The sequence below is a fragment of the Algoriphagus taiwanensis genome, assembly GCF_036245645.1.
Classification (GTDB): domain Bacteria; phylum Bacteroidota; class Bacteroidia; order Cytophagales; family Cyclobacteriaceae; genus Algoriphagus; species Algoriphagus taiwanensis.
In genome coordinates this window covers 1-57,671 of record NZ_BTPE01000016.1, presented here as the reverse complement: position 1 = coordinate 57,671, position 57,671 = coordinate 1, and the positions used below count along the sequence as shown (strand labels likewise).

At 44.8% G+C, this 57,671-nt stretch carries 41 protein-coding genes; 32 read left to right on the top strand and 9 right to left on the bottom strand.

The genetic code is table 11. From position 1 onward, the window contains the following. The first annotated feature begins 112 nt into the window (after positions 1-112). The 6 genes from lysA to AAA938_RS17885 all read left to right on the top strand — a co-directional run bounded on the left by lysA (position 113) and on the right by AAA938_RS17885 (position 14,760). Entirely contained in the window at positions 113-1,336 is a 1,224-nt protein-coding gene (gene lysA, locus AAA938_RS17910; RefSeq protein WP_420915751.1) for a diaminopimelate decarboxylase, read from the top strand. 201 nt (positions 1,337-1,537) lie between these two features. Then, positions 1,538-8,656, top strand: coding sequence for a PKD domain-containing protein (locus AAA938_RS17905; RefSeq protein ID WP_338230134.1), 7,119 nt, complete (start codon positions 1,538-1,540; stop codon positions 8,654-8,656). After that, positions 8,657-9,691: a PorP/SprF family type IX secretion system membrane protein gene (locus AAA938_RS17900; protein ID WP_338230133.1), complete on the top strand. Its 1,035-nt coding sequence runs from the start codon at positions 8,657-8,659 to the stop codon at positions 9,689-9,691. A gap of 361 nt (positions 9,692-10,052) precedes the next feature. Then, positions 10,053-12,137 carry a T9SS type B sorting domain-containing protein gene (locus tag AAA938_RS17895; RefSeq protein ID WP_338230132.1) on the top strand — a complete coding sequence of 695 codons (2,085 nt, stop codon included), beginning with the start codon at positions 10,053-10,055 and terminating at the stop codon, positions 12,135-12,137. 4 nt (positions 12,138-12,141) lie between these two features. Then, the gene (locus AAA938_RS17890) at positions 12,142-13,176 is read left to right on the top strand and encodes a PorP/SprF family type IX secretion system membrane protein (protein ID WP_338230131.1); all 1,035 of its coding nucleotides are present in this window, start codon (positions 12,142-12,144) and stop codon (positions 13,174-13,176) included. 54 nt (positions 13,177-13,230) lie between these two features. Further along, positions 13,231-14,760, top strand: a complete 1,530-nt coding sequence (locus AAA938_RS17885; protein ID WP_338230130.1) for a cryptochrome/photolyase family protein — start codon at positions 13,231-13,233, stop codon at positions 14,758-14,760. Positions 14,761-14,767: 7 nt separating this feature from the next. Here the strand turns inward: AAA938_RS17885 and AAA938_RS17880 are convergent, their stop codons facing one another. From AAA938_RS17880 to AAA938_RS17865, 4 genes are all read right to left on the bottom strand, one after another. After that, complete coding sequence (locus AAA938_RS17880) at positions 14,768-15,277, bottom strand: hypothetical protein (protein WP_338230129.1); 510 nt, start codon at positions 15,275-15,277, stop codon at positions 14,768-14,770. Positions 15,278-15,344: 67 nt separating this feature from the next. Next, a complete protein-coding gene (locus AAA938_RS17875; RefSeq protein WP_338230128.1) occupies positions 15,345-16,421 on the bottom strand; it encodes a porin in 1,077 nt (358 codons plus the stop codon). Positions 16,422-16,427: 6 nt separating this feature from the next. After that, positions 16,428-17,345 (bottom strand): mechanosensitive ion channel family protein, encoded by a 918-nt coding sequence (locus tag AAA938_RS17870; RefSeq protein WP_338230127.1) that lies wholly within the window; start codon positions 17,343-17,345, stop codon positions 16,428-16,430. A gap of 102 nt (positions 17,346-17,447) precedes the next feature. Beyond that, on the bottom strand, positions 17,448-18,551 hold the full coding sequence (locus AAA938_RS17865; protein ID WP_338230126.1) for a TolB family protein: 1,104 nt from the start codon (positions 18,549-18,551) through the stop codon (positions 17,448-17,450). A 73-nt stretch (positions 18,552-18,624) separates the two neighbouring features. On the opposite strand from AAA938_RS17865, the gene AAA938_RS17860 reads away from it, so the two are divergent. Beyond that, positions 18,625-19,866, top strand: a complete 1,242-nt coding sequence (locus AAA938_RS17860) for a M20/M25/M40 family metallo-hydrolase (protein ID WP_338230125.1) — start codon at positions 18,625-18,627, stop codon at positions 19,864-19,866. 42 nt (positions 19,867-19,908) lie between these two features. Here the strand turns inward: AAA938_RS17860 and AAA938_RS17855 are convergent, their stop codons facing one another. Then, entirely contained in the window at positions 19,909-21,129 is a 1,221-nt protein-coding gene (locus AAA938_RS17855) for an NADH:flavin oxidoreductase/NADH oxidase family protein (protein ID WP_338230124.1), read from the bottom strand. A gap of 175 nt (positions 21,130-21,304) precedes the next feature. On the opposite strand from AAA938_RS17855, the gene AAA938_RS17850 reads away from it, so the two are divergent. From AAA938_RS17850 to AAA938_RS17820, 7 genes are all read left to right on the top strand, one after another. Beyond that, a complete protein-coding gene (locus tag AAA938_RS17850) occupies positions 21,305-23,464 on the top strand; it encodes a TonB-dependent receptor (RefSeq protein ID WP_338230123.1) in 2,160 nt (719 codons plus the stop codon). A gap of 11 nt (positions 23,465-23,475) precedes the next feature. After that, complete coding sequence (locus tag AAA938_RS17845; RefSeq protein WP_338230122.1) at positions 23,476-24,114, top strand: hypothetical protein; 639 nt, start codon at positions 23,476-23,478, stop codon at positions 24,112-24,114. Between the two features lie 132 nt (positions 24,115-24,246). Further along, positions 24,247-25,317, top strand: a complete 1,071-nt coding sequence (locus AAA938_RS17840; RefSeq protein WP_338230121.1) for a sensor histidine kinase — start codon at positions 24,247-24,249, stop codon at positions 25,315-25,317. Then, a complete protein-coding gene (locus AAA938_RS17835) occupies positions 25,314-26,066 on the top strand; it encodes a LytR/AlgR family response regulator transcription factor (protein ID WP_338230120.1) in 753 nt (250 codons plus the stop codon). Before AAA938_RS17840 ends, AAA938_RS17835 begins: the two co-directional genes overlap by 4 nt. Before the next feature lie 73 nt (positions 26,067-26,139). After that, positions 26,140-26,958 (top strand): DUF4349 domain-containing protein, encoded by an 819-nt coding sequence (locus AAA938_RS17830; RefSeq protein WP_338230119.1) that lies wholly within the window; start codon positions 26,140-26,142, stop codon positions 26,956-26,958. A 66-nt stretch (positions 26,959-27,024) separates the two neighbouring features. Further along, positions 27,025-28,548: an amidase gene (locus AAA938_RS17825; protein ID WP_338230118.1), complete on the top strand. Its 1,524-nt coding sequence runs from the start codon at positions 27,025-27,027 to the stop codon at positions 28,546-28,548. A gap of 12 nt (positions 28,549-28,560) precedes the next feature. Next, positions 28,561-29,472, top strand: a complete 912-nt coding sequence (locus AAA938_RS17820; protein WP_338230117.1) for a cation diffusion facilitator family transporter — start codon at positions 28,561-28,563, stop codon at positions 29,470-29,472. Here the strand turns inward: AAA938_RS17820 and AAA938_RS17815 are convergent. Next, the gene (locus tag AAA938_RS17815) at positions 29,462-29,920 is read right to left on the bottom strand and encodes a DUF4251 domain-containing protein (protein WP_338230116.1); all 459 of its coding nucleotides are present in this window, start codon (positions 29,918-29,920) and stop codon (positions 29,462-29,464) included. The genes AAA938_RS17820 and AAA938_RS17815 overlap by 11 nt on opposite strands. Positions 29,921-30,204: 284 nt before the next feature. On the opposite strand from AAA938_RS17815, the gene AAA938_RS17810 reads away from it, so the two are divergent. The 13 genes from AAA938_RS17810 to AAA938_RS17750 all read left to right on the top strand — a co-directional run bounded on the left by AAA938_RS17810 (position 30,205) and on the right by AAA938_RS17750 (position 44,839). Continuing rightward, positions 30,205-31,275, top strand: coding sequence for a DUF3500 domain-containing protein (locus AAA938_RS17810; RefSeq protein ID WP_338230115.1), 1,071 nt, complete (start codon positions 30,205-30,207; stop codon positions 31,273-31,275). A gap of 2 nt (positions 31,276-31,277) precedes the next feature. Continuing rightward, the gene (locus AAA938_RS17805; protein WP_338230114.1) at positions 31,278-32,654 is read left to right on the top strand and encodes a sulfatase family protein; all 1,377 of its coding nucleotides are present in this window, start codon (positions 31,278-31,280) and stop codon (positions 32,652-32,654) included. After that, positions 32,651-34,573, top strand: coding sequence for an adenylate/guanylate cyclase domain-containing protein (locus AAA938_RS17800; RefSeq protein WP_338230113.1), 1,923 nt, complete (start codon positions 32,651-32,653; stop codon positions 34,571-34,573). The genes AAA938_RS17805 and AAA938_RS17800 overlap by 4 nt, the downstream gene beginning before the upstream one ends. Next, positions 34,570-36,219 (top strand): arylsulfatase, encoded by a 1,650-nt coding sequence (locus tag AAA938_RS17795; RefSeq protein ID WP_338230112.1) that lies wholly within the window; start codon positions 34,570-34,572, stop codon positions 36,217-36,219. Before AAA938_RS17800 ends, AAA938_RS17795 begins: the two co-directional genes overlap by 4 nt. A gap of 22 nt (positions 36,220-36,241) precedes the next feature. Beyond that, positions 36,242-36,679 (top strand): nuclear transport factor 2 family protein, encoded by a 438-nt coding sequence (locus tag AAA938_RS17790; protein ID WP_338230111.1) that lies wholly within the window; start codon positions 36,242-36,244, stop codon positions 36,677-36,679. Positions 36,680-36,850: 171 nt separating this feature from the next. Continuing rightward, positions 36,851-37,336, top strand: coding sequence for a (2Fe-2S)-binding protein (locus AAA938_RS17785; RefSeq protein ID WP_338230110.1), 486 nt, complete (start codon positions 36,851-36,853; stop codon positions 37,334-37,336). After that, a complete protein-coding gene (locus tag AAA938_RS17780) occupies positions 37,336-39,561 on the top strand; it encodes a xanthine dehydrogenase family protein molybdopterin-binding subunit (protein WP_338230109.1) in 2,226 nt (741 codons plus the stop codon). The genes AAA938_RS17785 and AAA938_RS17780 overlap by 1 nt, the downstream gene beginning before the upstream one ends. A 450-nt stretch (positions 39,562-40,011) precedes the next feature. Further along, positions 40,012-40,869, top strand: a complete 858-nt coding sequence (locus AAA938_RS17775) for an SDR family oxidoreductase (protein ID WP_338230108.1) — start codon at positions 40,012-40,014, stop codon at positions 40,867-40,869. Between the two features lie 146 nt (positions 40,870-41,015). After that, the gene (locus AAA938_RS17770) at positions 41,016-42,431 is read left to right on the top strand and encodes an amidohydrolase family protein (RefSeq protein WP_338230107.1); all 1,416 of its coding nucleotides are present in this window, start codon (positions 41,016-41,018) and stop codon (positions 42,429-42,431) included. A 6-nt stretch (positions 42,432-42,437) separates the two neighbouring features. Further along, the gene (locus AAA938_RS17765) at positions 42,438-43,199 is read left to right on the top strand and encodes a DUF6090 family protein (RefSeq protein WP_338230106.1); all 762 of its coding nucleotides are present in this window, start codon (positions 42,438-42,440) and stop codon (positions 43,197-43,199) included. Between the two features lie 38 nt (positions 43,200-43,237). Beyond that, positions 43,238-44,248: a DUF6090 family protein gene (locus AAA938_RS17760; RefSeq protein ID WP_338230105.1), complete on the top strand. Its 1,011-nt coding sequence runs from the start codon at positions 43,238-43,240 to the stop codon at positions 44,246-44,248. Then, positions 44,245-44,619 (top strand): sensor histidine kinase, encoded by a 375-nt coding sequence (locus AAA938_RS17755; protein WP_338230104.1) that lies wholly within the window; start codon positions 44,245-44,247, stop codon positions 44,617-44,619. Before AAA938_RS17760 ends, AAA938_RS17755 begins: the two co-directional genes overlap by 4 nt. Before the next feature lie 28 nt (positions 44,620-44,647). After that, positions 44,648-44,839, top strand: a complete 192-nt coding sequence (locus tag AAA938_RS17750; protein ID WP_338230103.1) for a hypothetical protein — start codon at positions 44,648-44,650, stop codon at positions 44,837-44,839. Positions 44,840-44,841: 2 nt separating this feature from the next. Here AAA938_RS17750 and AAA938_RS17745 read toward each other — a convergent pair whose 3' ends face one another. Then, positions 44,842-45,576: a response regulator gene (locus AAA938_RS17745; protein WP_338230102.1), complete on the bottom strand. Its 735-nt coding sequence runs from the start codon at positions 45,574-45,576 to the stop codon at positions 44,842-44,844. Next, on the bottom strand, positions 45,573-47,516 hold the full coding sequence (locus AAA938_RS17740) for a tetratricopeptide repeat-containing sensor histidine kinase (RefSeq protein ID WP_338230101.1): 1,944 nt from the start codon (positions 47,514-47,516) through the stop codon (positions 45,573-45,575). Before AAA938_RS17740 ends, AAA938_RS17745 begins: the two co-directional genes overlap by 4 nt. 172 nt (positions 47,517-47,688) lie before the next feature. Here AAA938_RS17740 and AAA938_RS17735 point away from each other — a divergent pair, with 172 nt between their 5' ends. Both AAA938_RS17735 and AAA938_RS17730 read left to right on the top strand, forming a co-directional pair. Further along, positions 47,689-48,084, top strand: coding sequence for a RidA family protein (locus AAA938_RS17735; RefSeq protein ID WP_338230100.1), 396 nt, complete (start codon positions 47,689-47,691; stop codon positions 48,082-48,084). 10 nt (positions 48,085-48,094) lie between these two features. Then, a complete protein-coding gene (locus AAA938_RS17730; RefSeq protein ID WP_338230099.1) occupies positions 48,095-48,727 on the top strand; it encodes a DUF2306 domain-containing protein in 633 nt (210 codons plus the stop codon). A 105-nt stretch (positions 48,728-48,832) separates the two neighbouring features. Here the strand turns inward: AAA938_RS17730 and AAA938_RS17725 are convergent, their stop codons facing one another. Next, positions 48,833-52,105, bottom strand: coding sequence for a S41 family peptidase (locus AAA938_RS17725; RefSeq protein ID WP_338230098.1), 3,273 nt, complete (start codon positions 52,103-52,105; stop codon positions 48,833-48,835). A gap of 181 nt (positions 52,106-52,286) precedes the next feature. On the opposite strand from AAA938_RS17725, the gene AAA938_RS17720 reads away from it, so the two are divergent. The 3 genes from AAA938_RS17720 to AAA938_RS17710 all read left to right on the top strand — a co-directional run bounded on the left by AAA938_RS17720 (position 52,287) and on the right by AAA938_RS17710 (position 57,487). After that, positions 52,287-53,945 carry a carboxylesterase/lipase family protein gene (locus tag AAA938_RS17720; protein WP_338230097.1) on the top strand — a complete coding sequence of 553 codons (1,659 nt, stop codon included), beginning with the start codon at positions 52,287-52,289 and terminating at the stop codon, positions 53,943-53,945. A 179-nt stretch (positions 53,946-54,124) separates the two neighbouring features. Next, positions 54,125-55,783, top strand: a complete 1,659-nt coding sequence (glgP, locus tag AAA938_RS17715; protein ID WP_338230096.1) for an alpha-glucan family phosphorylase — start codon at positions 54,125-54,127, stop codon at positions 55,781-55,783. A 93-nt stretch (positions 55,784-55,876) separates the two neighbouring features. Beyond that, on the top strand, positions 55,877-57,487 hold the full coding sequence (locus tag AAA938_RS17710) for a GMC family oxidoreductase (RefSeq protein WP_338230095.1): 1,611 nt from the start codon (positions 55,877-55,879) through the stop codon (positions 57,485-57,487). Positions 57,488-57,671 lie beyond the last annotated feature (184 nt).

Here is a 57,671-nt window from a genome sequence, read left to right as displayed (position 1 = left end):
TAAAAGTTGAAATGGTAAAAAGACTTTTCAAAACGAGGAAGGAGATTGGACTTGGGTTCCGTTTTCAGCTTCTAATGGGTACCTTTGTGCCTTCTTTGTGAAATTTATTCCCATGCAAAACCCACAACAAATCCAGGGAGTCTCTCTTGAATCCATAGCCCATGAATTTGGCACTCCGGTGTATGTCTATGACGGTGAAAAGATCGTAGATCAGATCGAAACTTTGCAGAAGGCATTCAGCAGTGTGCCCTTCAAGATCAAGTATGCCACGAAAGCCCTTTCCAACCTATCGGTCTTAAAGCTGATCAAAAATGCAGGAGCTGGAATAGATGCGGTCTCTATCGAGGAAGTCAAGCTGGGTATGATGGCAGGATTTGAGGCTCCTGAGATCATGTACACCCCAAGTGGAGTGCCTTTTGAGGAGATCAGAGAGGCGGTAGATCTGGGAGTAATGGTCAATTTGGACAGTATTCCTTTGATTCGGGAATTTGGAAAAACGTATGGGGGAACAGTGCCAGCTTGTATCCGGATCAATCCTCACATCATGGCCGGAGGAAATCACAAGATCTCTGTGGGTCATATCGAAAGTAAGTTTGGTATCTCCATCGATTTGCTCCCTGAAATATTGGAAACGGTCCAAGAATTTGGGATAAAAATCTGGGGGCTTCATGTCCATACTGGTTCTGATATTTATGATGCAGAGGTGTTTTTGAGAGGGGGAAATGTCCTTTTTGAAGCAGCGATGCAGTTTCCCGAGCTGAAGTTTTTGGATTTTGGAGGGGGATTCAAAGTAGCCTACAAGGAAGGCGATCCTTCCACGGATGTGTTGGAAGTGGGAAGGATCGTGAGCAAAGCATTTGAGGAATTTTGCCAAAAATATGGGCGCTCCTTAGAGCTTTGGATAGAACCCGGGAAATTCTTGGTAAGTGAGGCGGGAATTTTACTGGTAAAAACTGCAGTGGTAAAAAGCGCTCCCACCATCACTTTTGCCGGAGTAGACTCCGGGCTGAATCACCTGATTCGTCCTATGATGTATGAGGCCTATCATGATATTTACAATCTCAGCAACCCTGATGGGAAAAAAGAAAAATACCATATCGTAGGCTACATCTGTGAGACAGATACTCTCGCTGCACACAGGCAGCTTCCAGAAATTAGACCCAATGATCTATTGGTAATTAAAAACGCGGGAGCCTATGGTTATAGCATGGCTTCCAATTACAATAGTCGGCTGAGACCGGCAGAAGTGTTGGTTTGGAAAGGAAAAGCACACCTTATCCGGAAGCGGGAGGAATTTGAAGATCTGACCAGAAATCAGGTCTTGATAGAAATTTAAATTCCGAGGAGCCTAAATGGCTCCTTTGGTATAATTATTGAACCGAGTTTAAAAATGTCTCGGTTACAATTCGATACTCAGGTACGACGACTAACCGGGACCGATTGCTCACCCAATCCTAAGCCCTAGTATCATCTTAAGAATTAAACCTGAGAATCTTATCGGGAGCGAAAATGCGTACCTTTAAGAAGATAACGATTGGTGGGAGAAGATTTAATGAAGAATTGGAAAACATATTTATTTCTATTTACTTTTTTGGGCTTCTTTTTGGCCCTTTTAGATTCTTATGGGCTAATTATTCAATCGTCTAATTTGAATATTTCCATTTGGGAATCTAAAACCAAGGCAAAACTAGATACTTTAGAAAGAAGAATTGCCCGAATTCAAAATGTCAATCAAAATGGGGTGGAGATTCAGCCTATAAGACAAGGATTTCCTTATTGCGAGCCATTTACCGGAACTGAAATAGAAAGACCAAACACAAAAGTTGGTGGAGCGGCGCAACTAACAGCTTCTTCTGGTCAAAATAATGGAGTACTTCAATTAACCAACTTAACCACCTCTGGCCAACTTGGCTATTCATTTATTGACCTTCCTTTTTCTTCTACCTATGGAATTAAAGTATCTTTTGAATATTTTATTTACAATCCAGTAAATCCATTAGAACCAGGTGATGGGATAAGTTTTTTCCTTTATGATGGAAATATCCCTGCTTCGGATTTTAGGATTGGTGGACTTGGAGGATCCTTGGGTTATTCAGCTCATGGCTTTTCGGGTGGAAGTTTTACAGATTACACGTCAAGTCCTCCTTTATTTAATCCTGAAAACACAAATGGTTTTGGAGGTTTATTGGGAGGGTATTTGGGAATTGGTTTTGACGTATGGGGTAAATTTGGGAATGAATATGAAAGGAGATACGGGGGCTTTTTAAGGCCAAATGACTATTATGCGAGTCATGGAGGTATCGTTCAACCACGATATCCAAATAGTGTTATTGTAAGGGGACCGCAAATAATTCAACCAGGAGAAGAGAGAAGAAACGGTATGCCTAAAACATACCCGTTTACAGGCTTATATCCTGCTCCTTTCAACAGTTATGGCTTTGTTACGGGAAAAGTCACCCATGATGATGCTTCGGCTCTTCCTGATGTGACTCTAGGAACAGGGAGCTTACCAAAAACACCAGACTATTTTGTTTCCCCAATGTTTAAGCTTAGCTCGAACGGAAGGGTTGAAGACTGTAATTTAGAAGGATATAGGAAAGTTTTTATCGATTTTAAACCCATTGATCCATTAAATCCTTCGGCAGGATTTCTCATCGATGTAGATATGCTGGTCAATAATGGCGTTTCTGGCCCCCAGCTTATCCCAATTTTGAATACTACTTTCAACCCTTCTCAACAAGTACCATCTACATTTAAATTGGGTTTTGCAGGAGCAACAGGCTCTAAGCAAGCTTTTCAAGAAATCCGAAATGTAACTGTTCAGGTTTCCAATGAAAACCAACTAACTAAACCTGTAACAAATGAATTAAATGCAAGTGCATGTGTTGGAGAAGAGGAATTTTTTGAATTAGATGTTGATTTAAACAATCTTGGTGCTCAAATCCAATGTATTCAACTTTATCAATCTGAGCTAGAGGCGTTATCAGTTCAAAACCAATTGGATCAAATTATTAATGTGCAAAATTGCGAGTCCGGAATTTGTCAAATAGAAGTTTGTAAACAAGAAAGACTTACAGAAGCAACAACTTTAGGTGAATTTGAAGCCTTTATTTTTTTAGAAAATGGAGTAGAAGTCCCCAAAATAAAATTTAAATCTTTCCTAGGTGTATCTGGAACTACAACAGTTTGGTATACTGTGACTGACAATTTTGGGCAAATCTCTGCTCCAAAACCAATTAATGTCACAATCAATCCAATTCCCAAAATCGACGGTAGTGGATCCATAATCGGGCCTACTTGTAATGGACAAAATGATGGGTCTATTTCCAATGTGATTCTTAAAGACTTAATCCCGGGATATACATTCACCTGGACAGATGCCAACGGAAATGTAATTCCAGGCCCATACCCTTTGTCCGAAACAGTGGTTGGAAATTACATTGAGGCTACTGTTGGCGTGAATGGTATCAATCTGGGTAAATATTTCCTAACTGTTAATAATCCCGCCACAAATTCTGCCTGCGATGATGTGTTTGAGTTTGATGTTATCGATGTGCGAGGTACTCCAGTTGAAGTGATTTTGGATGACCAAGAAGTATGTTTCGGCACTCCCGTTACTTTCGTGCCTGAGCTTGAAGACCCAACGGATGCGAATAATCCAAGATTTATTTGGTGGAAGGATAACAACAAAACCCAACCGATCACAAATGGCCTGACCGAGGGTCCTATTTCCTATCAAATTGCTGCACCGGGGGTGTTAACCATCACTGGCCTTCCTCAAAACGGTACTCCCTACGAGTTCTTTGTCGAAGTAGAGGCTGATCCATCTCAAAATCTTTGCGCAACTCCAGTAGGCAATTTAAAAAGAGTCCAAGTCCTTGTACTGCCTCCTTTAAGCATTTCATTGGTTCAAAATGATGATTTGTGCAGAGCTGGTACAGGAAGTGTTACGGTAAACGCAGTGGGGGGCTTTCCTTCAAAAACATATAGTTTGGACGGAATAAACTTTCAGGCTTCCAATTCCTTCTCAAATTTACTACCTGGTGATTACACCGTTTTTGTAAACGCTGGTTCAAACTGTATCGGTGAGCAGGATTTTACAATTCTTGGCCCTGCAGCCCCTCTGGGGATAACCCTAATCTCTCAGACTAATCCAAGCTGTGGGTTGGAAAATGGAGAGGTATCATTTGAGGTTGCCGGAGGTACACCTCCATACACTTTCACCCTGAATGGGGGTTCTATTAGTCCCCAACTGGCAAATGGAACTTATACGATAGGCGGGCTTAACGAGGCCCCTACTCACATTATTGAGGTCATTGATTCCAACTCATGCAACTTTACTGTCAATACGGCTGCATTTAATGCTATTCCAATTCCTGAATTCGATGCAAATGATGATATAGTTTGCTTTGGTGAAACCGCCTTCCTTAGCGTTCAAACCATTGAACTCAGTAATGCCTCAAACTTGGTCTACAATTGGTTTGATGAATCAGGTAGTCCAATCACCTCAGGAACATTCAGTGGAATCACCTATTCAGTCGACAATATTACGGGCGACCTTTCTATTTCAGGTTTGCCTGAAAACTCGCAGCCTTACCAATATTCGGTTGTCATTTCTGGTGACAACTTATGCTCAAATGATCCTCTCACTGCTTCTGTGACTGTTAATCCAGAGCCTAAATTGAATACCCCTGTAATCACTGATGTAGCCTGTTTCGGTGAAAATACAGGAAGCATTGAGTTTACTCCCGTCGATCCAGCAGAAGGGGCTAATTATCAATACAGTCTAGATGGGGGGAACACCTGGCAAGGCCCTATTTTCTCGGGATTGTCAGCAGGAACCTATTCAGTTTTGGTCCAGAACACACTCACAGGATGTGTGACATCACTGGACAGCCTTAATATCAGTCAAGCACCTGAAGTATCCTTTACTACTGAAGAAAAAATTGACCCTGCTTGCGGGTTGGCCAACGGATTGATGAGGTTTGAGTTTGCCGGAGGTGTAGGTCCTTACGCCTTAACCATTTCAAGAAATGGAAGCAACCTGATTTCCGAAACGGATGTGACTTCCCCTTATCAAATTGAAAATTTGGCTCCGGGAGATTATGAAATCACCCTTACTGATGCCAATGGATGTCCCCATATTATTTTAGAAAGCCTGATCAACAATACAGGTATCCCTATTACTGTAGATCCTATGGAGGATCAAATTTGCGAAGGAGACATAGCAACTCTGATTCCAATAGTCGCCACAACTGGTAATCCATCCCTGAAATGGTACAAAGACTCTGGAGCTACTGAAGAAATCATTTCAAGTCCTACTCCAGATGTAAATGGTATTGTTTATACCATTAATGCTTCGACCATGCAATTGGAAATCGAAGGATTACAGCCTGGAAACTATACCTACTACCTTGTAGCCACAGGCCCGGGCTATTGTCCTAACCCTCCGTTCTTTGGAAGAGTAGAAGTATTGGAACCAATCACAGCCGACCTTCAGATTACCGATGAAATCTGTTTTGATTCCGATAATGGTTCAATTACCGTTTTAGCCACGGGTGCAGATGGAAATTTTGAATACAGCATCAACAATGGTCCTTTTGTGCCGACAAATGTATTTACGGACTTAACCCCCGGAGATTATTCTATTGAAGTCCGCAGTACCGGGTCAAATGGATGTACTTTTCAAACAACCGGACGTGTCAATGGGCCAAATGCTCCGATTTCTATCAACAACCCTGATCTGATAAGAAGCTCCTGCGGCTTGGATAACGGCGAAGTGGCCAATTTGATAATCTCTGGTGGTTGGGGAAATTATTCTGTAGAATGGAGAAGAGGTTCTATCTCAGGTCCTATTATTCCTGGAAGTATTACAGGAGCACAGAATCTATTTGAAGACATTTATTACCTGATCATTACTGATGATAAAGGCTGCGTCGCAAGTTTTGACTTTACCATCGAGGAAATGCCAGACCCAGTCTATGTGATTCCGGATGTTGAAATTTGTGAAGGTGAAACTGTAAGCCTGGTTCCTGTAAATACAGTTTCAGGCTCTGCCCCAACCTCCTTCAGATGGTATAAGGATTCTTCTAAGACCGAAGAAGTGTTGCCTGGTTCTGATCCTTCAAATCCAGGTGTTGAATATACCCTTGACCCTGTAAGTGGGGAATTAACAATTGTTGGACTTTCAGGTCAAGACAATCCTTATGTGTATTATTTGAATGTGGAATGCACCGACGAAATGGTTCCAGTTGAAGCTTTGGTGAGGGCAATTCCAAATCCTGTTTTCATTACAGAACCTGTAAGCTGTTTTGGTGGAAATGATGGTAAAATCCTTGTAGACTCAGGAGGAAGTTCAAAATTCCTTTATTCAGTCAATGGAGCAAGTCCTATTGCAGAACTTGATCTTGAAAACTTAACTTTTGCGGCGGGTAGCTATACGATTCAAGTTTCAAATGAAGGATTTTGCCTTCAATCCTTTACAGTAGAAGTAATCCAACCGGACCTTCCTCTGGATGTAGCTCCATTGGTCAAAACAGATCCGGGATGTGGTGCAGATATAGGGGTAATAAGAACTCAGATCACAGGAGGTTGGGCTCCCTATCAAATTCAAATATTTTTCAACGGAAATCTATTGGATACAAGGACGGAAGATGGGCCAGAGGTGACCATCAATAACTTAGCTCCGGGAGATTATTATTTGAGAATAACTGATGCAGAGGGTTGTAGCGTAGTCTCTGATACACAAACATTGGTCTACGGCCCAACTCTAATTGAGGTGCAAGACTCCGAAATCTGTGAAGGGGAAGTGGCAGTTTTTACACCAAATGCCTCTCCTGCACCTTCTGGGGCGACCTTTGAATGGTACAAAGACCAAAACTTAACGGTGCCCATCATATCATCAAATACCCCCGATGCAAATGGTCATACTTTCCAAATTTCTTCATCGGGGGAAATGACCGTTTCAGGTTTGGACTATACAGATTCTCCTCAAACTTATTTTGTGATAATTACAGGTGGAACCTCCTGTCCGGGTGATGTAAAAGAAGTAAGCGTAATTATCAATAGGAACCCGGTACTAGCCTATTCAGTAGCCAATGAAGTTTGCTTTGGGGATCAAGGAACTATTTCTCTTCAAGGCTCTGCAGGTGACGGATCATTTACTTATTCTTTAGATGGAATAAATTTCCAGAATAGCGGATTGTTTACAGTAAGTCCCGGTGTATATACCGGTTATGTGATGAGTGGCTCCGGGTGTGTTGTTTCTACCCCAAATATAATAGTAGAAGGCCCAAGTGCGGATTTGACCGCTTCCTTGAATCAAAAGCAGGATGCAACCTGCAATTTGCCCGATGGACAGATTAGTGTGAATATATCAGGAGGATATGGAAATTACCAAGTGGAAATCCTTAGAAATGGGCAGCTCTTTTCTACCGAATCTTTTGCAGGTGGACTATTTACAAAAACTGGCCTTCCATCAGGTGATTACACTTTATCTGTGTTGGATTCTGGAGGATGCAGGGTCTCAGTTCCAGGAAACATAGAAATAGAAAATCTTCCAACTCCGTTATTTGCAGAAGGCGACGAATTGTGCGCTGGAGAAATTGCCTCAGTATCTGCATCAACTTCACAAACAGGTATCAATCCAATTTTTACTTGGTATACCAATCCTGATAAAACCGGCCAAATATCATCCGGAACATCTAATGGAGTGACTTACCAAATTAACGGAGATGGTACTATGACAATAGAGGGTCTAATTGGTAGAGAGGAGCCCTATGTATATTATGTCGGAATTTCCGGACCTGAGGTATGCGATACTCCTCTTGTGCCAGTTGAAATTACTGTTAATCCTATTCCTAACCTTAGGGTGTCCAATCCATCAATAGTCTGTGATCCCAAAGAAACCGTTGATTTGACCAAGTTCATAGAAGGATTCAATCCATCCATTTATGATTATCAGATCTACAGTCCTTCTGGCACCCTGATGAGGTTGGATGAAATTGCCCAAGTAGACCAAAGTGGGAACTACCAGGTTCAAAGCTCATTAAAAGGTGCCAATTGTTGGTCTCAAAACCAGCGAATTCTGGTGTTGATTACGGATACAGAACTCATTCCTGGATTTGAATATGAAGCAGATTTAGGAGGCGGGAATTTCATTCCAAATTCAGAGGCACAGATTTTAGAGCCTGTCAACTTTATTGATATCTCAGAAGGAAATATAATTATCTGGAATTGGGATTTTGGAGATGGAGGGTCTAGCAACCAACAAAACCCAACACACATTTATGAGAAAAAAGGAACCTACACGATTACCCTTACTACCATAGATGAAATTGGCTGTATAGCCCAAACTCAGCAGGTAATAAATGTACTAGATGATTATTTGGTAATTGTGCCAAATGCTTTCACACCTGACGGAACTAAAAATCAGTTTTTCAAGCCTGAGTTTAGAGGAATAGCCTCAATGGAGTTCTATATTTTCTCAACATGGGGAGAATTGATTTATCAATCTGAAACTCTAGAGGACAGAGGATGGGATGGAAAAGTAAATGGTCAAAATGCCCAAAATGGAAATTATGTTTACCGTGTGGTATACACCTCTCGGTCTGGAGAAAGAAAACAAAAATCCGGCGTATTTATACTTATCAGGTAAATGAGGAGAATACTACTTCTTTTTGTGCTTTTGCTTTTTGCATCTTTGAGAAATACCTTCTCACAAGATGTCCAATACTCTCAGTTCTACGCCGCCCCTCTTTATCTTAATCCTGCCCTGACGGGGGCAAGTGAATTGACACGGGTGGGTGTCAACTATCGAAATCAATGGCCTGGATTGGATCATAGCTTTAATTCCTATTCTGCCTATATCGATCATTACATTTTTGACTACAATAGCGGAATTGGCCTTATTTTCAACGGAAATCAGGAAACACTCGCCAATCTCTCTACCAACGAAATCGGACTCAGCTATTCCTACAGACTTCGAATCAGTGAAAACTTCTTTTTCCGAATCGGTGGTCAGGTGAGTTATATGCAGCGGGATGCTTTTTTCTCAGACCTCGTTTTTGGTTCGATGATCGACATTGTCAATGGTACAGTAGGAGGGATAACGGATGAATTGAACGGCATCCCTTTGGACAGCAGACACTCCTTCTTTGACTATGCCGTTGGTGGGATGTTTTACAATGACAAGTTCTGGCTAGGAGGTTCTGCACATCACCTAACCGAACCGAATATCTCCTTTGTAGATGACCAAACGAGTGTACTTCCTATGAAGGTATCTCTTCAAGGAGGGTATAGAGTCGATTTGGCCCCGGGAGGAAGAGATTATTTCACCCATGTCGGGCAAGAGAGAAGTATTTCCTTTGCATTCAATTACAAGCAGCAAGACCCTTTCAATCAATTGGACCTGGGAACCCAGCTTTTTCTTGAACCATTGGTGTTGGGCGTTTGGTATAGAGGACTTCCTACAAAAAATAATTTGCCAAACAATGAAGCCATCATCGGTCTGATTGGAGTGTCGCTACCTACTGGATTGGATATCGGCTATTCTTATGATGTCACAGTCTCCAAATTGGGACAGAAAAACAGCGGGGGGGCTCACGAAGTCTCTCTCCGTTATACTTTTCTTTGGGGAGATCCTAAGTCAAGAAACCAAAAATCAAGAGTAATTCCTTGTTTTAGATATTAAATGAAGAAATAATATGCGCTCTTAAAAAAAAATTAAAATTTTTTTCAAAGCCTGATTTTCAGGCTTTTTTCATTTCATATAATCAAAAAAGCAGATTCAAAACAGTTTTTTATTTTATAATACATTTTCAAGAAAAATTACACTTTTCCAAGTCTGAGCCTCCCCGGATTCTCATTGCCAAAACTCTTGCATTTAAAAATTTTTTCCCTCTATTTAAGAAAAAAGCAGTGTTTTGTAGAATATCATTTTGTCGTATACGATTTACAAAAAATATTATTCTAAAAAATAAAATACACAAAAGATATTTTATACAACACAAATAAGGATTGAAAATAGGGCATAAAAGCACTAAACAAATTCAATGAAAAGGCGAATAGGTTCAAATCTTAAGAGGCTCTTAGTCATGTCGATGATGACATGGATCTCCTCTTTTGCCTATTCTCAATTTGCATTTAATCTACCTGATCGATCCAATGAGCGCATTCACAATTATTCCGATATGGGAGTAGAGGTAAGCGGAAAACTCGCGCTATGCTCCCATTCAGAAAAAGGAAACATCATCCTCAATGTCTATGGAGGCAGACCTCCCTATTCGTACAAGTGGAATACCAACGAAACCACTCAAAACCGATCTAATCTCAACGCTGGAACCTATACCGTCTGGATCACCGATGCGGATGGAAAAACTCTCGAGAAAAGTATTGTCATTCAACCTCCTTTTCCACTCCTTTTAAATCCAGTGGAAAAAAGAGAAGCCTCCTGCGGGTCTGGTAATGATGGCTATGCTAAAATCAGCGTAAAAATCGGCCGCAATGATTACGAAGCAGATAGCCCTCCATACGATGTCACCTGGAGCAATGGCTTGAAGAATGTATGGGAAGCATCCAATCTCGCTCCGGGAGTCTACACAGTTACAGTCGGAGACAAATACTACTGCGAAACCAGCATTTCCTTTGAAATAAAAGCCGCCTCAGAAGGACTTACCTTGTCAGAGACTATTCAAAATCCAAGCTGCAGTTCTGAACAAACCGGAAAAATCAGCCTGAACGTCTCTGGGGGACAAGGCCCATATACATACAAATGGAGTCATGGACCGACTTCATCAAGCCTTGAAAATCTCGCGGCAGGTATCTACCAAGTTCAGGTACAGGACACCAAAGGTTGCTCAATACAGGCATCCTATCAAATCTCCGCCCCTAGTCCTCTTGCAATCTCGGAAAGCATCTCTCAGCCCTCTTGTGAAGGAAATGCAGATGGAAAAATTGAGCTTCAAATCCAAGGAGGAAAAGGCCCTTACATCTATAAATGGAACACTGGGTCAAGTTCCCCTGCGATGACTGACCTTACTTCAGGGGTTTATTCCGTGCTTGTGACAGATGCCTCTGGCTGCGAAGTTCAAAAGCAGTTCAACCTTTCAAATTCATCCACACTTCAGGTAGAAGTGTTGGAGAAAAAGCCCGTTTCCTGCTCTGGACAACCCGATGGATCGGTCATGCTGGGTATAAAAGGTGCAAATGGCAACATTTCAATCAAGTGGTCAGATGGCAAAACAGGCGGTGAAAAAAGGACTGATTTAGCTTCTGGCACCTATACAGCAGAAATTTCGGATGACTCGGGCTGTTTGGTGACTGTAAGCTTTACTATCGACCAAAACCCAACCCTAAGAGCAAAAATTGAAACCGCTTTGGAAGTGAATTGCGCGGAGGGAAGTGTGGCAGGAGTGGCCTGGGTTTCTATCGAAGGGGGAGTGGAACCCTATCAGATCAATTGGTCATCCTCAGATAATTCAAGAGAAATTTCCTTTAAAGAATCCGGAAAACTCAAGGTAGAAATCACAGATGCTTTGGGCTGTAAAACGACTGCAGAAACCAATGTAGAAATCCCCACGAGCACAACTCTCGGTTCAAGAATCGAATTCGGCTACCGAAAACTTACCATCAGCAGTGAACCGGAAGTACGAGTCAAAGAAGAAATCCTCTTCGAAAGCGAAATCGCTCCTGAAATTCTATCCTGGACTTGGGAATTTGGAGATGGTACCTCTTCTTCAGAAAAAAATCCAATCCACATCTTCCAAAAAGAAGGAACCTACGAAGTCACCTTGACTGGATATGATGTCTTTGGCTGCACAGCTGTGGAGACCAACACCATTCAGGTCAATGCTCCTGAAGAAATGGTCGTCATCCCCAATGCCTTCTCACCCAATGGGGATGGATTGAACGACACCTTCTTACCGAAGCTTAAAGGAGTTTCTTCATTTACCCTAGAAGTATTCAATACTTGGGGAGAAAAGCTCTTTGTTACCGAATCACTTGAATCAACCGGCTGGGATGGCACCTATCGAGGTCAGTTAGTCCCTCCGGGAAATTATCTCTATCGAATCACCTACACCCTATCCTCCAGCGGAATCACCCATAGCCGCTCAGGGGGAATCACCCTAATCAGATAAGTTTATGAAAAGAACTTTTACACTGATCGCAATTCTGTCCCTTTGCCTAATCACCCCTTTGGTTCAGGCGCAGGATATCCAGTACTCCCAGTTTTACGCCAACCCGCTATACCTCAACCCGGCCATGACCGGGGCCTCAGAAGGCACTAGCTTTGGTGTCAACTACCGAAACCAATGGCCAGGACTGGACCAAAGCTTCGTTTCCTATTCTGCACATGTAGATCATTACTTCTTCGGTGCCAAAAGTGGAGTAGGGCTGATATTCAATCGCTCAGAACAAAGCATGGCCAATCTAAGTGTCTCTGAAATCGGACTAACTTACTCCTATCGGGCAAGATTGGGTTTTCGATCCTTTCTGAGAGTAGGCGGACAAGTTAGCTTCATGGATCGAGATGCCTACTTTGGAAATTTGGTCTTTGGAAGCCAAATCGACGACCAGACTGGAGCTATCGGAGATTTCTCCGGAGAAAATCTGGGAGAGGATTTCCGTCACCAATTCGCAGATTATAGCGTGGGAGTGATGTTCAATAACGACAACCTATGGCTGGGACTCTCTGCCCACCATATTACTCAGCCGAATATTTCATTTATTGACAATGAACTGAGCCAACTCCCTATGAAATTTTCCGCTCATGGAGGATATAAAATCGATCTCTCTGGAGGATCAGCAAAACATTTCCTAAATAGATCTACAGGAAACAGAGAGCTGACTTTCGCTTTCAATTACAAGAACCAGGGTCCATTCCAGCAATTAGACTTGGGCACTCAGGTGAATCTACAACCTCTTGTCCTAGGCGTCTGGTACAGAGGAATCCCGGTTTCTGAGGCTAATCAGACTACCCACGAATCCATCATTGCTTTGGTAGGCATCGCCGTTTCCTCAGGTCTTAGCATCGGCTACAGTCACGACTTTACTTTATCCTCTTTGGGAAATGCCAATACCGGTGGAGCCCATGAAGTCAGCCTCCGATATAGCTTCCTAGCCACTTCCGCAAAAGGTGCCGGCAGAAAGTCCTCCATGCCTTGCTTCAAATACTAATTCATAAAACAATCACCCCATCAAAGGGCTTTACTTCGGTAAAGTCCTTTTTTTATGCCCAAAACGCTACGATTGATTCTTGGAGATCAGCTTAACTCCCAGCATTCCTGGTTTTCCAAAACTGACTCAGAAGTTACCTATCTGATGATGGAAGTCAGGCAAGAGACAGACTACGTGCAGCATCATATCCAAAAAGTGGTCGCTTTCTTTTTGGCCATGAGAACCTTTGCCGAACAACTCCAAAAAGCCGGTCATCGGGTGATTTACTTCAAGCTAGACAATCCGGAAAACGAGCAGAGTTTCGAAAAGCAAATTTCTCTTCTGGTAGAAAAGGAGAATTACAGCCGCTTCGAATACCAACTCCCGGATGAATACCGATTGGATCAACAGCTAAAGAACTTGGGAGATAAATTGTCCATAGAGACTCAAGCCGTGGATTCCGAGCACTTTTTGACTTCACGGGATTTTCTTAAAGACTTTTTCAAAGGGAAAAAGACCTATCTCATGGAGACCTTTTACCGGGAGATGCGCAAGAAGTACGATATCCTCATGGATGGTAAGGAACCTCTCACCGGTCAATGGAATTACGACCAAGAAAACAGACAGGCGCTCAAAGACAAAAAACTGCTCAAAAAACCCTTACTCCACCCCAAAAACGTAAAAGATATAGCGGAAATGATTCGCCAAGCCGGGGTGAAAACCCTAGGTTCCTTGGATGAAGAGAATTTCCCCTGGCCAGTATCCCGGGAGGAAAGTCTGGAGCTACTGGACCACTTTTGCGAAAAGCTCCTTCACAATTTCGGTGCCTATCAGGATGCCCTGACTACCTGGGATCCCTATCTTTTCCATTCCAGACTGAGCTTTTCCATGAACTCCAAAATGCTCTCTCCTTTGGAAGTCGTGCAAAAAGTGGAGGAGTATTGGCATGCCCACCAAAACCAAATCTCAATTGCTCAGGTAGAAGGTTTTATCCGACAAATTATCGGATGGAGGGAGTATATGCGAGGGATTTATTGGGCCAAAATGCCCGAGTTTGCCGAGCTGAACTTCTTTGATCACGACCGCAAGCTCCCTAACTGGTTCTGGACCGGAAAGACAAAGATGAACTGTCTAAAGGAATCCATCGGACAATCCTTGGACTTGGCTTATGCCCATCATATCCAGCGCCTCATGGTCACTGGAAACTTTGCCCTGCTTGCCGGAATCCATCCCGATGAGATTGATCAGTGGTATTTGGGTATCTACATCGATGCTATCGAATGGGTGGAAATCACCAATACCCGAGGAATGAGCCAGTTTGCAGATGGGGGAATTGTCGGAACCAAACCCTATGTCTCCTCGGCAAACTACATTAAGAAACAGGGAAATTACTGCGACCATTGCGCCTATGATTCCAAGGAAAAAGTCGGAGAAAAAGCCTGTCCTTTCAATTCACTCTATTGGCACTTTTATGCCAGAAACCGGGAGAAGCTGGAGAAAAATCCCCGTATTGGAATGATGTATCGCACTTGGGATAAAATGGGAAATAAGCAGGAGATTTTGGATCAGGCGGAATTGTATCTGAAGAATATCGAGAATCTTTGAGGATTTGCTAGGACTCCCACAGCTGTTTTCTTTTAGCAATTTTCCAAGTATCACCTTCTAATTGGGCAAAAATTAGGAGGCCTGATGCACATTTTGAACCGCATCGATATTCTAAAATCAAACAGGCGGTTTGATGGTCAGCGCTTATTGAAATTCGGGAAAGCTTGATGCTGGACCATCCGTATTCGTAAGCATCCTTTCTTCTTTCCTCCAAAATCTGCAATCCTTGATTTTGAAAAAGACTGGTTCTGTCAAAAGAAATTGGCTCTTTAAATTTCAATAAGTCCAATGCCATTCGTCTTTCGATTTCATTTAAGTCCTTGTAGACATACTCATTCTTTGGATCTAGAATTCTTGGATAAATTCTGGAACCGAGGGTATCCAACACCTCAACTACAAAAACATCCCTAGTTGAACTGGGACCTAAGTATCCAGAGATGATATCTGTACCGATTTTATTTTCCAAGCTAGGAGAACTCTGAAATAAGAAAAGCCAAAGAATTAAATGATAAATCATCAGGTAGTTGGATAAAGAAGAAAATACGCTTTCTAATAAACGATTAGTTTAAGAAAAAATCAAAATTTCAATTCAAAAAAACAGAGAAAGAGCTCAAGAAAAAAAAGTTGCTTGAGACATCTTGAATTGAATTAAAATAGAATGATTGGGGAGAATCCAGATACCTTCCCTCTATTCTTAGCAAACCCCAACTTCCGATTTTCTGATCCAGGTTGAGTGAGACACCACTCGCCTCTAGGCCTACTTGCCCATACAAAAACGTAATCCCTTGGAAGGGATCACTATAGTGTTCTAACCGTAGAGCTGAGGCGAATTTTTCAGAAAAGGTGTATTGGGCAAGGAAAGCCGCTCCCCACCAGGTTTGATTGGCCATATCTTGGTTAGTACGCTGACCCGCATCAAGGCCTGCTATCAGTTTCCACTTTTCCCCAACTGAAAAAGTCCCATAAACATTGCTGAATAAAATATTCGTGCCGACTTCCAGGTTTTGGTCCGTGCCCAGAAAAGTACTCCAGTTCCAAACCGTGCGATCTGAAGGGGTATAGGTAGCTTGAGTGCCAATGGAAGGTTTGTTTTTGCCGGGAATTGGTTTGATTCTTTGCCATCCATTCAGGTAAAGAAGGGCAAAATACCATCGCTCATTTGCCTGCCATCCCAATTTGAATCCAGTCTCAAAATAGGGGCTATTCTCAGCAATCAGGGATCGGGACAAAGTCAGGTTATTTTTGGAAACGGCACTTTCAAACCCAATATGAGAAGGAAGTACTCCTGCGTCCAGCCAAAGAGTCTGCTTCTGATCTAGTGCATATCCCAGGTTAGCCTGATGAATCCAACGAAGGGCTTTGGGTTCGTTGGCGTAATTATCGGAGACATAAGTACCTTGTTGAATCCCAAGGTTGGCCCGAAATCGCCCGGATTCATAGCTTGCGTTGACTAAGACAAGATTGACCGCGGGCTGATGATGACGGGTGTGGTTGTAAAGAAATGGAAGTCGTCTTTCTGAAATCGGCTCATTAAAATCATAGCCATAATACAAGTCCAAAAAAGCGGAAAAAGAGAAAGCCTGGGGTTCTTTTTCCCCTTCTTGGGAAAAAGACAAATGGGCAAAAGTGGCCAACACGATTACAAGTAACCTTTTGCGCATAGCGAGTTATTTATTTACCTGATCTAAGGTTACCCGCATTTTGGGAAGGCTTTCCGGATAATTTCTTTGAAGAAATTCGATCATTTTTTCCCGTACATATACCCGGAGATCCCAAGCAGTAGGGGAGTTTTTGGCAGAAACCAAAATCCGGCTCTCCACTGTCCTTTCCTTGGCTTCAGTCACTTGAAGGACCTTGACCTTCTTATCCCAAAGCGGCGTAGTCTCCAAAATTCTATCCAGTTCCTTCCTCATTTCATCAAAAGATACCGTGTAATCCGTATAGATAAATACACTTCCGATAATATCCGCAGAAGTCCGGGTCCAATTTTGAAAGGGTTTTTCCAAGAAATAGGTGGTGGGCAAAACCAGTCTTCGCTGATCCCAAAGCCGAACTACTACATAGGTCAGATTGATTTCCTCAATCCAACCCCATTCTCCCTCCACGACTACTGCATCATCCAGTCGAAAAGGCTGTGCAAAAGCAATCTGAATTCCGGCTATCAAGGTTCCGATCGCTTTTTGCGCAGAAAAACCGATGATGATCCCTGCCACCCCTGCCGACGCAAACAAACCCACACCAATCTGCCTGATCGATTCAAATGAGATCAAAATCAGGCCTATACCAAAAAGTAAAATGATGAAATTGGCCACTTTCTGAAGGATATTCAGCTGGGTATAGACCTTTCGTGCTTTGAGATTATCCTCCTGATTGATGGCATAATTTTTCAAAAACTCCCGCTTTGCAATACCTGTCCCCACGAGGAGAGTCCATACCACTCCGATGATAATCAGAACCGTATTAATAGGAGACAAATAGGTAAAAAGACCTGTCCAAGTTTGGGCTTCTTCGCGGAGATAAAACTTTGCTAGAAGCAAGATTGCGGTGGTCAAAAGAGGAAGAATAAGTCGCTTATTGATATTCATGGATGAAAAAAATCAGTGAATGAAGGCAGAAGATAAAAAAGGATATGCCCTGAACCAAAAAAACCGCCCGAAGGCGGTTTCTGATGCTGATTTAAACTGGGATTAATCTCCAATCCATTCTGCTACGAATAGGTTGGTATCCCTTGTGCCCCCGTTGTTTCTGTTGGAAGCAAAAACCAAATATTTTCCATCATTGGAGAAGACAGGAAAAGCATCGAATGTGCCGTCATGAGTAATCCGTGTCAAGCCTGTCCCGTCCAGATTGATCATAAACAGGTTGAAAGGAAAACCTCGCTCGGTTTGATGATTGGAAGCGAAAATCAACTTTTCTCCTGAAGGATGGAAAAAAGGAGCCCAGTTTGCCTTACCCAAGCTGGTGATTTTCCGGATGTCGGTTCCGTCGGCGTTTGCCACATAGAGTTCCATATCGGTTGGCTTCACCAAACCTTCTTTCAATAAATCCTGGTATTCTTTGATTTCCTCCTCTGTCTGAGGTCTGGAAGCTCTCCAAACCAGCTTGCTTCCATCCGGCGAGAAAAACGCGCCGCCATCGTAGCCCAAATCCGAAGTAATCTGCTTCACATCTGTCCCGTCGATATTCATGGTGTAGAGCTCCAAATCACCTGTTCGCATGGAGGTAAATACGATTTTGTCTCCTTTTGGAGAAACAGTCGCTTCGGCATCGTATCCCGGCTCATTGGTAAGCTGGGAAAGGATATTTCCCTGCAAATCCGCGGTGAAAATGTCAAAGGAATCGTAGATCGGCCAAACGTATTTGCCATCAGCTCTTCGCTCAGGTACAGGCGGACAAGCCGGGTCTACCAAATGGGTGGATGCATAGACAATCGTCTGATCTCCCGGAAGGAAATAGGAGCAAGTGGTCCTTCCCAAGCCGGTACTTACTCGCTGAGGTTGGTTATTTTTCAAATCATCCTCACGCCAGTTGAGGTAAAACATCTGATCACACTCATTTCCCCAACCTGCAAAATCAGACTGAAAGACCAGCAAAGAGTCATTGAAAGACCAATAGGCTTCAGCATTATTTCCCCCAAAGGTCAGCTGCTTGATGTTTTTGAGATACTTCATCTCCTCAGGATGAAGGAGGAGAGAGTCTGATGCCGAGCGGGCTTCAGGTTCTGATACAGTTTCGGTCTTGGGTGAGCAGGCCACCGCCAGGAAAGCCAATGAGTAGAGGAGTTTCTTCATTTTTAACTTTGAAAGTAAAAGAATTAAGGCCCGAAGATACCAATTATTATCTTTGGACTAAATCCACAAAATCATGAAGAATATTCTTTTTAAATCCAGCTATATCCTAGCCGCTACTATCTGCATCGCATCTTGTGATAGTCCTCCCACAGATCAAGGTCTGGAAATCAGCCTTAAGGAAGATGTGGTCTATCTGGCTGCAGATGATCTCGGAGGAAGAGCAATTGGCACGGAGGGAGAGCAAAAAGCAGCAGAGTATCTGGCTCAGGAATTCGAAAAAGCAGGACTACTGCCCAAAGGTACCGAAGGGTTTTTCCAACCTTTTACTGTTTCCAAACCCAGCAATCCACACGAGGAAGCCGTAATCGGAACCGATGGGGAAGGGATTACCGGTAGAAACGTGATCGGATTTTTGGACAAAAAAGCTGACAAAACCATCGTAATCGGAGCACATTTCGACCATTTAGGCATGGGCGGACAAGGCTCCCTTCATCGGGGCGATTCGGCTATCCACAACGGCGCAGATGACAATGCTTCCGGCACGGCTGCACTCTTGGCTTTGGCAGAAATTCTGAAACACGAGGAGCTGAAAAGCAATGTACTTTTCATCGCTTTCTCCGGAGAGGAAAATGGCCTTTGGGGCTCCAATTATTTTGTCAAAAACCCAACCATCGATCTCCAGACGGTCAATTACATGATCAACATGGACATGGTGGGCCGATTGAAAGAAGACAATTCCCTAGCGATCAATGGCGTAGGAACCAGCCCTAGCTTTGTGCCCGTACTCAATCAGATCAATGCAGACGGTTTGAAATTGGTGACTTCCGAATCCGGAGTCGGTCCATCCGATCACACCTCTTTTTACCTGCAGGACTTGCCCGTTTTGCACTTTTTTACCGGACAGCATGAGGATTACCACAAACCAAGCGATGACTCGGACAAGATCAATTATGCAGGCTTGGTGAAAGTAGTCCGCTACATTTCCCGCTTGGTTACCTCGCTGGACGCTGAACCTAAACTGGCTTTCAGCAAGACCAAAGACTCCAGCGATTCACCAAGATTCACTGTGTCTATGGGTGTGGTGCCCGACTACATGTTTGACGGTAAGGGCATGCGCGTAGACGGAGTCTCCGAAGGCAAACCTGCCCAAATGGCCGGATTGCAAAAAGGAGATGTGGTCGTCCAATTGGGAGATTCTACCGTGTATGACATGATGAGCTACATGCGTGCCCTAAGCGCTTTCCAAAAAGGTGATTCTACCAAAGTGGTGATCGATAGATCCGGCCAGAAAGTGGAAGCGGTGGTGAAGTTCTAATCCCATTCATTCAAAATATAACCAAGCCGCTGGAAAAATTTTCTAGCGGCTTTTCTTTTCCAGGCCTTTTTTGAATTCATGGAGAGGAATAAAAAAGGCGGCTTCTATTGGTCCCATATTCTGCTTTAGCCCCTTTCCCTCCGCGATTCGAATCAATTGTTTGGCATAATATCCAGCCTCCGCAGAATCCTCAAATGCCTTCATCCCTGTCCGGATTTTGGGTATTTCCAGCACGGGAATCTTTCCTTCCAGAAAAGCCGCCATTCCTTCAAGATGGGTGATAAAAGGCCTAGCCATCCCAATAAGGTCGGCCTCACCGGCTTCAAGCACCTGATTGCAAAAGTCAAAACTTCGGAATCCTCCGGTAATCAAAATCGGAAGCTGGCTGATTGCTCGAACCTTGCCGGCAAAATTCAAGAAATAGGCCTCTCTTCTTTTTGTGCTTTCCCTTCGGGTATCTTCTTCTTCGACCAAAAAAACTACATTTTCATACGTCCCTCCGGAAATCTCCAAAAGATCGATTCCTTCTTGCTCCAAAAGGCGGACCACCTGCAAGGAATCTTCCTCAGAAAATCCTCCCTTTTGAAAATCAGAAGAATTCAGCTTTACAGAAACAGGGAAATCAATCCCCACTTCAGCTCTCACTTCCCTGATAATCTGCAAAAGCAGGCGACTCCGATTTTCCAAACTTCCTCCCCATTTGTCCTCGCGTAGGTTAGTTCTAGGGGATAGAAATTGACTGAGAAGGTATCCATGGGCCGAATGGATCTGTACCCCCGTAAAACCAGCCGCTTTTGCGATTCTTGCCGCCTTTCTAAAACCAACAATAACTTCCTCAATGTCCTTTTGGCTCATCTCTTTTGGCTTTCCAAATAGTCCAATCTTATGCAATTGAACTTCAGAAGGGGCCTTGGGATGAGTATTCACCAATCGGCTTGTCTGCCTTCCTGAGTGGGAAATCTGCACCCAAAAATGGTTTCCTCGAGAAGTCCCAGCCGCAGCTAAGGGCTGAAGCTTGGGTATCATTTCTTCGGAATTAAACAAAAGATTTCCCGCAGACTCCAAGTGCTTGGCATCTATCATTACGTTGCCAGAAATCAACAAGCCCGCTCCAGTCTGCGCCCAGAGCTCATAGAGTCTGACAAGTGCGGATGTGGGTTCGAAATCCCGATTACTGATCCGCTCAGTCATGGCAGATTTGGTCAGTCGGTTGGACAAGACAGCCCCGCAAGGCAGGGTAATTGGCGTTTGGAGATAATTCATAGGCTAGGGCCGTCAAAATAACTATTAAAACTCGTTGAAATCGAAAAATCTGAATTTCTAGCCAACCATTTCAGTTCCTGTCTGCTTTAATTCAGTCCCTGATTTTGACACTTCAGTCAGGTTGAATTTTTTGACCGCTAAAGGCCCTGCATTTTTGGATCAAAACAATCCAGAAATGAAATCCAGGCTCTTACTTTTCACTTTCTTCCTTCTCCTGCAGCACACAGCACTGGCTCAGACGGTATTGACTGGGCGGGTATTGGACGAGAAAAATCGAGCTCTTCCGGGAGTCAATGTTTACATCAAAGGAAGCTTTGACGGAAGCAGCACCGATGTGGATGGAAGGTTCCGGTTCCAAACCAATGAAAAAGGCATTCAACTTTTAGCTTTTAGCATGATGGGATTCACTACCCATGAGCAGGTCATCACTTTGGAGGAAAAAGAAATCGAAATTTCCGATATCCTCTTGGCTGAAGAATTCAACGAGCTGAACGCTGTCACCATTTCCGCAGGAGCGATGGAAGCGTCGGATGAAAAGAAATCCGTAATCCTGAGGCCACTCGACATTGTCACCACCCCCTCTGCTATGGGAGATATAGTGGGGGCATTTCAGACTTTGCCTGGAACATCGAATGTTGGTAACGACGGCCGTCTTTTTGTCCGTGGGGGAGATGCCAGCGAAGTGGGAATTTATATCGACGGAATGCGTGTAGGCAATGCCTATGGAACCACTGCCGGAAATGTCCCCACCAGGACCCGCTTCAATCCCAACTTATTCAAGGGAACCTTCTTCTCCACCGGAGGCTATTCTGCCGAGTATGGACAGGCTCTTTCCTCTGCCTTGGCACTCAATACCAAAGACTTGGCTATCCGCAGCCAGGGTGATCTCTCCATCATGTCAGTTGGAGGAGGTTACGCTCATACCCTTGCCAATGAAAAGCAAAGCTTGACCGTAAGCGGAAATATCTTTGATTTAAAGCCCTACCAAAACCTGGTCAAGCAGGACTTTGACTGGGAAAGAGCTCCATACGGGGTAGATCTGGAGATCGCCGCACAGCAAAAAACAGCCAAAGGAGGACTTTGGAAAGTTTTGGCTCGCACTGAAAAAGGTGGGATGGAACTTTGGCAGCCTCAGCCCGGAGTAGAAGGAAGAGGAACTCTGATTGACCTGACCAATACCTATTCCTATGCTCAGACCAACTGGAGAAGAGCCTATGAAAACGGCTGGTCTCTCTTTACCGGCCTCTCTTTTTCTCACAACAAGGACCTGATCAATCTGAATGGGGTAAACCTGAAAAGAACCAATAGGCTGACCCACGCCAAGTTCGGTGCAACCTATGACTTCTCAGAAAAAATCTCTGCCAACAACGGGGTCGAATACTTCAGAAATGATTATTCAGAGACCTTGGTCCTGGAGGGATTTGAAAGGGAGTTTGGAGAAAATCAGGTTTTCCTTTACTCCGAATGGGATCTTTATCTCAGTCAGGACCTAGTTTTCAGAGGAGGATTTCGTGCAGGTACTTCCAGCTTGGCAGACCAAAACTGGCTGGACCCAAGGGCTTCCTTGGCCTACAAAATTTCAGAAAACGGGACGCTTTCTCTCGCTTCCGGGAGATTTCAGCAAATGCCAACCGAAAACTTCCGGGTATTGAATCCCGCTTTGCAAAACACCATTTCTGAGCATCTGATTTTGAACTATCTCTATCAAAAAGAGGGAAGGACGTTTCGAGCGGAGGCTTTTCACAAAAGCTATGAAAATCTGATCCGATTTGACGGCATCCCTCAAAACCCGCAAAATGTACGGAACGAAGGCGAAGGCTTTGCCCGGGGATTTGATGTGTTTTTCCGGGATCGGGAAACCCTCAAAAACACAGACTATTGGATCACCTACAGCTTTGTGGACAGCAAAAGGAACTTCAATCAATTCGAAACCCAAGTACAGCCGGACTTTGCTCCGCGACATAATCTAAGTGTGGTGGTCAAGCACTTTGTAGTGCCTATGAAATCCCAGTTGGGCCTGTCTTGGTCCTTCAACGACGGACTTACCTACACCGACCCCAATCTTCCAGGAGAGATGAACTCCAAAACAGGGGCATTCCAGAACCTGAGTCTTAGCTGGAGCTACTTGCCCCGCCCCAATCTGATCATCCACGGAGCTGTGACCAACGTACTCGGGCACGAAAATATCTTCGGATACTCTTTTGCCCAAACCCCCAACGAACAGGGACAGTTTGAATCCCTTCCTATCGGGCAAGGTGCTCCCCGCTTCCTTTTCCTGGGGATTTTCTTCACCATTTCCAAAGACAAAAACGCAAATCAATTAAACAACCTCTAATTCTAACAACCATGAAAACTGTATTCACACTTTTGCTCTCTTACCTTCTCGTATTTCCAGCTTTGGCTCAAAACTCCTACGAGTCAGCGATGAAAGATCAAATCCAAGCCATGCAGCAAATCCGATCTTTAGAAGAATCCCAAGCAGTCTCCAATGCTTTTCTAAGGATAGCCGATGTGAAAAAAGAGGAATGGCTTCCACTCTACTACGCGGCCTATGTGCAGACCAATGCGGCATTCCGATTTGATGTGGACAAAGATCAATACCTCGATCAGGCGATGGAATTGGCCAAAAAAGCCGCGGGTATTTCTCCAAACAATTCTGAAATTACGGCTTTGGAGGGATTTATCCTGATGGGAAAAGTGTCCGTTGACCCTGCAAACCGTGGTCAGTCTCTCAGTCCTCAAGTGATGCAATTGTATGGAAAAGCCATTGCCCTAAACAGAGAAAATCCAAGAGCCACTACCCTTATGGCTCAAATGGAGCTAGGTATGGCACAGTTCTTTGGTTCAGGACCTGAAAAAGCCTGCGGACTTGCCCGAGTAGGTCTTGAGCTGTTTGCAAAAGAAGAAGCTCAAGTTGATGAAAACTACCTGATGCCTACTTGGGGTAAAAATCAGGCCGAGCAAGTGGCTTCCCAATGCCAATAAGCATCCCGAGCAGAAAACTAAACCATCTTTTACCTTCGCCGGGAATTCCTTCCGGCGGAGGTTTTATTACCGAAACTTTTGCTGAGCTCATCGAACCATCCCAAATTACCTCCCTTTTTCCTAACTTCCCCCATGACCTCCACCACCGCTGACTGTCAAGAGCAAAAAGGCCTTTGGAATGACCTTCGCAAATTCCTCCTGATCAATTTGGGGATTGCCCTTGCTCTTCAGGTTTATTTCTGCGCTTCCTGCTTGATTAGCCTGGAAGGCATCATCAGTATTATTCCTGAGTTTATCTTCTCCTTTGTGGTCTCCATGGCCCTGAGCTTTGGAGGCAGCCGGGTGGAGGATTTTTGGGATCCGAGGCTTTCTTGGATTCATCATCCGGTGAAGCGTCTTTTTGCTACGGTGATTACCTATATGGCCTATTCATTTATCGCAAGTTTCGTGATCGTTTTTTTATATGCTTGGATAGACGGGCAGTTTACCCTGTCTAGTATACCTTGGGACGGAATCTTGGAATTTACCTTCGTTCCCATGAGAATTGCACTGATTTTCATGGCCATTTTCACCACCCGCTCTTGGCTGATGGAGTGGAGAAAATCCGCCATCGAGGCCGAGCAGCTCCGCTCTGAAAAGCTGGCCAGCCAATACCAAAGCCTCAAAGACCAACTCAATCCCCACTTCCTGTTCAACTCCCTGAATGCCCTCTCCAATCTGGTCTATGAGGATGCCGATCGATCCGCCGCTTTTATCCAAAAACTGAGCAAAATCTACCGCTACGTGCTGGATGTGCAGCAGGAGGAACTGGTAGAATTGGACAGGGAGCTTGATTTTGCCCGCAACTTCCTGGAGCTTCAGAAGATTCGGTTTGAGGAAAATCTAAACTTCAGCGTGGAAGTTACTCAATCCAAGGGTTTCTATCTACCTCCACTTTCTCTTCAACTCCTGCTTGAAAATGCAATCAAGCACAACATTGCTTCTCAGGAAAACCCGCTCTTCATTTCTATTTTGCAAAAGGAAAATGAGCTTTGGGTAAGCAATACCTATCAGCCTAAAACCAGCCAAAGTGAGCCCTCCACAGGGGTGGGACTGGAAAATATCCGGTCCCGATACCGCATTTTAAACGACCGGTCTCCGGAAATCTTCCAATCCGAAAATGAATTTTTGGTCAAACTTCCTCTTTTGAAAATCACGGCATGAAGATTCTGATAATCGAAGACGAAAAGCCTGCAGCCAATCGGCTAGGAAAGCTGCTCAGCGAGCATTTTCCCTCTGCGAGTCTTATCGGCGATATGGATACGGTGAGCCGAGCTGTCCGATGGCTGGGAGAAAATACACCACCGGATCTTATCTTTTGCGATATACAGCTGGCTGATGGGATCAGCTTTGAGATCTTTGAAAAGGTAAAAGTGAGCACTCCGGTTATTTTCACCACAGCTTTTGACCAGTATGCCATTCGGGCATTTCAGGTGAATGCGATCGATTACCTACTCAAGCCCATCGATCCGAAAGATCTGGCTCGGGCAGTGGAAAAGTTTCGCTCCCAAAACCTCAGCCCAAACCTAGACCTGGAAGTAATCAAAAACCTCCTCAAACCACAGGAAAAATCCTTCAAAAGCCGGTTTTTGGTCAAATTCGGGGAGAAAATTCAAAGTATTCCTGTCGAGGAAGCAGCCTTCTTTTTCAGCGAAGAGCGGGTGACTTTTTTGCAGACTTTCGCAGGAAAGAAATTTGTGCTTGACTCTACTCTGGAGCAGGTCGAATCCCAAGTGGATCCCGAGTTTTTTTTCCGGCTCAACAGAAAATACCTCAGTCATATCCATGCCATCGAAGAAGTCCTTTCCTACTCCAATAGCCGCCTGAAAGTCAAGCTTTCCAACTGTCCCGATTCGGATATTTTGGTCAGTAGGGAAAAGGTGTCCGAGCTGAAAAACTGGATGGATCGATAGACGTTAAATTTTCTTCAAAATAGAGCAGAAAAGGCCATCGCTTCGTTTGTATCTTAGAGCAAACCCCCACGCTATGAAGCTTCTACTCGCCAAACTGCCTCTTGTTTTCGGCTTTATTGTAGCCGCCTGTGGCACACAGGACACCTTGAACTTGGCAAACACAGACTCCTCGTCTCCTTCCTATGAAAAAGTCACTGAAGTTACCGATATCGATCAGGATGGATCCCAATCCAGTATTTCTGAGCGAAAAATCATTCGGGAAGGGGAAATCTACTTTGAGTGCCGGGACATTTTGGAGACGGATGCCTTTCTCAAATCTGAAGTCAAAGCTGCCCAAGGCTTCATCGCCAATGAGTCCTCCAATAGCTACGGAGAGCGCACGGAAAAACGCCTAACTATCCGAATTCCCTCAGATCAACTCGATCCCCTACTGGAAAAAATTCAAGCTCATGCTGTCAGAATAGAAAATACCAATATCCGGAGCGAGGATGTCACCGAGCAGTTCATTGATGTGGAAGCCCGTTTGAAGACCAAAAAAGAGCTTGAAAACCGGTACACTGAACTCCTCAAACTGGCCAGAAATGTGGATGAAATCCTCCAGCTCGAGCGGGAGCTGGCTAATGTCCGGGGAGAAATTGAATCCATGCAGGGTCGGCTCAATTACCTCAAAGACCGGGTTGCACTGAGCACCCTTAATGTTTCCTTTTTTGTGGAAAAGGAGAAAGCATTTGGCTTTTTTGCCAAAGCCGCAGAGGGACTCAAAAACGGCTGGACCAATTTGCAGTGGTTCTTTATTTTCATCCTGAACCTATGGCCCTTCTTTCTGATTTTCGCAGGATTGTTGATTTGGCTGTTGAAAAGGAAAAAAACACCACCTCCTCCGATGAGGTGATCGAGTCAAGGGTTTTACTTTTCGGAGTCTACTGGACAATGCCCTTTTTGAAAGCTATATTCCAGCATGAATAGAATCTTAGCTTTCTTACTCTTGGGATTGGTTTGGGCTTGCCAGACCTCCGAAAAAAAGACGATCAATCTCGAGGAATTGACCATTTCCCAGATCCATCAGGCGTATCAAAATGGGGATTTTTCGGCTGAGGAACTCACCCAAGCTTATCTGGACCGAATCCAATCTTGGGATTCCCTGACCAATTCTATTTCCTTTATTCATCCCGAAGCCCTTACGCAGGCCAAGGCTTGGGATGAGGAATTTGCCCAAATGGGAAAGCTCAGGCCCCTTCACGGCATTCCGCTGATCGTCAAAGACAACATCAACACCATCGGCTTGCCCACTACTGCGGGAGCTTTGGCCTTGGCTGACTTCTATCCTGAAAGTGATGCATTCATCATTCAAAAACTGAAAGACGCAGGTGCCATCATCTTGGCCAAATCCAATATGGCTGAGTGGGCTTTCAGTCCCATGCATTCCGAAAGCTCAACTCTTGGCACCACCCGAAATCCCTACAACCTGGACCATGTCCCGGCCGGATCGAGCGGAGGAACAGGGGCTGCTGTGGCTGCTAATTTTGGAACCATTGGTTTGGGTACCGATACCGGTAATTCCATCCGCGGCCCTTCTTCCCATAATGCTTTGGTAGGTTTCAGAACCACCTTGGGCTTGGTCAGTCGGGAAGGGATTGTCCCGCTTTACCTTAGAAATGACGTAGTCGGACCTATGTGCCGGACTGTGGAGGATGCGGTAAAGGTACTTCAGGTCATTGCCGGCAGTGATCAAAAGGACCCCATTACTTCCCGTAGTCAGGGAAAAATTCCAACGGACTACCTTCAATCTCTTCAGGCAGATGGGTTAAATGGTGCCCGAATCGGGGTTTTCCGCACCTTGAGTGAAGCGGATCCAGACCCGGAGATTTCTGCGCTTTTCGAAAAAGCCCTCGCCGACCTGAAATCTCTTGGAGCAACACTAATCGACTCCGTGGAAGTAGAAAACTTTGATTCCCTGAGAAGAAATCAATGGTGCCCTGTTTTCCGTCAGGATATGGAAAAGTTTCTGGCAGACTATGTCAAACGGGATACCATGAAAACACTCGAAGATGTGATCCGGGTGGGCACTAAGTCAGACTATGCGCGAAATGGGCTCCAAAGATTTGTAGATCCTGCCTTACCCGAAAATATGGATCAGGACTGTGGAGACCCATTTACCGATCTCAAGCGGATTGCCTTTCGAGAAGCGATTGAAAAAGTCATGGACTCGCTCCAGTTGGATGCCTTGATCTATCCCAGCTGGAACCATCCACCGGCCTTGATCGAGCGATTCCAAGAGGATTACAAAGGGGACAATTCCCAGATAATTTCCCCGCATACCGGGCAGCCTGCGTTCACCGTTCCGATGGGTTTCACGGCAAAGGGACTGCCGGCAGGACTTCAGTTTTTGGGGAAAATGTGGTCCGAACCGACTCTAATTCGCCTGACCTATTCCTATGAGCAGGGGACTCGCCACCGAACACCTCCTTTGATGAAAAAATAAGCACAAAAGGCCATGGGGCATCACCACAAGCACTCTTCCGAAAAAAACCTCCGGACTGCCTTTTTCCTCAATTTGGCTTTTACAGTGGTGGAATTGATCGGGGGAATATGGGTGAACAGCGTGGCGATTCTCTCCGATGCGATCCATGATTTGGGAGATTCCATTTCACTGGGGACTTCCTGGTACTTGGAGCGGTATTCGAAAAAAGCCCCCTCGCAGACTTTTTCCTTTGGTTATCGGAGGTTTTCCCTTTTGGGTGCGCTGATCAATGCCCTGATTCTGATCCTAGGTTCGGTCTTTGTCATCCGGGAGGCCATTTTAAGAATCCTGTCTCCTGAGGTTTCAGATGCTCAAGGCATGTTCTTTTTTGCCTTGCTTGGAGTGGCGGTCAATGGATATGCAGCTTGGAAACTGCACGGTGGAAAAACCCTGAATGAAAAAGTAATTACCTGGCATCTTTTGGAAGATGTTTTGGGATGGGCAGCTGTTCTGCTTGTATCGGTGATCTTGATTTTCTTCCCAAATCCATATTTGGACCCGGCTTTATCCTTACTGATTACCTCCTATATTCTTTGGAATGTGGGAAAAAGACTGAAGGAAACCCTCTTTCTTTTCCTTCAGGGGCATCCTTTGGATATTGATCAATCAGAAATCGAACAGAAAATCCTTCAAATTCCTAAAGTAGAATCCATTCACCATACCCATATCTGGTCACTGGATGGAGAGCACCATGTTTTCACCACTCATGTCAAACTTCACTTCATTGAAGAAATAAAACAGATTCAAGCTGTAAAAAATGAGCTGAAGGAAGTCATGAAGCAGTATCCTTTTGAGCACTATACCATAGAAACAGAGCTCGATGGGGAGGAATGCCTTTTGATTCAGGAAGAAAAAAAGAATCCTTCCGGCAAACTTACTCCTTGATAAAGCCGGAATAGGACATGGAATCCTTGCTGTTGCTGATTATGCGCAAGCTTGCATTTCCGTTTTTCTGAATGGTTAGATAAACCGACCGTACATCACTCTGTTCCTTGGGAGAAATGGTAACATCCCAACCTCCCTTTTTTCGGTCCTTGACTGAATAGTCATACTCCGAAAAGTCAAACTTCAACCCGGTATCGGCCCCGGGAGTACTCTGATAGGCCCTTCCAAAAAACGGCAAGTCTCCAACAACCTTTTCAGAACTCACATCCAAGGTATAGCCCGGGTCTAGCTGAATCATTCTTCCCCGAGCACCTGAGGCCTGACGGGCTTCAAATACAAAGGTTTTGGAATCAACTCCTTCTTTTAATTTTTCAGTATCCGTCTGCTGAGCAAATGAGAATACACTAAAGAGAAGGAAGAATAGGAGAGTAAATGCTGGTCTTTTCATTTCAGTTTCTAATTGGGTTGGCATGAAGTTACCCAGAAGAAAAGGAATAAAAAAACAGGCTTGTTGAAAGAATAGCATCCCTTTTTTTCACTTTAGGATTAACCATAGAAATTTTTAACTCCTTAATTCTAAGTTCAACCACTTACTGATTTTTTACCTTTTTGGCATTGATTTTCAATAGGATTAGTAGAAAAGTCCAATTTAAACGCTAACTTAAATAGGAGAAAGAGATACCTACCAGATTCCGCTATATTAGATTGTTTTAAAATTTTCATTTTTATCCAATGACTAAAAGACTTCTCATTCTGCTTCTTTTTTGCCTTTCGACATTTCCTTCTTGGAGCCAATCTGTAAAACAGGTAAAAAACACCACTTTAGCCTTTATAGAAACGCTTAAAGAAAGCCAAAAAAGCTCGGTTAGCATTTCATTTATCGACAGTGCAAGGACAAATTGGACCAATCTCCCTCTTGGGCTTGCCCCACGATCGGGACTGGCCTATGGTGAACTGTCAGAAAAGAGCAAAATCGCTTTCCACAAGGTTTTGAGTGCTCTTCTCAGTTCCCAAGGATACCTGAAAACCTTCGCCATCATGCAGGTGGACGACATCCTTCACGAGCTATTCGAGATCCAATATTCGCGTGGGCAGATCAATGACAATGCCATCAAAATGATCCGGGGGTTAAACTGGGATTATGGTAATTACTTTATTGCCATTGCTGGCAATCCAGTCCAGGACGCGGCTTGGGGTCTAAAGTTTGAAGGCCATCACCTCTCGCTCAACCTGACGGTTACCGGAGATCAATTTTCCATGACTCCGCTGTTTTTGGGCTCTGATCCTGCAGTGGTCGAAGACACCCAATATGCTGGGCTACGCCCACTGAGCAAAGAGGAAGATTATGGCTTTTGGCTGATCAATGCCTTGGATGAAGGCCAAAAAGCTAAGGCTACCCTCGCAGGAGCAGTCCCCAGGGATATCATTACCAGTCCCGACAGACCTCAGTGGCTGGAAAGCTACCAAGGCATCAAAGGGTCTGAACTGAATGAGGGACAACAAAAAATCCTGCATTACCTGATCGAGGAATACATCGGAAATTTGGAAAGGGACAAAGCCGAGGAACATCTGGCCAAATTGCATGCCCGTGGTATGGGTGAAGTCTATTTTGCCTGGATCGGAAGCTATGAACCGATGAAAGCCCATTATTATGTCATTCACAGTCCAGACTTTCTGATCGAATACGACAATGTAGGCTTTTTGGACAATGCCAACCATATCCATACCATCTGGAGAGAAAATGGAAATGACTTCGGAGAGGATATTTTAAAGAAGCACCGCCTGGAACATAACCATAATTGAGCATGAGATCATTACTGTGGATTTTTGGACTCCTCTTCGCTTTTTCCTGTAGCCAAAAAAAGGCCGATGAAGCTCTACAAAACCAACTCCCAAACATCGTCTTCATCTTCACCGATGACTTGGGCTATGGAGATCTGGGTTGTTTTGGAGCTACGGATATCGCTACTCCAAACATTGACCGAATGGCTGCGGAGGGCATCAAGTTTACTTCCTTCCTATCTGCCTCTCCGGTTTGCAGTCCTTCCCGGGCAGGGCTCTTGACCGGACGCATGCCTCAGCGAATGGGGATTAACGCGGTCTTTTTCCCGGAAAGCCTCACCGGAATGGCCCCTGAGGAAATCACGTTTGCAGAAATCCTGAAAGAAAAGGGCTACCAAACGGCTGTTGTGGGAAAATGGCATTTGGGCCATATGGAAAAATACCTTCCGCTCAATCAAGGCTTTGATTCTTATTATGGAATTCCCTACAGCAATGACATGGCCTCAGTAGTCTATCTGAAAGACAACGAGATCGATTCGATCTCCGTCAATCAGCGGTTTACCACCCAAACCTACACCCAAAAATCGCTTGAGTTCATCGATCAGGCTGCTGGAAAGCCTTTTTTGCTCTACTTGGCTCACAACATGCCTCATGTGCCCATCTATGCTTCTCCGGAGTTTGAAGGCTCTTCCCAACGAGGGCTTTATGGAGATGTGATCCAGGAAATCGACTGGAGTGTGGGAGAAATTCTAAAGAAACTGGAGGAAAAAGGATTGATGGAAAATACCCTGATTGTCTTTTCCTCAGACAATGGCCCTTGGCTGGTCATGGAAGACCATGGAGGCTCAGCCGGACCTCTTCGGGAGGGAAAGCAGTTCACCTTTGAAGGTGGGGTACGGGTACCGACTGTAGCCATGTGGAAAGGGAAAATCGATCCCGGACAGGTATATGAAGACCTGGCAACTCAAATGGACTGGTTCCCAACTTTCTGCAAACTGGTCGGAGCGGAAATACCCAAAGACCGGGCCATCGATGGCAAAGATCTGAGTGCCGTTCTTTTTGAAAACGGAATGCGGGAAGGAGATGAGTACCTCTATTACATGCTCTCTGACCAAAGAGGATATCGATTGGGGGACTGGAAGGTGAAAAGACCCTTTGCAGGATTTGCTGGGAGCCGGGGGATGAAGGCGGTGGAAGCCCATGATACCTTGCTTTTTAACCTCAAAACTGATCCGGGTGAAACTACCAATCTAGCCAAGGAGAACCCCGAAAAACTCGCGCAAATGATGCGGGCCATGGATTTGGCGGTGCAGCAATTAGGCCCCCTTCCACCTAGCTTGGTCGTCAGAGGCCCTCAGGACAACAGTCATTATATCTATCTGGACTCGAAAAGGAAATGAAAAAATGGATTGTCTATAGTGTCCTTTGGTTGTGGGTGGGGAGTTCTTACTCCCAAACCCAGCAAGGAATAGACAGTCTAATTGACCAGGCTCATTTTGAATTTTCAGAGTATAGATATGGGGAAGCCATTCGTCTGGCAAAGGAGGGGTTAGACTGGAGCCAAGACTCTGGATATGAAATTGGGGCCCTGAGAGCCAAACTATACCTTAGCATGGCCGAGCAAGAATCCGATCCCTCGGAATACAACCCTATCGAATTTGAAAAATTCATTCCCAAATTAGATTCCTTGGGCCTATGGCAGGAAAAAGCTAGAACTCACTCTTTTTTGGCCAATATTTTTGCCTTTTTCGGAGACCTGGAAAATGCGATTTCCAATCACTTATCAGCCCTGGAAATTTATGAAGAGCATCATGTCCCAACCGGCATTGCCAGCGTCTATAATTCACTCAGCTTGATCTATTATGACCAACATGAGTATGATGAGGCTTTTGATTATGGAAGAAAATCTCTGGCTTTGGAGGAAAAGGAGGGCAATCTCCGGAGAATCCATACTTCTCTGAATAACCTTGCCATCATTTTTGAACATACCGGCCCTATAGACTCGGCAATTTTTTACCATGAAAAAGCTCTAAAAATGGCCTATGAATCCAAAAACCCCTATTCGGTTGGATTATCATTGAGCAATTTGGGGAATAACTATGCCAACAAAGGAGATTTGGATTTAGCTGAGGAGACGCTCTTGGAAGCGCTTAGAATACGCGATTCCTTGGGTTTAGATAGAGGACTGGCTTATACCAACAACCGCCTCGCTTCTCTCTATCTTCAAAAAAATGACCTGAAAAAATCCAAATTCCATGCAGAAAAGTCTCTGGAAAGTGCTGAAAAATCCTCAGAGGTCAAGGTCATCCGAATGGCTTATGAGAGGCTCATGGAAGTAGCCCAAAAAACCGGCAACACCCAAGACGAACTCAACTATCTCAAAAAGGCAACAGCTCTGAAGGATAGCATTCTCAACGAATCCAACACCAAAGAAATCACCCAGATGATGCTCAATTACGACTTTGAAAAGAAGCAGCTTCTGGACAGCATCCATAATTCCCAACAGATGAGAGAGCAAAGTCTGCTCTTTGAAGAAAGGCTAAAAGTGGCCCAAATTCGACAGTATATTTTCTTACTATCGGGGTTTTTCCTTTTGATTTTGGTGATTCTCTGGTGGAGAAGGTATCTTTTTATCAAAAAATCAAATCATCTGATTCAGAAAGAAAAAGAACGTTCGGAAAAGCTGCTTTTGAATATTCTTCCCTCAGAAGTAGCCGAAGAACTAAAGGAGAAAGGCTATTCGGAAGCCAAGTATTTTGAAAAAGCCACTGTCATTTTCACGGACTTCGCAGATTTCACCAAAAAAGCACAGCACCTGACTGCAAAGGAGCTGGTAAATGAACTGAATGTTTGCTTCAAGAAATTTGATGAAATCATCGTATCCCATGGATTGGAAAAAATCAAAACCATCGGAGACGCATACATGGCTGTAGGAGGATTGCACGGAAAATCCGAAGTGGTTACCGTGATTAATTGTGCCTTGGAGATGAAAGAATTCATCAATCAGCGAAACAACAATCCAGACCTTCCCAATAGGGCAAAGTTTGATATGCGGGTAGGAATCAATACCGGGCCCGTGGTGGCTGGAATCGTGGGTACCAGAAAATTCCAATACGATATCTGGGGAGACACAGTCAACACTGCTCAGAGAATGGAGGCAACCTGCGAATTGAATAAAATCAACATTTCAGAAAATACCTATCAAGAAATCAAGGACCTGGACGAATTGGAATTTTGCTACAGAGGAGAGCTGGAAGTAAAAGGGAAAGGGAAATTGAAAATGTGGTTTGTAGCTGAAAAAACCTATGCTGAAATATGAGTCATCACCTCCCTTTTTCAATTCAAGCAGCAGCCTTGAATCAGATTTTTTTATTGGCTTTTCTAATGTTTTCCTGTGTACCAAAAGAGGAAAAAATCCAGCCCCCGAATATCCTGCTGATCGTAGCGGACGACTTGGGCTATGCAGACTTGGGGAGCTTTGGAGGAGATATCGATACCCCCAATTTGGATGCATTGGCTCAAGAAGGCATCCGATTTAGTCGATTTCATGCGGCTCCGTTTTGCGCAGTCAGTCGGGCCATGTTCCTTACCGGAAATGACAATCATATCGCTGGCATGGGAATTCAGGGAAGGAGAGAAGGAGTCCCCGGTTATGAAGGACACCTCACTGATCGGATTGTGACAGTTCCCCAACTTCTTCAGACCAAAGGCTATCATACCTATATGGCAGGAAAATGGCACTTGGGAGCTGAGCCTGAGCATCATCCGGGAGAAAAGGGGTTTGAAAATTATTTCATGACCCCTGAGGGTGGAGCCAATCACTACAACAATCTGGGTGTCCTGCCCCAAGCTCCCATTTCCAGGTATTTCGAAAATGGTAAAGAAGTAGAATGGCCCGAAGGTGCCTATTCCACCGATTTTTACACCGACAAACTGATCGAATACATTGGAAAGAATGCCGGAGATGGGAAGCCTTTTTTCACTTTCGCAGCCTATACCTCCCCACATTGGCCACTTCAGGTGGATGAGAACTACTGGAAAAAATATGAAGGCAGGTACGATGAAGGCTATGAAAAACTTCGTGAAGACCGGCTTCAGTCTCTGAAAAAAGCCGGAATGATTCCAGAATCAGCCACTCTCCCGGAATTAAATGCACGGGTTAAACCTTGGGACTCCCTGAGTCCAGAGGAACAAAAAAAGGAAGCCCGAAAAATGGAACTCTACGCAGGGATGGTTGACAATCTGGACCACAATATCGGACGATTGATCAACTACCTGAAGGAAATTGGAGAATATGAAAACACCCTCATCGTTTTCATGGCCGACAATGGTGCTGCCGCTGAGGATTTTTATTACCGGGATGGATTCAAAGAGCTGATCCAAGCCAACTTCACAGACGCCTATGAAGAGATGGGAAAAGCGAGCTCCTTTATTTCTTATGGTCCTCAATGGGCCGAGGCAGGAAGTTCTCCTTTTCGCTATTTCAAAGGATATGCCTCAGAAGGAGGCATGAATGTGCCATTGATCATTGCAGGGCCCGGTGTGCAAAAACAGGGAAATATCAATCATTCCTTTTTCACCCTACTCGATTTAGCCCCGACTTTTTACGAATTGGCAGAAGTAGAATATCCTTCGGAATGGAAGGGCAAACCAGTCAAACCCTTGCTTGGAGCATCTCTTCTTTCCGTCCTGAGCGGGAAAAAGGAAAGTATACACGATGAAAACTATGTCTTTGGACTGGAGCATGCCGGAGATGCCATGATCCGAAAAGGAGACTGGAAAATCCTGAATGTCAAAAAGCCTTTTGCCTTGGAGAATTTTGAACTCTATAATCTCGCCGATGACCTGGGTGAGCAAATTGACCTCAAAGAGGTCCATCCGGAAAAATATCAGGAAATGCTGGAGGAATGGGAAAAGTTCTCAAAACGTGTCGGTGTAGACCTCTCGTCTCCAAAAGCCGATTAATCAAGCCTAAACTGATAAAGAAATGAAACAAGTAATGTGTTTGCTACTGGGCCTCTTAATTTTCAACTATTCAAAGGCACAGACAACGGAGGTAAACCAAATCCTCTCCCAGCGAGAAGCTTCCAATGCTGCATTGAGAGCCTTCGATGAAGATCTGAATGCTACTTTTTCCACTGAAGATGCATTGATTACCACGGGAGCGGGCACCTTGATTTCCGGTAAAAAGGAATTGATGACCTATCTCAAAAAATCCACCGGCCCAAGAATGTACTGGATCCGGACCCCAGATGAAGTCATCGTCAATCCCCAAACCAATCTAGCCTGGGAAACGGGGACCTGGAAAGGATATCAAGAGGGATCTGAGGATCCCATTGTGGGAGGGAAATATTCTGCCCAATGGACCAAAAAATCAGGGACTTGGCTGATTCAGTCACAATTGTTTGTGGCTTTACCCCAATGATCTCATTATTTATTGAGAAATCTAAACCCTTGATATTTGGCTAGGTTATTAATTTACCTGTCTGCTGGTATCTATAAAAATAAATTGAACAAAGGTCCTCAATAGATGTAGATACCACTCGATGAACCCGCAGAAAATACTGATATTGAAATTCTTACTATCAACTAGATCATGATTAATCTTACCATCAACGGAAAAGACTATCCCGTGGAAGCACCTGCAGGAATGCCCCTACTTTGGGTGATTCGCGAGCAATGTGAATTGACCGGAACCAAATTCGGTTGTGGCATAGCCCAGTGTGGTGCCTGTACGGTGCATGTAGACGGTCAGGCTATCCGATCTTGCATCACTCCAGCCACTTCCGTAGAAGGTAAAAGTATCACGACAATCGAGGGAATTTCTTCCGAAGAAAACACCTTACACATCGTGCAACAGGCTTGGATCGAAGAGCAAACTCCCCAATGTGGCTATTGTCAATCCGGGCAAATCATGTCTGCAGTAGCCCTTTTGAATGAAAATCCAACTCCTTCGGACGAGGAAATCGATCAGGCCATGTCCGGAAATATTTGCCGCTGTGGCATGTATGGACGAATCAAATCGGCAATCAAGCGCGCCTCAGCAGAACTCCAAGCCTCCACCTCTAATCCCCAGTTGTAATGAAAAAGTGGACTAGAAGAGCCTTCATTGGCACAGGAATTTTAGCAAGTGGCGCACTTGTAATCGGTGTGGCAATCCGCCCGGGCAACCGATCCTCCAAAGTGGTCGGTTTAATCTCCAAGGAGGGAGAAACCGTGATGAATATCTGGCTGAAAATATCCCCGGATAATACCGTCACAGCCATCATTCCTCATGCAGAAATGGGGCAGGGCGTACACACCACCTTAGCCATGATGCTGGCAGACGAGATGGACGCCGATTGGTCCAAGGTGAAATTTATGGAGGCTCCTGCCGATAAGGAATATGCCAATTATGTGTTGGCCAAAGGATTTATCGCCGGTGACAAGACTTTTCCCAAATTCCTTGAAGGAACCATTGATGGGGTTTTTCTCACGGCAGTAAAGTCTATGAATTTCCAAATCACTGGGGGTAGTGCCTCTGTGAGATTTACCGGTCAACAAGGAATGCGAATCGCCGGAGCTGCTGCCAAGGCTATGCTACTTCAGGCTGCTTCGGATACTTGGAAGGTACCTGTCGAGGAACTCAAGGCCGAAAAAAGTATCATCTCTCATCCTGCTAGCAATAAAACTGCAAGCTACGCCGAATTGGCCCAAGCTGCCGCACAAGTAAAAGCTCCACAGCAACCCCGATTGAAAACTCCGGAAGAATTTACCCTCATGGGCACTTCAGTCCCTAGATGGGATATCCCTGCCAAAGTCACCGGAGAAGCCAAGTTTGGGATGGATGTGATCATCCCCAACATGAAATATGCCACCATCAAGGCTGCCCCTGTATTTGGAGCGAAAGTGAAATCAGTCGATACGACCATTCCTGATGAAAGTGCCGGAGTAGTGAAAGTCCTGAATCTGGAAAATGCTGTGGCCGTGATTGCCGATGGCTACTGGCAGGCAAAAAGTGCCATAGACCGTCTAAAGATCGAATTTGAATCCACAGAAAATGATGGAAAAAGCCAGGATGATATTTTCGAAGGATATCGAATGGCCATGGACAAGGCACTGGAAGAGGAAAGCATTGAGGAGCATTTTCGATCCGGAGATGCGCTTACGGCTCTTTCTGGTGCAGCCACAATCGTCGAAGCAGAATACCAACTCCCCTTTTTAGCCCATGCCACCATGGAGCCGATGAATTGTACTGCATGGGTACATGACGGGAAGTGCGAAATCTGGTGCGGAAGCCAAAACCCCTTGGGTGCAAAAGCTGCCGTGGCTGAATTCTTGGATATTTCACCGGAGCAGGTCACCGTACATAATCAGCTTTTGGGAGGAGGTTTTGGAAGACGATCCGAGACTGATGTGATCAGGCAGGCGGTTGCAATAGCCAAGGAAGTGGACTATCCCGTCAAATTGATCTGGTCACGGGAAGAAGACACCCAACACGATGTATACCGTGAGGCAACAGTCAGCCGCATGAAGGCCGGTTTGGATGAGTCCGGAAATCCGGTAGCCTATTCTCACCAGTTTTTGTTTAAGCACCATCCACCCGAAGCGGCGGATATACCCTACGCTGTTCCCAATCAATTGATTCAGTTTACCAGTCCCAGCTCATTCGTTCCATGGGGTAATTGGCGAAGTGTGGACCATTCGGTACATGGATTTTTGACCGAATCCTTTATAGATGAACTCGCATTTGCAGCGAAGAAAGACCCTTTAGCTTTCAGAAAAAGCCTTACTCAGGACCAGCCAAGATTTCAGAAAGTATTGGACTTGATCCGGGAAAAATCCAATTGGGACTCTCCCTTGCCTTCCAATTGGGGCCGGGGTGTTGCCATTGCCCAATCCTTCGGATCCATAGTGGCAGAAGTAGCCGAAGTGGAAGTGAATGTGGAAGGAAAAGTCAAAGTTCACCGGGTAGTCTGTGTGGCAGACGCCGGATTTGCCATTCATCCGGATGGGTTCAAAGCGCAGATGGAAAGCGGAATCATCTATGGATTGGCCGCAGCAATGACTGGTGAAATCACCATTGAAAATGGCGCTGTAGCCCAGAGCAATTTCCACGATTATCCGGTCACCCGTATGAGTGATGCTCCCAGAATCGAAACCTACATCATCAATTCCGGAAACCCTCCGGGAGGAGCGGGCGAGCCGAGTACGCCGGTGATTGCTCCTGCAGTCACGAATGCGATTTTCAAGGCCACGGGAGTTCGGATCCGTCAATTGCCGATTTCAAAAACCGATTTGCGGGTTTCTATCCGGCAGACGACCTAAGGAAACATCATTTCCCTTTTCCACTAAATCCTTCAAAAACCTCTGTCCCAATATGAGGTGACTCGGAATTTGGCTTATGCATTTGGTAGAATTTTACTGGTAGTGATCAGAAATCTGATTGGGATCCAAATAAATAACTACAAGGAATCATCCAAACAGGAGATCATAGACTAAGATCTTGACCGGCTTCAGGAGTAGAGAAAAGGGTCTTACTTTCAAAAAACTGTAGACCCTGCCTCCTTTCCTTGGCATTTTTTTACTCATCCAAAAGGGACATTCTTCCCCCCTTTCCAGATAAATTTTTCTTCCATTTCGGACATTAAATGCATCGCTTTATCCTTACCTATTTCATCTTCATTATCCTTGGCGGTAGCTTATAGCAGGGGCTGATTTAATCTCGAAAACTAGCCTTTTATATAAATACTGTTCTAAATTTTTAATCCATCAATCATGAAAAGGGTATTGATCACAGGAAGCAGTAGAGGGATTGGTTTTGAAACAGCCCTAGCCTTTGGAAGAGCAGGATATCAGGTATTTGCTACCCTGAGAAATCCCGAAAAAGCCATCGAATTACTGAAAAAAAACGAAGAAGAAGCATTAATGATTTCCCTTCACGCCATGGATGTAGATTCAGATGAGTCTGTTCAAGCTTGCATCCAGGGACTTTTGAAAAAATTCGGCCCGATCAATGTCCTGGTCAACAATGCGGGAATAGCCTTGAAAGGCTCCATTGAGGAGATGCCCATCGCCGATTTCAAGGCGGTTATGGAAACCAATTTCTTGGGGGCAATTCGCTGCATTCAGGCTATACTTCCATCAATGCGAGAGCAAAAAAAAGGCTGCATAATCAATGTGACTTCCGTCTCAGGAAGATTGACTTCCAGTCCTTTGGGGTGCTATTCAGCAAGCAAATTTGCTTTGGAGGCAGTAAGTGAGGCACTAGCTCAGGAGGCGAAGCCATTCAATATCCGGGTGGGAATTATCGAACCCGGAATCATCGATACTGACATGGCCCATGAAATCGAAGATTTCGCTCCCTCCATCTATCCTAGCAGCAAGCGGATGTCAGACCTCTTTTTTGCTTCGCTGAAAAATCCCACACCTGCGGCATTGGTGGGGGAGAAAATACTGGAATTTGCCGAAAGCGACTCTTGGACTGTCCGCCATCCTGTGGGTCCGGATGCCCTGCCTTTTATCCAATGGAGAAATTCCATGACCGATGAGCAATGGGTAGAATGGAATTCACTACCTGAAGAGGAATGGTACAATGCTGTGGAGCGGGATTTTGGACTGAGTGCAAGAAGGTAATCCTACTATGCTTAATCTGATTTTTTCAAACCAAGAAATAAACCTCTTTGAACCAACCCCATTTCACTCATTTTCAATTAATTCTAAAAGGAAATCCCTATCTTCTTAACAATTAGAATAAACGTATTTTCAACATCCCCTCCACTATGAGACCTTATCGTATTATCATTTTTCTGGGACTAGTAGTCTTAGCAAGCTGCAATCCCAAAACCCAAGAAAGTTCCGGCTATCTTTTGCTCCAAGGTGCAACGGCATTTGACGGGAATGGAAACTCCATCACCAAAAGCAAAATTCTAATCCGAGATGGAAAAATTGAAGCCATAGGGGGAAAGGACCTGGTCGTACCTAAAGATGTGGAAACCCTAGACCTGACCGGTAAATTCATCACACCGGGTCTTGTAGATGCGCATGTTCACTTTTCCCAGACCGGCTTTTTTGACGGGCGTCCGGATGCCTTGGATATCAGGGACACCCTTCGATATGACAGTCTTCAGGCAAGACAAAGAAAAAGCCCAAATAGATATTTCGAGACCTACCTGAGATCCGGAGTTACAGCAGTGTATGATGTAGGGGGCTTTGACTGGATTGTGGATTTATCAAAAACAGCAGAAACCGATCTCAAGGCTCCACATGTGGCAGCAGCCGGACCTTTGCTCACCCCGTTTCCACAAGACCGACTGGAAATCTTCAATGTGCTTCCAGATCGACAGATGCTGGCCTTAATCTCTCCTGAATTTGGGAAAGAATACGTCCAAAAAAGCACTCAAATGGGATCCACCGGAATCAAAATCTGGAGTCTCAACTTGCAGGATTCCGTTTTTATGCAAAGCCTCCGAGCGGTAGCGGAGGAAGTTCGGTCTTCAGGCAACCAATTGATTGTTCATGCCACCTCTCTCGATCAAGCCAAAGAGGGTCTTCGATTGGGAGCAAAAGTACTCGTGCACAGTGTGGATGACCAGCTCATCGATGAAGAGTTTATCCAGCTGGCAAAGGAATCAGGCGCAATTTATTGCCCCACTTTGGTGGTAGTTCCCGGGTATTCGGTAGCCTTTCAGTCACTTACAGGTGGATTCCCCATCCATGACCCAAACGGGGCATTGGACCCGGAAACCCAATCCCTTCTCGAGGCTTCCCCATCTTTTTTTAAGTATTACCCCAATCCGGAGAATTACGAGGAAGAACTTCAAAAATCCATTGAAACAGACCAAAAGCTAAAGTCCATGATGTATGCCAACCTGAAACTGGTGCATGAGGCAGGCATCCCAATTGCCCTGTCTACCGATGCGGGAAATCCAGGCACCCTTCATGGATTATCCATTTATGATGAACTGGAAGCCATGCAGGAAGCAGGCCTTCCGGCAAAGGAAATCATCCCGATGGCGACCAGGAACGGGGCCATGGCTATGAGAAGAGAAACCGATTTTGGCACCCTGGAAGCAGGAAAAAAGGCAGACTTGATTGTCTTGGACCAAGATCCTTCGACAGATGTCAGGAATTTCCGGTCGATTACCCATGTGATGCGTGGAGGAGTATTAAGGCCGGTCAATACGCCTTTCGAATAGCCGGGCATGATTTCATTTTTCAGAAAAATCCGGCAAAAACTCCTTGCCCAAAATCGGGTCACTCGATATTTGGTGTACGCTCTTGGGGAAATCCTCTTGGTAACGATCGGAATTCTGATTGCGCTCCAGGTAAACAATTGGAATGAGAAAAGAAAACAAAAGCTTTCCGTGGATGCCGCTATCAACTCATTAATCGAGGATTTAAAACTAGACTCCTTACAGCTAATGGAAGAAATGGCTTCAATCGATAAGGATTTGGAAAGATTGGATGGATTTAGAATACGGCTTTCCAAGCCAAACAGTACCGTCGATACACTCCGACACATTGCCCGATATGAATATTTACCATTCTTTGACCCAAGTAATGAAAGAAACAGAAACACTATTGTCTCCCTATTAAGTACAGGGAGCATCGGTTATTTCGATGAAGAGGTCAAGAAAAAAATCCTGAAATTCAGTACCCTCCAACTCAAAGAAATCAAAGTCATGGATGAAAACGTCAGGATCTTTCTAGATATCCAGAATTCCTTTGGAGAAGGAATAGGAGCACAAAGTGATAATTCTGATCCTTGGATTCAATCGATTGCTATTACCGGACCTTTGGCCGACTTGTATTGGAAAAACAAAGACGATAAGGAGCTGCTAAACTATATGCTCAATACGATTTCAGGGAAAATGCTAATGCAAAAAATAATTCTGTTTTCTAAACTTCGACTTCTGGAAGAGACCAATGAGATGCTTGATTTTTTACAAAACCCTAAAAAATAACCATGCTTAATTTTTTCAGATCAATCCGGAGTTCATTGATGCAAGAAGGCAAAACAGGAAAGTATTTAAAGTACGCCCTTGGGGAAATCATATTGGTCACCATCGGAATCTTAATTGCCCTTCAAGTCAATAACTGGAATGAGGAACGAAAGAGACAGGAGGAATTCGCTCTTACCATCGAGCAAATTTATAATGTGCTGGAAGTGGAAATTCAGGAGTTACTTTTTATTGAATACCATTCCTTTCAGCAAAACTTGTATCTGGACACTTTGTATAATCATCAGGAACTTTTAAGCCCTGCTATGATCCCGGGAATTCTGAATTACCAAGAAGCAGAACCAAGTCCTTTTAAAACCAGCATTGGGTTTTTATTGCAAAACCTTAAAGTGAAGCCCGGAAATACGACTGAAATCTTATTGGCAAGGGATCTTACTGAATATGCCTCTTTTGCTAATTTGGATTTTAATCGTTCGGAAAAACTCATCAAAGAACTTCTTTTAGCGGAAACCATCCCTACTCCCGATCTGATATTTGGGATTGGGTTAAACCAAGGATTTTTAGAAATGCCTGGCGTATTTAGCGAAACTCAGATTCTGAAAAGTCAGGCAATGATTACCCGACCCGAGGTCAGAGCAGCTTTGATCAAAGCAGCTGTCCTTCATGACAGTTATTCTGCTGAAGCTTTTCATATTCGCGAGTTGGGTGAAAAATTGAAAGGGGAAATCAAGAAACAATTCCCTCAGGTCAAATTACTTTATGAAAACCTTGGCTTGGTGGGCGATGGTTCTCCGAATAAGGACTGGGGAACGGATGTGCCTCTGGTAAAAATATCCGATGAACCCTCAATTTGGGAAGCGGAAATAGAATTGGTAGGAGGCCCGGTAAAATTCCGGGAAAACCAAACCTGGAACCGAAACTGGGGAGGCAGAACCTTCCCTGAAGGACACATGGATTGGCAAGGACCAAATATTCAAGTACCGGCAGGGAAATATCGTGTGATTTTGAATCTGACAGAAAAGACCTATGAATTTCAACCTTTAAATCCATGATCTCCTTCTTCCGCAAAATCCGGCAAAAAATCCTCTCCCAGAATCGGGTCACCCGGTATCTGGCCCTTGCGGCAAATGAGAAGGCCAAATCTGGCATAGATGGCTATCAACCTCAGGTATTGGTCAGCACCAAAAAAACCGAAAAGGGAATCGAGATTTCAGTGCAGGACAACGGCCAAGGCATCCCAGATTCGATTAAAGAAAAAATCTTCCAGCCTTTCTTTACCACCAAACCAACAGGGTCTGGGACAGGATTGGGTTTATCGCTATCATATGATATTGTAAAAGCGCATGGTGGTGAGCTGAAAGTCAAAAGCAAGGAAGGAGAAGGAACTGTTTTCTCGGTTTTTTTACCTAAGCTAAATCTTTAATTTTGAAATACTAAAAGAGAAAAAATCTATGGGACTATTCTGGAACCTGATCCAACAAAGCCAAATCTCCAGTCAGGACTCGAGAGCCTCCTCCTTGGAAGCTCGAGTGGCCTATCTCGAAAATGAATTGAGAAAAACGCAGGAATTGCTGATCAAAACCCTGAAAGTACTGGAAGAACAAAGCGGCAAAGACATCAATGGAGATGGAAAAGTCGGGTAAGCTCAGACTTTCCGAATACTCCGCATCAGATCGTCCTTGTACATTTTACTGATTGGAATGACCTTCCGCTTGATCTCCAAATGTGAGTCAGCTACCGCATCCAGTTTACGAAGATTGACTACGTAGGAGCGGTGAACGCGCAGAAAGTCTCTGCTGACAATCTTTTGACACACCGTATTCAACGAACTGACGATCAGGTAATTTTGATCCGGAGTGATGATATTGCAGTAGTTTCGATCGGCTTCGATGTAAAGGATTTCATCTAGCATCAATCGGATCAGTTTCCCGTTATTTCGGATAAAAATCCTGTCATCCAGACTTTCAATCAAAGAATCCGATTCTTCTGTTTCGTTTTTTTCTTCTTTGATCTTTTCCGCCACCAATTCAATGGTCCTTTCCAGATTTAGCTTGTTGAATGGCTTCGAAATAAAGGCATAAGGCTTGGTCTCCTTGGCCTTTTGAAAAGAGGCCTCATCCGAGTTGGCAGTCAGGTAAATCAAAGGGATGGCGGTCTTTTCCTGGATTTTTTTTGCCGCATCTATCCCATTCATTGCCCCTTTCAGCTGAATATCCATCAAAATTATATCCGGACGATTTTCGATGGCGTGATTGACGGCATCCTCTCCCCGGGATTCGATACCTGTGACTTCATAGCCTAGCTTAGAGAGCTGCAGGGAAATATTGGCAGCGATAATCATATCATCCTCCACAATCAAAATTCTTGTCTTCTCACTCATGCTGCTTTCTGTGTCTTAAACTCAAAATATACTTCTGTTCCTTTTTGGGTACTCAGTGTCATTTTCCCGTCCAGCTGCCTCGTCAACAGTGCCACAAGTTGGCTGCCAAAACCTGTTCCTTGTGCGGGCTTGTCTTTCTTGATTCCAGCTCCATCGTCCGCCACTTTCAGGTAAAGCTGATCCTGATCTTTTTTCAAACTGATCAATATTTCACCTTCTCTACCTTCGGGAAATGCATATTTCAAAGAATTGGTAATCAGCTCATTGACGATCAGTCCAATCGGAATCGCCCGATCCACATCCAATTCCAACGAATCCATATTCACATCCAAACTTATCCGATCAGAGGCATCAAAGGAATCGATGATGTAGGAACCTAGGTTTTTGAAGTAATTCTTCATCTCGATGGCGGCCAAATTTTCCCCTTGATATAGGTTTTGATGGATCATTCCCATGCTTTGGACCCGGTTTTGACTTTCGATCATGATGTCCTGAAGCTCTTCATTTTCGATTTGGGCCGTCTGCAATGCCAAGAGGCTGGAGATGGTTTCCAGATTGTTTTTGACCCGATGATGGATCTCTTTCAGCAAAAACTCCTTCTCCAGATTCTGCTTTTCTAAGAGCTGGCTGTACTTTTTTCGTTTCACAAAAACCCGATAAAGGAAAAAGAGAAAAAATACCATCAATGTGGTGACAAGAAGGGTAAAACCCTGAATGATATTCTGACGCTTGAGCGATTCTTCCTGAAGGGAAATAATCCCTTCCTTTTGGGCCACATCCATTTCTGTTTGCAATTGGGCGATTCGCTGATCTGCTTCGGCATTAAAGACGGATTGATCGAGCTCATGATAGCGCTTAAATGCCTGATAGGAGTTGGAAATTTCACCTCCTCCCTCGTAGGCTTCGGCCAGTTCCTTGTAAATCAGACTCAGAAAATAGCGATCTCCAAAGTCCTCTTTGGCAGTACGGATACTTCGGTTGAGATAGTTGATCGCATCCGAATAGAATCCCTGCTGTTTTTTCACTTTCCCCAAAGAAAGCAGGGAGCGCACGACCATAAACTCATTTTGAAGAAGTTCCGCGTACTTCAGCGCTTCCTTGCCGGAAGTTTCGGCATTTTCAAAATCCTCCAAAGCCAGATACAAATCTGTCAAGGCGATATAAGTGTCGCTGAGATTGTTGTAAAATCCGTACTGCTTGCCCATCTGCGTGGATCGTTGGAAATAAGGAAGTGCTTCCTCATTTCGACCGAGGGCTACAAGATTATTCCCGGTCACATGAAGAGTGAAGTCAAAGTCTAGATCCTTGATTCGGCGCTCCTCAAAAAGGGCCAAGGACTTCAGACCATATTCCAAGCCTTGCTCAGGTTTGCCTTGCTTCCAAAACAGATTGCTGATATCCGAATAGGCCATGGCCATGGCTTTTTTGTCACTGTATTTCTCCCCGAGTTGAAGGGTTTGGGTTGCAAATTCGAAAGCCTTCCCCAATTCTCCCCTTCGCTCCTGTACATAGCCCAAGTTGGTGAGCAAAAGCCAGGTTTCGGATTCGGGAAGTTTTTCCAACGCGCTTTTGAGGACTTCTTCTGCCTGATCGAGTTGCTCCATTCTCAGCAAAACAGCACCTTGGGCCACTTGCATTCTTCCCTCCCATAGTTCGCTTTTTGCATTTCGGGCTTCTTCCAACCCTTGATTGATGAGGGAAAGGGACTTGCGAAGATTTCGGGTGTGGTAATAATAGCCCAAGTCCCAAAGCATTTGCAGCCTTATTTCAGGCTCTTTCACCGAGGGAAGTGCTTGTTCAATCTTTTCAAGGTAGTCTGCCCCAAAATCGTCTGTCTGCACGAAGACCACAGAATAGTCCACCCTACCTCCTTTTGAAACTACCTGAGCTTGTAGCTGAACCTGAAACAATACAAAAACCAGGAGAAAAAATCTCTTCATCCGATTAATATACAATAAAATGTAATTGAAAATGATTTGCCTTCAAGGGATTTTCCCGGGAAAGGAAAAGACCATTCAGGGAAACAATTCTCTCATATTCATCCCATTCATCTTGGGATGGGTCAATGGAAAGGAGAGATTAATTCATCTTTTAATCTAAAACGGACTCCAGATGAGCAAACCCAATCCAGAATTTTTCTCCCTCAGACCCGAACTCGAAAAAGCCTATGGCTATACGCACGCAGTTAAAATCGGGGACAGTATCAAAGTATCCGGAGCAGTCAGCATGGACGACGAAGGTAATCCCACTGCGATCGGTGACTTTCTCCAGCAAATGAAAAACTGTTATTCTGATTTGGAAAAAGTGCTTGCACATTACGACTGCACCTTTGATGACGTGGTGGTCGAAAATGTATTTACCACGGATATGCCTGCCTTTTTAGAGTACGCAGCATATAGAGGCTCAATCTATCAAAAGCAATTTCCCACCGGTTCATGGATTGAAGTAAAAGGCTTAGTCATGCCCGAATTTTTGATTGAAATCGAACTGGAAGCCCACAAGTTTTAAAAAACATACGATGTCAAAAAGCCTGATTTCCATTGAAAAAAAGCCCAAAACTTGGCTTTTGCCTTTATTTTGGGTCTTCTTGATCCTTTTTGCAGGCAAATTTATCCTTCATGACGCCCTTCCTTATTTTGGATTGGAAGAATCTGTTTTTGGAGATTATTGGCCCATGAAATGGCCCTTGATCGGCCATATTTCAGGAGGTATTTTAGCCTTGACTTTGGGGCCATTTCAGTTTTGGAGTGCATTTAGGAATAGATACCTGAATGTTCATCGGATCATGGGAATGGCCTATATCTGCGGAATTTTGATCGCGGTCATTAGCTCTATTGCACTTTCTTTCACGGTCGCTTTGGATTTCCATTGGACCTGGAGCTTATCCCTTATTGGCTTGGCTACAGCTTGGTTTGGCACCACCGGAATGGCCTTTCGATTTATACTTCTGCGTCGAATTAACCTCCATAAAGAATGGATGATCCGAAGCTACGTGGTCACCTTTGCCTTCGTCCTTTTTCGATGGTTGACGAGACAGCCTTTTTATGATGATTTGGGTCCTTTTGTGGAGACGGGTCCCACCGCAATTTGGCTTTCTTGGGTCGTTCCGCTTTTTATTACTGAGATCGTATTGCAGTGGAATAAAAAGTAAAGGAAGCTAAGCCATCGCTTTCCAAGTAAAAACCAGCCAATCCTTCCATTTGTCAAAGATTGGCTGGTTTCGTCGTCAGTTAGGTATTCGAGATTGTTCTATCGCTTAATCCTTCCCATTCTTAAAACTCAAATCCGGATAAGCCGGAGGTGCTGGAACATCCCTAGGATCCTTTTTGATCAGCTCTTTCAGATGCTCAATCGCTGCATCGAGCTGTGCATCTTTTCCTTCGAAAGTCGCTTTTGGCAGATTTATCACTTCGATGTCTGGAATAAAGCCAACTCCTTCGATCAGCCATTCTACGCCATTTTCAGTTTCACCATACACCCCATTCATCGGAGCCCGTGCAATGCCATTATCCGAAAGGGTATTCACTCCGGAAAGCCAAACTTCCCCTCCCCAGGTTCTGGCACCGATAGCTTTGCCCAATCCTAATCTTCGGAAGCCTTCAGCAAATGCCTCCCCATCCGAAGCGGTAAACTCATCCACCAGCAAGACCAAATGTCCGCGATAGGCATAATTCATATTCCAGTAGGGCTCTCCTGTTCGGCTCTTCCAGTAGAAGAAAGCCTCTCTCATCAGCTTTTCCAGAATAAAGGAATCGATATTTCCTCCGCGATTATGTCGCACATCGATGACCAATCCCTTCTTCTTAAACTGCGGATAGAAATCCCGATACCACTGTCCAATGTCGCCAGAGGTCATGGCTCGCAAGTGGACGTAACCGATATGCCCGTCGGATTTAGCTTCGGTTTCCAGTCTTCGGGTATATTCCCAATCGTTGTAGCGCAGGTTGCTTTCCTGGCCCGAACTCATCGGTTTCAGGATAAAGTCTCCTTTTCCAGCCACCGCTAGGCGAACTTGCTTTCCGGCCTTATCCCGAAGCAGCACCTGCATATCCTCCACTTCCAATACAGAAGTCCCATCAATATGCGTGATCACATCACCTTCCTGAATTCCATAAGCAGGATGACTCAAAGGTGATTTCTCATCCGGATAGTCTGGGTCGCTTTGGAAGATGTAATCGATTTGGTAGCCATTATTGGTTTTGGAGAAAAGTCCTCCCAGCATTCCAAACTGAATATTATCATCGCCATCTCGGGTATCACCTCCACGGACAGAGGTATGCAAAACAGAGAGCTCGCCGATCAACTCCCCTATCACATCCGAAAGCTCATTTCGAGTAGTGACCCGATCCACCAAAGGCATATATTTTTCATGCATTTTATACCAATCTACTCCATGCATGCCTGCATCGTAGAAGTAATCCCGCTCCATGCGCCAGGCGTCGGTATAGATTTGCCTCCAATCTTCTCGAGGGTCTATGCTGAATTTCCAGCCACTCAGATCCAATTTGTTTTTGGACAAATCCGAAACAGGAGAAGTACCCAATTCCACCAGGAAATGGTTGGAACCTTGTCTTAGCAAAGCGTATTTGTTGTTGGCTGAGACCGCATAACTATTGATTTTGTCTGCGAAAACTTTCTGCTCCGCCTTATCCGAAATCGGAGTCATCATCAAGGCCGGCTCATCCTCATTGGAAGCCCCACCTCCGTAGTAAATCCCTGGACCCGGACCCACTCGGTGGTAATACAAAGCCTTATCTGTCACGATCAGATTTTTATAATTTCCAGCCGGAACAGGCACCTCCTGCACTCGCTCCATCAGTCCATCTTCGTCAATGGTTACCGTCACCGGACCTTCAGATTTTTTCTCTTCTACTTTCAGTTCGCTTTTAGGAGTGAAAGGAGAAAGCAGACCTTTTTGCAAGGGAATGTGGTAAATCTTCATCTGCTTTTCCCAGAAGGGCTCCGGCTGTCGCTGTCCCCAAGGGCTTCCGACTTTAGTCTCAAAGTTTCGGTCAGAAAGGAAATAAACCCACTTCCCATCCGCACTCCATTGCGGGTTGAGGCTGTTGGATCGGTCGGAAGTCAGCGTCACTCGCTTGCCGGAAGTCGGGTTGAATACGAACAACTGAGTAAATGTATTGGAAGCAGCCTGTCCATAAGCCAGCCATTGACTATCAGGAGACCAAGACATGCTGCCATGTAGATCTTCGTCAGTGAGGTTTGCTTTGACTGCTTTTCCGGTAGAAAGATTTCGGATCCATAGATCATTATTCAAGTCCGTCCAAGCTAGCCACTTTCCATCGGGAGAAGGAGTTAGATTGAATCGAAGTGTGGTGCCGTTATCCGTCAATTGCTTGCCTTGGTCTAGGCCCAAACCGGAATATTGATGGATTTCAAATTCCCCACTCTCATCCGAAAAGGTCAAAATATCTTTGGAATCTGTCGTAAAAACCGCATCCCGATAGCGAACGCCGTCTTTTCGGCTTAGTCGAAGCATCCGTCCTTCTTTCGCAGGAAAAACAAAAACCCGGCCCCGAGCGGTCAAAGCAACCTTCTCCCCGTCATTGGAAACAGCAATATTGGTGATGTAGGAGGCTGGGTTTTCCACCCAATTCTCCCGTAACTGATCAAAATCAGAAACCAATCGAATTGCAATTTTTTCGGATTGTCCCTGTCCCAAACTCATTCGGTACAAGTCAGCTCCTGAGCGATATACCAAGGTATTTCCCGAAAGCGAATACTCTCTCACATCGTAGGATTCTTCCTTGGTGTGCTGCTGAATATCCGAGCCATCGATCGTCATCGACCAGACATTCTGAATGCCATCCCGGGAAGAAATGAAATACACTCTTCCCTGATGAAAAACCGGATGATGGTCTTCCCCATCGTAATTCTGTGTGAGTTTGACGGCTTCAGGAGCTCCATCACTGTATTTCCAGAGTTGGCGGGCAGTACCTCCTTTGTAGCGCTTGGTGACATTGTTGTGGTAAGTAGGCCGTACAAAAAAGTACGTATCTGACTCACGATCAAAACTTCCCTCTGCTGCCATTTCCAGAGGAAGCATTTCTTTTTCTCTGGAATTGACATTGACCACGACGGTTTTGAGTCTTGGCAAATTCGAATACTGGTTGGTCGTGTAAGCTACTTCCGTCGCAGATTTCCAGGCCGTGGGAATGGAAGAAGCAGGCTCGTAAGTCAGCCTTTTGGGAAGTCCGCCAGAAATCGGCATCACATAGACCTCAATTGGTCCTTCGTAGCTTGCTGCATAGGCGACCCATTTTCCATCAGGTGAGATTTTGGGATCTGACTCGTCTCCTGGGTGAGTGGTCAGTCGGGTAGCCATCCCCCCGGAAAGCTGAGCCATCCAAATATCCCCCTCGGCTACAAAAACGACCGTGTTTTCATGGACATCGGGATGCATAAAGTATCCTGGAGTAGTTTGGTTAAATCCGATAAGAGGGGATATCAGTGCGAAAAGAAACAGCGTAAATTTTTTCATCATAGGATCAAGTAATAAGGTACACTTCATGGAAAGGGAATTTAGGAAAAAATGAAGGCGATTCTCTTCAATTTTTGATCAACTCTCACATTATGTGATGACCAACTATCCTCGACTTTGTCATCTAAAAGAAAATCATTCAGGGAATTAGGATTTTTTGTTCTATTCACACAAATTGAGACAATAGAAAAGACACAAACCCTATCAAACCATGAAAAATAACCGACGCGACTTTTTACAGAAAATTGGCTTGGGCACAGCAGGTATCGCTGCCGTTCCCTTTGCCAGCCAAGCCCAACCCCTGCAGGAATCCCGCTCCGAGGCAGATGATGAGCAATACCTCCACATCGGCGACGACATTGCGGTAGCCGATACGACTTATGGAAAAATCCGTGGCTATCAGCTGAATAAGGTTTACACCTTTTTGGGAGTACCTTATGGAGCAGATACTTCCGGCAAAAACCGCTTTATGCCTCCTCAAAAACCTGCCAAATGGGAAGGAATCAAGGATACTATCTGGTGGGGAAATACTGCTCCTCAAATCATGGACAACCGATACGCCAATGTGCACTATTCCTTTGCAGATCATTGGAACTATGATGATGTCAGCGAAGATTGCCTCAAGCTGAATGTCTGGACCAATGGGCTGGCCGACGGGAAAAAACGACCCGTGTTGGTTTGGCTTCATGGGGGAGGCTTTACCAACGGCAACGGAATCGAGCAGGATGGCTATCATGGGGAAAACTTTGCCAAGAATAAAGATGTGGTGTTTGTATCCATCAACCATAGACTGGGTCCGATAGGATTTACCGATTTATCAGAAGTGGGAGGCGAAAAATATGCTTCCTCAGGCAACGTCAGCCAACTGGACATTATCGCCTCTCTCGAGTGGGTGAGGGACAATATCGCCAACTTTGGCGGTGATCCGGGAAATGTAACCATCATGGGTCAGTCCGGTGGGGGTGCCAAAGTCACTTGCACCATGTCCATGCCTGCTGCAAAAGGGTTGGTTCATAAAGGGGTAGCATTAAGTGGAAGTATGCTTCGGGCAAATGATCAGGAATACAGCCGAAAACTGGGACAATATGTAGTTGAAGCGGCAGGGTTGACGCCAAATGAGGTGGACAAACTTCAGGAAATCTCTTGGAGAGAATACATTGACATTGCCAACAAGGCCTTGGATCGAATGAGAAAAGAGTTTCCACAACCTGGGTTTCGTGGAGGATTTGGTCCGGTGGCCGATGGTGTCCATGTGCCAAAAGGAGAGTTTTTCTCCAATCCCAACGATCATACCGCGGATATGCCGCTGATGATATGCACCACCTTTCATGAGTGGGGCGCAACCCGAACCAACCCGCAATTGGAGGCTGGCGGGCCTGAGCAGGCAATAGAAGGACTAAAAGGAAGATTTGGGGACAAAGCTGCCTCAGTTTATCAAGCCTATGCAGCCAATTTCCCCGGGAAAAAACCTGCCGAAATCATGACCCTTGCCGCATCCAACCGTGCCAATGCCGTTGCTTGCGGCAATGCAAAAGCCAAACAAAAAGCCCCCGTTTACATGGCTTGGTTTGGTTGGGAGCCCAATCTCTACAATGGCCGAATGCGTGCTTTTCACTGCATCGACATCTGCTTTTGGTACGACAACACCGACCGAATGTACACCCACACCGGGGGAGGAAAGCGGCCTCGAATACTTTCTGAGAAAATGTCAGCATCCCTTTTGGCATTCATGAAAACCGGAAACCCAAACGCCGGTACTCTTCCCAATTGGCCAAAATTCACAGAAGCGAATGGGGAAACCATGGTCCTCAATGATGTCAGCGAAGTGAAAAATGATCCCGATCGAGAAGCGAGAAAAGCGCTGAGCTAATTTTCCTTCTTAGATCAAAATTGATAAATCCCGGCTAGGTTCATTGAAACTCTCCTAGTCGGGATTTTTATTTCTTTTTTTCACTAATCAGGCATGCTGGAGAATTTTTTAGAATTCATATTTCTTCACATCTAGGAAATTCCAGAATCCTTATCTTCAAGGCCTAAATTTTATCTACTATGCAATCCACAGATTTCAGAAACTATAAAATTCCCTATTCCCCGGCCCCTGAATACTCCAAGTCGGTAGCCTATTTCTCCATGGAGTTTGCTATCCATCAGCCGCTGAAAATCTACAGCGGTGGATTGGGCTTTCTTTCAGGTTCGCACCTGAGAAGTGCTTATGATCTCAAGCAGAATCTGATCGGAATCGGGATTCTTTGGAAATACGGATACTACGACCAAAGCCGTCACCACGACCAAACGCTCAAGGCGGACTGGTACGAAAAAACTTACAGCTTTTTAGAAGACACCGGGATCAAATTTACCGTTCCGGTGCACAATCAGCCTGTATGGGTAAAGGCTTGGTATTTGCCTCCAACTACATTTAAATCCGCACCCCTTTTCTTGCTCAGTACCGATTTGCCAGAAAATGACTACCTGAGTCAAACAATAACCCACAAATTGTATGATTCGGATACCGCTGCAAAAATTGCCCAAATGATGATTTTGGGATTGGGAGGAGCAAAACTTTTGGATGAACTGAACTTCAATCCCGATGTGTATCACCTCAATGAAGCGCATGGATTGAGCAGTGTCTTCCATTTGCTTAAGAAGTTCGGAAGCAAGGAGGAAGTGAAAAAAAGACTGGTATTCACCACCCATACTCCTGAGGAAGCTGGAAATGAAAAGCACGATTATTTCCTGCTGGACAAAATGAGTTTTTTCTATGGCCACAGCATTCAGGAAGTACAGAAGCTTACCGGGATAGAGGGTACGGTTTTCAATCATAGTTTGGCTGCACTTCGGTTTGCCCGAGAAGCCAACGGAGTAAGCCAACTTCACGGAGAAGTCAGCCGCAGAATGTGGGGCGGATATGCCGATGTCCCGCAAATCAAAGCCATTACCAATGCTCAAAACTGGAACTATTGGGCGGATAAGCAGCTCTACCGATTTATGGAAGAGGGTGACAATGACGGGTTTGATGATAGAAAGCGGTATCTGAAAAAGAGAGCCTTCGAAATTGTGGCGGATCAGACGGGCAAGCTATTCGATCCCGATGTGCTTACGATTGTCTGGGCGAGAAGATTTGCTGCATACAAGCGTCCGGATCTCATCACGCATGACATGAAGCGTTTTGAAGATTTGGTGGCAAATACGCAACATCCAATTCAGATCATTTGGGCAGGAAAGCCTTATCCTATGGACTATGGGGCTATTTCTGTTTTCAACTCTCTGGTACATCTCAGTAAGCGATTCAAAAATGTCGCCGTCTGTGTAGACTATGAGCTGGCCCTGAGCAAGCGCCTCAAGCAGGCTTCTGATATCTGGTTGAATAATCCGAGAGTCCCTCGTGAAGCTTCCGGTACTTCAGGAATGACCGCTTCAATGAACGGATCCATCAACTTCAGTACCTACGATGGATGGATTTGTGAATTTGCCCGTCATGGAGAAAACTGCTTCATCATCCCACAGGCAGATTACCATAACCTGAGCATTCAGGATCAGGATAAGTGGGATTTGGACCACCTCTATGAAATCCTTCAGGAAGAAATCCTCCCGCTCTACTACAGCAACAAGCGAAAGTGGAGAGATATCATCCAGGATGGAATGCACGATGTTCGTCATGAATTTGAAAGTAATCGCATGGCCAAAGAATACTATCAGCTGATGTATTGAATTGGGCTAAAAAAGGAAACCCGGAACTCCATTCCGGGTTTTTTTGTGTCCGGAAATGGGCTAAATTATGCCTATTCTAACCCAAAATATCCAATGGCATCTGAGGTTTCCTTTGATTATATCATCGTGGGGGCTGGTTCGGCGGGGTGTGTCTTAGCCAACCGTCTTTCAGAAGATCCTGCAAATTCTGTCCTATTGATTGAAGCCGGAGGGCCGGATAAGAAAATGGAAATCGGAATTCCGGGAGGCTATGCCAAACTCCATCGATCAGAGGTCGATTGGGGATTTTGGTCAGAGCCACAGCCTTTCGTCAACAATCGAAAACTCTATCTTCCTAGAGGGAAGGTTTTGGGAGGCTCAAGTTCTACCAATGCCATGGCCTATGTTCGGGGAAATAAGGCCGATTTCGACGAGTGGGCAGCCCTTGGCAATCCGGGTTGGGACTTTGAATCGGTTTTGCCCTTTTTCAAAAAATCCGAACACAACGAAGACATCATCAATGCCTATCACGGGCAGGGGGGTCCTTTAAATGTGACTTTTGCCAAGAGTTTCCAAACCCCATTTGCAAAAGCATTTGTAGAATCCTGTTCCGAAATCGGCCTACCCAAAAACGAGGACTATAACGGAGACAGTCAGGAGGGAGCCGGTTTTTTTCAGTTTACCATTCATCAGGGGAAAAGGCATAGTACGGCCGCAGCATTTTTAAAGCCTGTTTTGCACAGGAAAAACCTCCATGTTTACACTCATTCAGCAGTTCAAAAGATCCTCATCCAAAAAGACCGGGCAGTAGGAGTGGAGTTTCTCAGCAAAAACTCCGTGCAAAAAGTATTGGCCAAAAAGGAGGTAATTCTCTGCGCAGGAGCATTCCAGTCACCACAGCTGCTTATGCTTTCCGGGATAGGAGAAAAAGAGGAGCTGAAAAGGCATGGAATTGAGCTCAAAATGGGACTTCCCGGAGTGGGCAAAAACCTTCAAGACCATTTGTTTTTCCCTGTTTCGGCCCAATCCACCATACAGAAAGGGTTCAACCACAGTCTTTCATTTTTTAATCAAATCAAAAATCTGATTCATTACGGCATTACTCATCAGGGAGTGTTGACTTGCAGCCCTTTGGAGGCCGTGGCTTTTTATCCTACCGAAAAAGGCAAACCGGTAGATTTTCAGATTCATTTCGCCCCCATCCAGCTAGGAAATGACAGAAATTCCGACATGTACGACCTGAACACTTATCCACATCGTGATGGGTTTACACTCCTTCCCAGCTTGCTCAAACCCAAAAGCAAAGGTTTTGTGAGCTTGAAATCGGGAAATGCTCAGGACGCACCTTTGATCCAACCCAATTTTCTCTCAGAAGAGGAGGATCTTAAGAGCTTGGTCATAGGAGCTAAAAAAGCTTTGGAAATCCTGGGCACAAATGCGTTCAAGCCCTTTTTGAGCCAATTGGTTTATCCTTTGAATCCGAATGATGAGGAAGGAATAGCCAACCACATCCGCACATGGGTCGAGACGATCTACCACCCCGTCGGAACTTGCAAGATGGGTCAGGATGGGGATGCTGTGGTCGATGCCCAGCTTCGGGTAAATGGAATCGAAGGGCTTCGGGTAGCTGATGCCTCCATTATGCCTCGAATTGTCGCAGGAAATACCAATGCCGCCGTGATCATGATCGGGGAAAAAGCCGCAGATATGATCTTAGGGAGCTGATTTTTTACAATCGGTAATGTGGTCAAAAATAGTTGGTGCCTTTGATTAGAAAATTTCTTAAAATCCCGTGCAGGTTTGAAGAGGACATAAGCTCTGCTGAGGAGCAACTTACCAGCAATAGAATCTGCCAAGTGGAATGAAGGGGCTTCGTTTTTCGGAGCCCTTTTTTCATGCTTCATTCTTC

Bases quoted from the DNA above. Each gene is read 5' to 3' on its own strand.
- lysA (WP_420915751.1), top strand. From the start codon at position 113: ATGCAAAACCCACAACAAATCCAGGGAGTCTCTCTTGAATCCATAGCC.
- AAA938_RS17900 (WP_338230133.1), top strand. From the start codon at position 8,657: ATGAGGAGAATACTACTTCTTTTTGTGCTTTTGCTTTTTGCATCTTTG.
- AAA938_RS17895 (WP_338230132.1), top strand. From the start codon at position 10,053: ATGAAAAGGCGAATAGGTTCAAATCTTAAGAGGCTCTTAGTCATGTCG.
- AAA938_RS17890 (WP_338230131.1), top strand. From the start codon at position 12,142: ATGAAAAGAACTTTTACACTGATCGCAATTCTGTCCCTTTGCCTAATC.
- AAA938_RS17885 (WP_338230130.1), top strand. From the start codon at position 13,231: ATGCCCAAAACGCTACGATTGATTCTTGGAGATCAGCTTAACTCCCAG.
- AAA938_RS17880 (WP_338230129.1), bottom strand. From the start codon at position 15,277: ATGATTTATCATTTAATTCTTTGGCTTTTCTTATTTCAGAGTTCTCCT.
- AAA938_RS17875 (WP_338230128.1), bottom strand. From the start codon at position 16,421: ATGCGCAAAAGGTTACTTGTAATCGTGTTGGCCACTTTTGCCCATTTG.
- AAA938_RS17870 (WP_338230127.1), bottom strand. From the start codon at position 17,345: ATGAATATCAATAAGCGACTTATTCTTCCTCTTTTGACCACCGCAATC.
- AAA938_RS17865 (WP_338230126.1), bottom strand. From the start codon at position 18,551: ATGAAGAAACTCCTCTACTCATTGGCTTTCCTGGCGGTGGCCTGCTCA.
- AAA938_RS17860 (WP_338230125.1), top strand. From the start codon at position 18,625: ATGAAGAATATTCTTTTTAAATCCAGCTATATCCTAGCCGCTACTATC.
- AAA938_RS17855 (WP_338230124.1), bottom strand. From the start codon at position 21,129: ATGAATTATCTCCAAACGCCAATTACCCTGCCTTGCGGGGCTGTCTTG.
- AAA938_RS17850 (WP_338230123.1), top strand. From the start codon at position 21,305: ATGAAATCCAGGCTCTTACTTTTCACTTTCTTCCTTCTCCTGCAGCAC.
- AAA938_RS17845 (WP_338230122.1), top strand. From the start codon at position 23,476: ATGAAAACTGTATTCACACTTTTGCTCTCTTACCTTCTCGTATTTCCA.
- AAA938_RS17840 (WP_338230121.1), top strand. From the start codon at position 24,247: ATGACCTCCACCACCGCTGACTGTCAAGAGCAAAAAGGCCTTTGGAAT.
- AAA938_RS17835 (WP_338230120.1), top strand. From the start codon at position 25,314: ATGAAGATTCTGATAATCGAAGACGAAAAGCCTGCAGCCAATCGGCTA.
- AAA938_RS17830 (WP_338230119.1), top strand. From the start codon at position 26,140: ATGAAGCTTCTACTCGCCAAACTGCCTCTTGTTTTCGGCTTTATTGTA.
- AAA938_RS17825 (WP_338230118.1), top strand. From the start codon at position 27,025: ATGAATAGAATCTTAGCTTTCTTACTCTTGGGATTGGTTTGGGCTTGC.
- AAA938_RS17820 (WP_338230117.1), top strand. From the start codon at position 28,561: ATGGGGCATCACCACAAGCACTCTTCCGAAAAAAACCTCCGGACTGCC.
- AAA938_RS17815 (WP_338230116.1), bottom strand. From the start codon at position 29,920: ATGAAAAGACCAGCATTTACTCTCCTATTCTTCCTTCTCTTTAGTGTA.
- AAA938_RS17810 (WP_338230115.1), top strand. From the start codon at position 30,205: ATGACTAAAAGACTTCTCATTCTGCTTCTTTTTTGCCTTTCGACATTT.
- AAA938_RS17805 (WP_338230114.1), top strand. From the start codon at position 31,278: ATGAGATCATTACTGTGGATTTTTGGACTCCTCTTCGCTTTTTCCTGT.
- AAA938_RS17800 (WP_338230113.1), top strand. From the start codon at position 32,651: ATGAAAAAATGGATTGTCTATAGTGTCCTTTGGTTGTGGGTGGGGAGT.
- AAA938_RS17795 (WP_338230112.1), top strand. From the start codon at position 34,570: ATGAGTCATCACCTCCCTTTTTCAATTCAAGCAGCAGCCTTGAATCAG.
- AAA938_RS17790 (WP_338230111.1), top strand. From the start codon at position 36,242: ATGAAACAAGTAATGTGTTTGCTACTGGGCCTCTTAATTTTCAACTAT.
- AAA938_RS17785 (WP_338230110.1), top strand. From the start codon at position 36,851: ATGATTAATCTTACCATCAACGGAAAAGACTATCCCGTGGAAGCACCT.
- AAA938_RS17780 (WP_338230109.1), top strand. From the start codon at position 37,336: ATGAAAAAGTGGACTAGAAGAGCCTTCATTGGCACAGGAATTTTAGCA.
- AAA938_RS17775 (WP_338230108.1), top strand. From the start codon at position 40,012: ATGAAAAGGGTATTGATCACAGGAAGCAGTAGAGGGATTGGTTTTGAA.
- AAA938_RS17770 (WP_338230107.1), top strand. From the start codon at position 41,016: ATGAGACCTTATCGTATTATCATTTTTCTGGGACTAGTAGTCTTAGCA.
- AAA938_RS17765 (WP_338230106.1), top strand. From the start codon at position 42,438: ATGATTTCATTTTTCAGAAAAATCCGGCAAAAACTCCTTGCCCAAAAT.
- AAA938_RS17760 (WP_338230105.1), top strand. From the start codon at position 43,238: ATGCAAGAAGGCAAAACAGGAAAGTATTTAAAGTACGCCCTTGGGGAA.
- AAA938_RS17755 (WP_338230104.1), top strand. From the start codon at position 44,245: ATGATCTCCTTCTTCCGCAAAATCCGGCAAAAAATCCTCTCCCAGAAT.
- AAA938_RS17750 (WP_338230103.1), top strand. From the start codon at position 44,648: ATGGGACTATTCTGGAACCTGATCCAACAAAGCCAAATCTCCAGTCAG.
- AAA938_RS17745 (WP_338230102.1), bottom strand. From the start codon at position 45,576: ATGAGTGAGAAGACAAGAATTTTGATTGTGGAGGATGATATGATTATC.
- AAA938_RS17740 (WP_338230101.1), bottom strand. From the start codon at position 47,516: ATGAAGAGATTTTTTCTCCTGGTTTTTGTATTGTTTCAGGTTCAGCTA.
- AAA938_RS17735 (WP_338230100.1), top strand. From the start codon at position 47,689: ATGAGCAAACCCAATCCAGAATTTTTCTCCCTCAGACCCGAACTCGAA.
- AAA938_RS17730 (WP_338230099.1), top strand. From the start codon at position 48,095: ATGTCAAAAAGCCTGATTTCCATTGAAAAAAAGCCCAAAACTTGGCTT.
- AAA938_RS17725 (WP_338230098.1), bottom strand. From the start codon at position 52,105: ATGAAGTGTACCTTATTACTTGATCCTATGATGAAAAAATTTACGCTG.
- AAA938_RS17720 (WP_338230097.1), top strand. From the start codon at position 52,287: ATGAAAAATAACCGACGCGACTTTTTACAGAAAATTGGCTTGGGCACA.
- glgP (WP_338230096.1), top strand. From the start codon at position 54,125: ATGCAATCCACAGATTTCAGAAACTATAAAATTCCCTATTCCCCGGCC.
- AAA938_RS17710 (WP_338230095.1), top strand. From the start codon at position 55,877: ATGGCATCTGAGGTTTCCTTTGATTATATCATCGTGGGGGCTGGTTCG.